Source organism: Nocardioides sp., from assembly GCF_041600255.1.
In the GTDB taxonomy this organism is placed as follows: domain Bacteria; phylum Actinomycetota; class Actinomycetes; order Propionibacteriales; family Nocardioidaceae; genus Nocardioides.
Genome location: NZ_JBFIKK010000005.1, coordinates 1 through 48374, shown reverse-complemented (window position 1 = coordinate 48374; position 48374 = coordinate 1). Strand labels below are relative to the sequence as shown.

The 48374-nt window shown below is 71.4% G+C and carries 49 protein-coding genes and 1 pseudogene; 37 read left to right on the top strand and 13 right to left on the bottom strand.

The features are described 5' to 3' along the window. From ABZE72_RS01350 to ABZE72_RS01330, 5 genes are all read left to right on the top strand, one after another. Positions 1-1152 (top strand): acetoin utilization protein AcuC (locus ABZE72_RS01350; RefSeq protein WP_372727210.1); only part of this gene is annotated, 1152 nt, incomplete at its 5' end. 205 nt (positions 1153-1357) lie between these two features. After that, positions 1358-1564 (top strand): helix-turn-helix domain-containing protein, encoded by a 207-nt coding sequence (locus ABZE72_RS01345; protein ID WP_372727209.1) that lies wholly within the window; start codon positions 1358-1360, stop codon positions 1562-1564. Between the two features lie 131 nt (positions 1565-1695). After that, positions 1696-1797 carry a 30S ribosomal protein bS22 gene (locus ABZE72_RS01340; RefSeq protein WP_008356322.1) on the top strand — a complete coding sequence of 34 codons (102 nt, stop codon included), beginning with the start codon at positions 1696-1698 and terminating at the stop codon, positions 1795-1797. Between the two features lie 15 nt (positions 1798-1812). Continuing rightward, on the top strand, positions 1813-2856 hold the full coding sequence (locus ABZE72_RS01335) for an NAD-dependent epimerase/dehydratase family protein (protein ID WP_372727208.1): 1044 nt from the start codon (positions 1813-1815) through the stop codon (positions 2854-2856). Continuing rightward, positions 2849-4021, top strand: a complete 1173-nt coding sequence (locus ABZE72_RS01330; RefSeq protein WP_372727207.1) for a 1-acyl-sn-glycerol-3-phosphate acyltransferase — start codon at positions 2849-2851, stop codon at positions 4019-4021. The genes ABZE72_RS01335 and ABZE72_RS01330 overlap by 8 nt, the downstream gene beginning before the upstream one ends. 35 nt (positions 4022-4056) lie before the next feature. Here the strand turns inward: ABZE72_RS01330 and ABZE72_RS01325 are convergent, their stop codons facing one another. The 3 genes from ABZE72_RS01325 to ABZE72_RS01315 form a co-directional block, all read right to left on the bottom strand. Next, a complete protein-coding gene (locus ABZE72_RS01325) occupies positions 4057-5184 on the bottom strand; it encodes a DUF5667 domain-containing protein (RefSeq protein ID WP_372727206.1) in 1128 nt (375 codons plus the stop codon). A gap of 121 nt (positions 5185-5305) precedes the next feature. After that, on the bottom strand, positions 5306-6094 hold the full coding sequence (locus tag ABZE72_RS01320; protein ID WP_372727205.1) for a sigma-70 family RNA polymerase sigma factor: 789 nt from the start codon (positions 6092-6094) through the stop codon (positions 5306-5308). 127 nt (positions 6095-6221) lie between these two features. Next, entirely contained in the window at positions 6222-7109 is an 888-nt protein-coding gene (locus tag ABZE72_RS01315; protein WP_372727204.1) for an HAD family hydrolase, read from the bottom strand. A 63-nt stretch (positions 7110-7172) separates the two neighbouring features. Here ABZE72_RS01315 and ABZE72_RS01310 point away from each other — a divergent pair, with 63 nt between their 5' ends. The 7 genes from ABZE72_RS01310 to hemB all read left to right on the top strand — a co-directional run bounded on the left by ABZE72_RS01310 (position 7173) and on the right by hemB (position 15008). After that, complete coding sequence (locus tag ABZE72_RS01310; protein ID WP_372727203.1) at positions 7173-8819, top strand: class I adenylate-forming enzyme family protein; 1647 nt, start codon at positions 7173-7175, stop codon at positions 8817-8819. Then, entirely contained in the window at positions 8816-9064 is a 249-nt protein-coding gene (locus ABZE72_RS01305) for a glutaredoxin family protein (RefSeq protein ID WP_372727202.1), read from the top strand. Before ABZE72_RS01310 ends, ABZE72_RS01305 begins: the two co-directional genes overlap by 4 nt. A gap of 312 nt (positions 9065-9376) precedes the next feature. Further along, on the top strand, positions 9377-10042 hold the full coding sequence (locus ABZE72_RS01300; RefSeq protein WP_372727201.1) for a redox-sensing transcriptional repressor Rex: 666 nt from the start codon (positions 9377-9379) through the stop codon (positions 10040-10042). Beyond that, a complete protein-coding gene (locus ABZE72_RS01295) occupies positions 10039-11328 on the top strand; it encodes a glutamyl-tRNA reductase (protein WP_372727200.1) in 1290 nt (429 codons plus the stop codon). The genes ABZE72_RS01300 and ABZE72_RS01295 overlap by 4 nt, the downstream gene beginning before the upstream one ends. Next, positions 11328-12299 (top strand): hydroxymethylbilane synthase, encoded by a 972-nt coding sequence (gene hemC / locus ABZE72_RS01290; RefSeq protein WP_372727199.1) that lies wholly within the window; start codon positions 11328-11330, stop codon positions 12297-12299. The genes ABZE72_RS01295 and hemC overlap by 1 nt, the downstream gene beginning before the upstream one ends. Beyond that, positions 12296-13999: a uroporphyrinogen-III synthase gene (locus tag ABZE72_RS01285; protein ID WP_372727198.1), complete on the top strand. Its 1704-nt coding sequence runs from the start codon at positions 12296-12298 to the stop codon at positions 13997-13999. Before hemC ends, ABZE72_RS01285 begins: the two co-directional genes overlap by 4 nt. Before the next feature lie 10 nt (positions 14000-14009). After that, positions 14010-15008, top strand: a complete 999-nt coding sequence (hemB, locus tag ABZE72_RS01280; RefSeq protein WP_372727197.1) for a porphobilinogen synthase — start codon at positions 14010-14012, stop codon at positions 15006-15008. Between the two features lie 43 nt (positions 15009-15051). On the opposite strand, the gene ABZE72_RS01275 is transcribed toward hemB, so the two are convergent. Continuing rightward, positions 15052-16185, bottom strand: coding sequence for a hypothetical protein (locus ABZE72_RS01275; protein WP_372727196.1), 1134 nt, complete (start codon positions 16183-16185; stop codon positions 15052-15054). 181 nt (positions 16186-16366) lie between these two features. Then, positions 16367-17509 carry a lytic transglycosylase domain-containing protein gene (locus ABZE72_RS01270; RefSeq protein ID WP_372727195.1) on the bottom strand — a complete coding sequence of 381 codons (1143 nt, stop codon included), beginning with the start codon at positions 17507-17509 and terminating at the stop codon, positions 16367-16369. A 291-nt stretch (positions 17510-17800) separates the two neighbouring features. On the opposite strand from ABZE72_RS01270, the gene hemL reads away from it, so the two are divergent. The 6 genes from hemL to ccsB are packed head-to-tail and all read left to right on the top strand — an operon-like array spanning position 17801 to position 23800. After that, on the top strand, positions 17801-19141 hold the full coding sequence (hemL, locus tag ABZE72_RS01265; RefSeq protein ID WP_372727194.1) for a glutamate-1-semialdehyde 2,1-aminomutase: 1341 nt from the start codon (positions 17801-17803) through the stop codon (positions 19139-19141). Beyond that, positions 19138-19818 carry a histidine phosphatase family protein gene (locus ABZE72_RS01260; RefSeq protein ID WP_372727193.1) on the top strand — a complete coding sequence of 227 codons (681 nt, stop codon included), beginning with the start codon at positions 19138-19140 and terminating at the stop codon, positions 19816-19818. Before hemL ends, ABZE72_RS01260 begins: the two co-directional genes overlap by 4 nt. A 56-nt stretch (positions 19819-19874) precedes the next feature. Further along, entirely contained in the window at positions 19875-20420 is a 546-nt protein-coding gene (locus tag ABZE72_RS01255; protein ID WP_372727192.1) for a TlpA family protein disulfide reductase, read from the top strand. Beyond that, the gene (locus tag ABZE72_RS01250) at positions 20413-21174 is read left to right on the top strand and encodes a cytochrome c biogenesis CcdA family protein (protein ID WP_372727191.1); all 762 of its coding nucleotides are present in this window, start codon (positions 20413-20415) and stop codon (positions 21172-21174) included. Before ABZE72_RS01255 ends, ABZE72_RS01250 begins: the two co-directional genes overlap by 8 nt. Continuing rightward, positions 21171-22781: a cytochrome c biogenesis protein ResB gene (locus ABZE72_RS01245; RefSeq protein ID WP_372727190.1), complete on the top strand. Its 1611-nt coding sequence runs from the start codon at positions 21171-21173 to the stop codon at positions 22779-22781. Before ABZE72_RS01250 ends, ABZE72_RS01245 begins: the two co-directional genes overlap by 4 nt. Next, positions 22778-23800: a c-type cytochrome biogenesis protein CcsB gene (gene ccsB, locus ABZE72_RS01240; RefSeq protein WP_372727189.1), complete on the top strand. Its 1023-nt coding sequence runs from the start codon at positions 22778-22780 to the stop codon at positions 23798-23800. Before ABZE72_RS01245 ends, ccsB begins: the two co-directional genes overlap by 4 nt. A gap of 84 nt (positions 23801-23884) precedes the next feature. On the opposite strand, the gene ABZE72_RS01235 is transcribed toward ccsB, so the two are convergent. Continuing rightward, positions 23885-24079 (bottom strand): hypothetical protein, encoded by a 195-nt coding sequence (locus tag ABZE72_RS01235; RefSeq protein WP_372727188.1) that lies wholly within the window; start codon positions 24077-24079, stop codon positions 23885-23887. A gap of 44 nt (positions 24080-24123) precedes the next feature. Here ABZE72_RS01235 and ABZE72_RS01230 point away from each other — a divergent pair, with 44 nt between their 5' ends. Further along, positions 24124-24387: a DUF4229 domain-containing protein gene (locus ABZE72_RS01230; RefSeq protein WP_372727187.1), complete on the top strand. Its 264-nt coding sequence runs from the start codon at positions 24124-24126 to the stop codon at positions 24385-24387. Positions 24388-24513: 126 nt separating this feature from the next. On the opposite strand, the gene ABZE72_RS01225 is transcribed toward ABZE72_RS01230, so the two are convergent. The 3 genes from ABZE72_RS01225 to ABZE72_RS01215 all read right to left on the bottom strand — a co-directional run bounded on the left by ABZE72_RS01225 (position 24514) and on the right by ABZE72_RS01215 (position 25798). Continuing rightward, a complete protein-coding gene (locus tag ABZE72_RS01225) occupies positions 24514-24642 on the bottom strand; it encodes a hypothetical protein (RefSeq protein WP_372727186.1) in 129 nt (42 codons plus the stop codon). 75 nt (positions 24643-24717) lie between these two features. Beyond that, positions 24718-25593 carry a 1,4-dihydroxy-2-naphthoate polyprenyltransferase gene (locus tag ABZE72_RS01220; RefSeq protein ID WP_372727185.1) on the bottom strand — a complete coding sequence of 292 codons (876 nt, stop codon included), beginning with the start codon at positions 25591-25593 and terminating at the stop codon, positions 24718-24720. Positions 25594-25603: 10 nt separating this feature from the next. Then, the gene (locus ABZE72_RS01215; RefSeq protein WP_372727184.1) at positions 25604-25798 is read right to left on the bottom strand and encodes a hypothetical protein; all 195 of its coding nucleotides are present in this window, start codon (positions 25796-25798) and stop codon (positions 25604-25606) included. Here ABZE72_RS01215 and ABZE72_RS01210 point away from each other — a divergent pair. The 3 genes from ABZE72_RS01210 to menD are packed head-to-tail and all read left to right on the top strand — an operon-like array spanning position 25797 to position 29394. Further along, complete coding sequence (locus tag ABZE72_RS01210; protein WP_372727183.1) at positions 25797-26822, top strand: AMP-binding protein; 1026 nt, start codon at positions 25797-25799, stop codon at positions 26820-26822. The genes ABZE72_RS01215 and ABZE72_RS01210 overlap by 2 nt on opposite strands. Continuing rightward, positions 26819-27787, top strand: coding sequence for an o-succinylbenzoate synthase (locus ABZE72_RS01205; RefSeq protein WP_372727182.1), 969 nt, complete (start codon positions 26819-26821; stop codon positions 27785-27787). Before ABZE72_RS01210 ends, ABZE72_RS01205 begins: the two co-directional genes overlap by 4 nt. Continuing rightward, positions 27784-29394 carry a 2-succinyl-5-enolpyruvyl-6-hydroxy-3-cyclohexene-1-carboxylic-acid synthase gene (gene menD, locus ABZE72_RS01200; RefSeq protein WP_372727181.1) on the top strand — a complete coding sequence of 537 codons (1611 nt, stop codon included), beginning with the start codon at positions 27784-27786 and terminating at the stop codon, positions 29392-29394. Before ABZE72_RS01205 ends, menD begins: the two co-directional genes overlap by 4 nt. 60 nt (positions 29395-29454) lie before the next feature. Here menD and ABZE72_RS01195 read toward each other — a convergent pair whose 3' ends face one another. Both ABZE72_RS01195 and ABZE72_RS01190 read right to left on the bottom strand, forming a co-directional pair. Then, the gene (locus ABZE72_RS01195; RefSeq protein ID WP_372727180.1) at positions 29455-30651 is read right to left on the bottom strand and encodes a cytochrome P450; all 1197 of its coding nucleotides are present in this window, start codon (positions 30649-30651) and stop codon (positions 29455-29457) included. Continuing rightward, a complete protein-coding gene (locus tag ABZE72_RS01190) occupies positions 30648-31133 on the bottom strand; it encodes an N-acetyltransferase family protein (RefSeq protein WP_372727179.1) in 486 nt (161 codons plus the stop codon). The genes ABZE72_RS01195 and ABZE72_RS01190 overlap by 4 nt, the downstream gene beginning before the upstream one ends. A 142-nt stretch (positions 31134-31275) precedes the next feature. Between ABZE72_RS01190 and ABZE72_RS01185 the strand changes: the two genes are divergently transcribed. Next, on the top strand, positions 31276-31914 hold the full coding sequence (locus tag ABZE72_RS01185) for an MBL fold metallo-hydrolase (RefSeq protein WP_372727178.1): 639 nt from the start codon (positions 31276-31278) through the stop codon (positions 31912-31914). Between the two features lie 104 nt (positions 31915-32018). Here the strand turns inward: ABZE72_RS01185 and ABZE72_RS01180 are convergent, their stop codons facing one another. Both ABZE72_RS01180 and ABZE72_RS01175 read right to left on the bottom strand, forming a co-directional pair. Next, on the bottom strand, positions 32019-33305 hold the full coding sequence (locus ABZE72_RS01180; protein WP_372727177.1) for an isochorismate synthase MenF: 1287 nt from the start codon (positions 33303-33305) through the stop codon (positions 32019-32021). A 47-nt stretch (positions 33306-33352) separates the two neighbouring features. Then, positions 33353-34453 carry a peptidoglycan-binding protein gene (locus tag ABZE72_RS01175; RefSeq protein ID WP_372727176.1) on the bottom strand — a complete coding sequence of 367 codons (1101 nt, stop codon included), beginning with the start codon at positions 34451-34453 and terminating at the stop codon, positions 33353-33355. Positions 34454-34573: 120 nt separating this feature from the next. On the opposite strand from ABZE72_RS01175, the gene ABZE72_RS01170 reads away from it, so the two are divergent. From ABZE72_RS01170 to ABZE72_RS01105, 14 genes and pseudogenes are all read left to right on the top strand, one after another. Next, positions 34574-35269 carry a demethylmenaquinone methyltransferase gene (locus ABZE72_RS01170; RefSeq protein WP_372727213.1) on the top strand — a complete coding sequence of 232 codons (696 nt, stop codon included), beginning with the start codon at positions 34574-34576 and terminating at the stop codon, positions 35267-35269. A 211-nt stretch (positions 35270-35480) separates the two neighbouring features. Then, a complete protein-coding gene (locus ABZE72_RS01165) occupies positions 35481-35840 on the top strand; it encodes an NADH-quinone oxidoreductase subunit A (RefSeq protein WP_372727175.1) in 360 nt (119 codons plus the stop codon). 46 nt (positions 35841-35886) lie between these two features. Next, the gene (locus ABZE72_RS01160) at positions 35887-36441 is read left to right on the top strand and encodes an NADH-quinone oxidoreductase subunit B family protein (protein WP_372727174.1); all 555 of its coding nucleotides are present in this window, start codon (positions 35887-35889) and stop codon (positions 36439-36441) included. Continuing rightward, complete coding sequence (locus ABZE72_RS01155; RefSeq protein ID WP_372727173.1) at positions 36438-37184, top strand: NADH-quinone oxidoreductase subunit C; 747 nt, start codon at positions 36438-36440, stop codon at positions 37182-37184. Before ABZE72_RS01160 ends, ABZE72_RS01155 begins: the two co-directional genes overlap by 4 nt. 26 nt (positions 37185-37210) lie before the next feature. After that, positions 37211-38554, top strand: a complete 1344-nt coding sequence (locus ABZE72_RS01150; protein WP_372727212.1) for an NADH-quinone oxidoreductase subunit D — start codon at positions 37211-37213, stop codon at positions 38552-38554. Then, positions 38551-39375 (top strand): NADH-quinone oxidoreductase subunit NuoE, encoded by an 825-nt coding sequence (gene nuoE, locus ABZE72_RS01145; RefSeq protein ID WP_372727172.1) that lies wholly within the window; start codon positions 38551-38553, stop codon positions 39373-39375. Before ABZE72_RS01150 ends, nuoE begins: the two co-directional genes overlap by 4 nt. Then, positions 39372-40688, top strand: a complete 1317-nt coding sequence (nuoF, locus tag ABZE72_RS01140) for an NADH-quinone oxidoreductase subunit NuoF (RefSeq protein ID WP_372727171.1) — start codon at positions 39372-39374, stop codon at positions 40686-40688. Before nuoE ends, nuoF begins: the two co-directional genes overlap by 4 nt. Further along, the gene (locus tag ABZE72_RS01135) at positions 40685-43105 is read left to right on the top strand and encodes an NADH-quinone oxidoreductase subunit G (protein WP_372727170.1); all 2421 of its coding nucleotides are present in this window, start codon (positions 40685-40687) and stop codon (positions 43103-43105) included. The genes nuoF and ABZE72_RS01135 overlap by 4 nt, the downstream gene beginning before the upstream one ends. A 5-nt stretch (positions 43106-43110) precedes the next feature. Then, positions 43111-44454 (top strand): NADH-quinone oxidoreductase subunit NuoH, encoded by a 1344-nt coding sequence (gene nuoH, locus ABZE72_RS01130; protein WP_372727211.1) that lies wholly within the window; start codon positions 43111-43113, stop codon positions 44452-44454. Next, positions 44454-45014 (top strand): NADH-quinone oxidoreductase subunit NuoI, encoded by a 561-nt coding sequence (gene nuoI / locus ABZE72_RS01125; RefSeq protein WP_372727169.1) that lies wholly within the window; start codon positions 44454-44456, stop codon positions 45012-45014. The genes nuoH and nuoI overlap by 1 nt, the downstream gene beginning before the upstream one ends. After that, entirely contained in the window at positions 45011-45847 is an 837-nt protein-coding gene (locus ABZE72_RS01120) for an NADH-quinone oxidoreductase subunit J (protein WP_372727168.1), read from the top strand. The genes nuoI and ABZE72_RS01120 overlap by 4 nt, the downstream gene beginning before the upstream one ends. Then, entirely contained in the window at positions 45844-46143 is a 300-nt protein-coding gene (gene nuoK / locus ABZE72_RS01115; protein WP_372727167.1) for an NADH-quinone oxidoreductase subunit NuoK, read from the top strand. Before ABZE72_RS01120 ends, nuoK begins: the two co-directional genes overlap by 4 nt. A gap of 13 nt (positions 46144-46156) precedes the next feature. Then, positions 46157-48124, top strand: coding sequence for an NADH-quinone oxidoreductase subunit L (nuoL, locus tag ABZE72_RS01110; protein ID WP_372727166.1), 1968 nt, complete (start codon positions 46157-46159; stop codon positions 48122-48124). Further along, positions 48121-48374 (top strand): annotated as a pseudogene (locus ABZE72_RS01105) (NADH-quinone oxidoreductase subunit M); the annotation flags it as partial. The gene nuoL and the pseudogene ABZE72_RS01105, both read left to right, overlap by 4 nt.

The following is a 48374-nucleotide window of genomic DNA, read 5'->3' as shown; positions in this document are numbered from 1 at the left end:
GACCAGAGCCTCGCCGAGTACAACTTCGGACCCAGCCACCCGATGTCCCCGCTCCGTGTCGGCCTCACCATGCGGCTCGCCAAGGAGTTGGGCGTGCTCGACAACGGGCTGCGCATCGTCCCGGCCCCGGTCGCCAGCAAGGACCTGATCGCCACCGTCCACGACGCCGCCCTGATCGAGGCCGTCGAACGCTGCGGCTCCGCCCCCGGCCAGCTCGACGAACTGCACGGCCTGGGCACCGACGACAACCCGGTCTTCCACGACATGCACCTGGCCGCGGCCCACGTGGTCGGCGCCACCGTCGAGGCGTTCCGCCAGGTCTGGAGCGGCGAGAGCCTGCACTCGGCCGCGATCACCGGCGGGCTGCACCACGCGATGCCCGACCGAGCTTCCGGCTTCTGCATCTACAACGACCTCGCCGTCGGGATCCAGTACCTCCTCGACCAGGGCGCGGAGCGGGTCGCCTACGTCGACGTGGACGTCCACCACGGGGACGGGGTCGAGAAGATCTTCTGGGACGACCCACGGGTGCTCACGATCAGCCTGCACGAGACCGGGCAGATGCTCTTCCCGGGCACCGGGTTCCCCACCGACGTCGGTGGTCCGGGCGCCGAGGGCAGTGCCGTCAACGTCGCCCTCCCGCCGGGGACCGGCGACGGCGGCTGGCTGCGGGCCTTCCACGCCGTGGTGCCCCCGCTGCTGCGCGAATTCAAGCCCGACGTCCTGGTCACCCAGCACGGGTGCGACTCGCACATCGAGGACCCGCTCGCCCACCTGATGCTCACCGTCGACGGCCAGCGCGCGACGTACCTCGCCCTGCATGACCTGGCGCACGAGGTCGCCGGCGGGCGCTGGGTGGCCACCGGCGGTGGCGGGTACGCCGTGGTCGACGTCGTGCCGCGCGCCTGGACCCACCTGCTCGCGATCGTCGGCGGTCACCCGCTCGACCCGATGACCGACACCCCGCCGGGCTGGCGCGACTACGTCCGCACCTCCCTGGGGCGTACGGCGCCCTTCCGGCTCACCGATGGCCGCAATCCGGCCTACCGCGACTGGGCCGACGGCTACGACCCGAACACCTGGCTGGACCGCGCCATCCACGCCACCCGTACCGAGGTCTTCCCGTTCCACGGCCTCGATCCGCTGCCCTGAGCGTGGAAAGTGGCCCGGATCGTCCTCTGATCGGTCCAGCCGGACTGGTCCACCGAGCAAATCAAGGGGACACGCCGCGTGTCTCCCAAGTTTCTTCAGTCATTCCCTTCCCCATGCGTCACAGCCGCCCTATCCTCACCATGCGCGGCGCGTGCAATCACCGACGGGGAAGTCGGTGGCGCGCCGAACAGAAAGTCGGTGCCTGATGACGACCAACTCGAGCGGAGATCTCTCCGGATCGACCTTCCTGACCGTTGCCGAGGTGGCCGCGCGGATGCGCGTCTCCAAGATGACGGTCTACCGCCTCGTGCACGGGGGTGACCTGCCCGCCCTCCGGGTGGGCCGCTCGTTCCGGGTCCTCGAGGAGGACGTCGACGAGTACCTCCGCAACAGCTTCTACAACGCGGGCTGACCCTCCTGCGGCTCCCGCGAGCCGACCGTACGGTGGTCGGATTCTGCGGACTGGGGTGCGCCGGATAGTCTGTGCGGGTCCTCTGGGCTTTCTCTCCGGAGCGACCCAACTGCATTGTGAAAGGTTTCCCCGTGGGTTCTGTCATCAAGAAGCGGCGCAAGCGCATGGCCAAGAAGAAGCACCGCAAGCTGCTGAAGAAGACGCGCGTGCAGCGTCGCAAGCTCGGCAAGTAACCCCGAGTCGCAACCGTGGGCTCGGGCGGCAGGGTGGTGCTGGTCACGGGGGTCTCCCGTGACCTGGGCAGGCGCTTCGCGCGCGCTGTTGCCACCGACCCTGCCGTCGACCGGGTCATCGGTGTCGATGTGGTCCCCCCGCGGGGGGACATCGGGCACGTGTCGTTCATCCGTGCCGACATCCGCACCCCTGTCATCGCGAAGGTCATCGCGAAGGAGGACGTCGACACCGTCGTCCACATGAGTGTGATCGCGACCCCCGGGAGCACCGGCGGCCGGAACACCATGAAGGAGCTCAACGTCATCGGGACGATGCAGCTCCTCGCCGCGTGCCAGAAGGCGCCCGGGCTGCGCCACCTGATCGTGAAGTCGACGACCACGGTGTACGGCGCCAGCAGTCGCGACCCCGCGATGTTCACCGAGGAGATGGAGCCGCGCAAGGCTCCGCGGGCCGGGTACGGCAAGGACGTCGCCGAGATCGAGGGCTACGTCCGCGGCTTCGCCCGCCGGCGTCCCGACGTACGCGTGACGTTGCTGCGCGCCGCCAACGTGATCGGCCCCCGGGTGACCAGTCCGATCACGTCGTACTTCCGGCTGCCGGTGATCCCGACCGTGCTCGGTCACGACCCCCGGCTGCAGTTCCTGCACGAGCACGACCTCCAGGCCGTCCTGCGCCACGCGGTCACCCATGACGTCGCCGGCACCTTCAACGTCGCCGGCGATGGGGTGCTGATGCTCTCCCAGGCCGTGCGTCGCTTGCAGCGGCCCTCGGTGAAGCTGCCCGGGATGGCCGTGGGCAACCTCGGCTCCGTGCTGCGCTCGGCCCGTCTGGCCGACTTCTCACCCGAGCACGTGGGGCTGCTGACCTACGGACGCGGCGTGGACACCACGCGGATGCGTGAGGTCCTGGGGTTCCATCCGTCGTACACGACCGCCGAGGCGTTCGCCGACTTCGGGGCGACACTGCCCGCGACCGGTGGGCGCAGCGAGCGCGTGCTCACCACTCTGCAGCGTGCGCTGCCGGAGCCTTCGGTCCACACGGGAGCTGACCATGGGTGACGCAGAGATCATTCCGATCGGGACTCGTGGCCGACCGGGCCGCGCCACCGGTACCCAACCCTCCTCGGCGGCGCGCAGCCTGGCGCCCCGGGCGAAGGGGACGGCCCGGCGCGCGCACCACCGCGCCGAGTCGCCGATCGAGCCCCCTGCCGCGGAGCCCGGGAAGCCCGACGACCAGCCCGGCGAGGCCGCGACGGCGGCCGACCAGCCGGCCATGGCCGAGGTCGGCCAGCGCCCTGCGGTCACCACCCGGGATCGCGGCCCGCTGGCCGGCATCCCGGCCGCCGACTGGCTCGCCGCCTTCCAGCATGCCGCCGTCGAGCTCTTCGGCGATCAATGGGAGGTGCAGCTCGCCCACTTCCTGGCCTTCCTGCGCCGCCGCGTGACCGGCGACTACGTGGTCGACGAGTACGGCTTCGACCAGGAGGTCACCCAGCGGTTCTTCATGGCCGCGCTGCGCCCGATCGCGGAGAAGTGGTTCCGCATCGAGGTGCGCGGCGTGGAGAACATCCCCACCGAGGGAGGCGCGCTGGTCGTCTCGAACCACTCCGGGACCATCCCCGTCGACGGTCTGATGACCATGGTCGCCATCCACGACGAGACCGGGCGGTTCCTGCGCCCGCTCGGCGCCGACCTCGTCTTCAAGATGCCGTTCGTGTCCACCATGGCCCGCAAGGGCGGCGCCACGCTCGCCTGCAGCGAGGACGCCGAGCGCATGCTCAGCGGTGGCGAGCTCGTCGGGGTCTGGCCCGAGGGCTTCAAGGGGATCGGCAAGCCCTACTCCGAGCGGTACAAGCTCCAGCGCTTCGGGCGGGGCGGGTTCGTCGGAGCCGCCCTGCGCACCGGCGTACCGATCGTTCCGCTGTCGGTGGTGGGGGCCGAGGAGATCTACCCCCTCGTCGGCAACCTGCCGTCGCTGGCGCGCCTGCTCGGGGTGCCCTACATCCCGATCACGCCGCTGTTCCCGCTGCTCGGCCCGCTCGGACTGGTGCCGCTGCCGTCGAAGTGGCTGCTGGAGTTCGGCGAGCCGATCCGCACCGACGAGTACGACGACGGCGCCGCCGAGGACCCGATGCTGGTCTTCAACGTGACCGATCAGGTGCGCGAGACGATCCAGCAGACGCTCTACTCACTGCTGATGAAGCGCGAGTCCGTCTTCCGCTGATCTGGGGAAGCCGAGGGAGCCGGGGGAGCCGAGGCTCAGGGGTTGAGCTCCGACGTCACGTCGTCCACGGTCTTGCCGACACCGCCGAGGAGACCGTCCACGGTCGGCACCGGCGGTGTGGAGGTCGGCTGCGAGCCGGAGCCCAGGCCGTCGGTGAGCCGCTTGACCGCGCTGCGCGAGTCCGAACCGCTCGCCTCACCGGAGGAGTCGCCCGAGCCGCCCGTGCCGGAGGAGACGCTGCCCGGAGGCAGGTTGCCCGCGGTGACGTCCGGCAGCGCAGGCTGCTCCGAGGACGTGCCCTTCTTCTTCTTGATCGGCTGCTCGGCACCGCCGGCGGGGTCGCCGAGCACCGGGAGGTCCGCGGACATGGGGACGAAGACGTTCGGGATGACGCCGATGCCGGCGCCACCGCAGGTGGCACAGGCGACGCGGGCCGCGGCGTCGATCTGGAAGAGCACGCGGGCCGCGTTGAGCAGCTCGTCGCGGGCCTCGCTCGGAACGACCGGCTCGAGGGTGGTGAGCTCGCCGAGGCTGACCCCGGTGAAGTCGCGGAGCTGGGCGATCGAGCTCTCGTGTCCGGTGCTCGAGTAGTCGGCCAGCAGCAGGTCGGAGGCCTCGGTGGCCTGCTCGACGAAGACGTTGAGGGTGCTGGCGATCGCCGGAGCGTCCTTCAGGTTGCCCGCACGACTCAGGGCGCCGACCTCGTCGAGGCGGCCGTAGGCGTTGGCGAGCAACGCCTGGCCCTTCTGGCCCTCGCCGACGGTGACGCCGGTCTGCACGTTCTCGATCGCCCGCTTCATCGGGTACAGCACGTCACCCGGCAGGGCGCTCTGGGCGGCCATGGCCAGCGAGGTGGTGGCGCCGACCAGGGCGAATCCGCCGAAGGCAGCGGCGATCCGACGGTCCCGGGCGCGGGGGCTCAGCGGGAGCGTCAGACGTTCGGGGGTGGAGGGGACCAGGGCCGTGCCCGCGGCCAGCATCAGCCGGTCGCGCAGGTTGGCGACGAACGACGGGCGGGGGTTGACCTCGGGGACCTCACGCAGCAGCTCGACCACCGTGAGGAGATCGGCGTCGCGCATGCCCGTGGAGCCGCTGGTCGGGTTGCCCTCGACCAGTGCGGCGAAGTCGTCGGCGCGTCGTCGCGCCGAGAACACGGGAGTCATCGAATCGTTCCTGTCGTCCATCGCGTCCTGCGCCCGGTCTGGGGCAGTGACACCAGGGTCAACGACGGGGCGTGACCGGAAGTTACGGCGGCGCCGTTCGCGCGGCGGTCGGGAGTCGTCATCAGTCACGCAGCCCTTCGGGCATCAGCTTCGCGAGGTTGCGCACGCCACGCAGCTGCAGCTGCTTGACGGCGCCGTCGCTGCGACCGAGCACGGCGGCGGCCTCGGAGATGCTCATCCCCTGGAGGAAACGCATGATCAGGCAGTCCCGCTGCTCGAGCGGCAGCTCCTTGAGCGCCTTGAGCAGCACCTCGTTGGTCAGGCCCGCGAGCACCGAGGACTCCGGGCCCTCGGTGGAGTCGTCGTGCAGGCTCATGTCCTCGGTGGTGAGCTCGAGGCGGGTGCGGCCGGCCTTGAAGTGGTCGGTGGCGAGGTTGCGGGCGATGGTCATCAGCCAGGCGCCGAAGTCCTTGCCCTGCCAGCGGAAGTTGGTCATGCTCCGCAGCGCTCGGAAGAAGGTCTCCGAGGTGAGGTCCTCGGCCAGCGTGGTGGAGCGGGTCCGGTAGAAGAGGAAGCGGTAGACCGACGACTGGTAGTGGTCGTAGAGGAGTCCGAACGCGTCGGCGTCGCCGGTGCGGGCCAGCTCGACGAGGGCGATCAGTCGGGCTCGGTCGGCCTCGGTGTCCTCCGAGGAGGCGGCCAGGTCGGAGTCGTCCTCCGGATCGCCGAGCGGGATCGTGGCCCCCGCCCCGGCGAGTGCCTTGCCTCCGCGCGCACCGCTCGAGGCGGCCTGGGCGAAGAGGATCGAGGGACCGCCGGCCAAGGCCACCTGCTGGGGGGCCAGAGCGGACAGCACGAGGGCGCGCAGGGCGTCGAGCCCGCGCGCTACGTCGTACCCCTGCGATGGCATGTTGATGTGACCCTCCCGGCCAGCTTCTGCCGAAGCCCTTGCCATGGTAGGGCTCTCGGGGGGCCAATGGGGAGGGATCGTCCAAACGTGGTCTATGCCACGCGGGTAAAGCCTGACCCTGCAGGGATCAACGACGCCGCGAGCGCAGGGCTACGGCCGCCGCGACCGCGCCGCTCGCGGCACCGGCCACCCCGGCCACGAAGACGCCGGCCCGCGCGGCCTTGCGTGCGGTGCGGTAGTCCCGGATCCGCCACCCCTGCTCCTTGGCGTGCGCCCGTAGCTTCGCGTCAGGGTTGATCGCGCACGGGTCGCCGACCATGCTCAGCATCGGCAGGTCGTTGTAGGAGTCGGAGTACGCCGAGCAGGCGGCGAGGTCCAGACCCTCCCGCTGGGCGAGCGCCTTGATCGCCTCGCTCTTGGCCGGCCCGTGCAGCATGTCGCCGACCAGGCGCCCGGTGTAGACGCCGTCCACGTGCTCGGCGACCGTGCCCATCGCGCCGGTCAGGCCGAGCCGGCGGGCGATGATCGAGGCGATCTCGATCGGGGCCGCGGTGACCAGCCAGACGCGCTGGCCGCGGTCGAGGTGGAGCTGGGCCAGGGCGCGGGTGCCCGGCCAGATCCGGTGCGCCATCGCCTCGTCGAAGATCTCCTCGCCCAGCTCCTCGAGCTCGGCGACCGTGTGGCCGCGGATGAAGCCCAGGGCTCCCTCGCGGGCCTCGGCCACGTGGTTGGGGTCCTCCACGCCGACGAGACGGAAGTACGCCTGCTTCCAGGCCGCGCCGAGGATCTCACGGGTGGTGAAGAAGTCACGCCGGTGCAACCCCCGGGCGAGGTGGAAGATGCTCGCGCCCTGCATGACGGTGTTGTCCACGTCGAAGAAGGCGGCAGAGGTGGGGTCCGCGGGAGTGTCCAGGGCGGTCTCGACCTCGGCGGCCGCGGCGGCGGCCTCGCCGGCGAGGGTCGAGCGCGACCGGAGATCCCGTGCGGGGCGGGGTTTGTCCCGGGATGGCGTCACTGCGGCAGCGTAGCCCGCTCGACCCCCGGACGGGTCGTGGTGGTGTGTGGAAGTATCGGGCTCATGTCTGTCCCCCCTCCCGCGACCATCGCCGGGATGAACACCGCGATGACCGACGTCGCCGACCTGGTCACCGACGCGGCCGCCGAGAGCCCGGACAAGCTGGCCCTGGTGGAGTCCGGCGGTCGCAGCATGACCTGGGCCGAGGTCGAGGACGAGGTGGGTCGGGTGGCCACCGGGCTGGGTGCGCTGGGGGTGGTCGCGGGTCACCGGGTCCTGATCGCGCTCAGCAACCGCATCGAGTTCGTCACCACCTACCTGGGCGTGCTGCGGGCCCAGGTGGTCGCCGTACCCGTCAACCCCCGGGCGACCGCCCATGAGATGGCCCGGATGATCGCCGACTCCGGCGCCCGGGTCGTGGTGGCCGACGCGGGGTCCGCGGAGAAGGTGCGCGAGGCCGCTGGTCTGGTCACCCGGGCGCTCGACGGCGACCTGGGTCCGCTGGGGGAGGCCGACGCCGACCTGCTCGAGCGTGCGGTCGCGCCCCGGATCGTCGTCGTGGGGGCCGAACCCCGCGCCGGCGAGACGACGTACGACGAGCTGCGTGCGACGCCGGCTCGGCCGGTGCCCCCGCTGCGGGATCCCGACAAGCTGGCCACCCTGCTCTACACCAGCGGCGCTTCCGGACGCCCGCGCGCGGCGATGCTCACGCACCGGGCGATGCTGGCGAACATCGTGCAGGTCGCCCAGGTGGACCCGCCGATGATCCACGGCGACGACGTCGTGCTCGGCGTACTGCCCCTGTTCCACGTCTACGGCCTGAATGCCGTGCTCGGTGGCGTGCTGCGACACCGGGCGAAGCTGGTCCTCGTCGACAGGTTCGACCCCCAGGGCGTCCTGGACCTGATCGAGGACGAGGCCTGCAGCGTGATCCCGCTGGCGCCGCCGGTCTTCGCGCACTGGGCCACCGAGGAGCAGCTCAAGGAGCGGCTCGGACCGGTCCGGCTGGTGCTCTGCGGCTCGGCGCCGCTCTCCACCGACATGGTCGACGACTTCACCGCCCGTACCGGCCTGCCGGTGCACCAGGGCTACGGCTTGACCGAGGCCTCCCCGGTGGTCACCAGCACCCTGTGCAGCGACGAGCTGCGGGCCGGCTCCGTGGGCTCCGCGCTGCCCGGCATCTCGATCCGGCTCGTCGACGACGACGGCAAGGCGCCCGAGGGCGAGGACCCCGGCGAGATCCAGATCGCGGGCGACAACCTCTTCAGCGGCTACTGGCCGGACGGCTCGCGCGGGCCCGACCAGGACGGCTGGTGGGCGACCGGCGACGTCGGCTTCCTGGACGCCACCGGGGACCTCTACCTCGTCGACCGGGTCAAGGACCTGATCATCGTCTCCGGCTTCAACGTCTACCCGATCGAGGTCGAGGAGGTCGTCGGCGAGGTCGACGGCGTGCTCGCCGCGGCGGTCGTCGGCGCCCCGAACCAGGAGACCGGCGAGTCGGTCGTGGCCTACGTGCAGGCTCCCGGGGCGGACCCCGAGGCGGTCACGGCCGCCGTACGGGCCCACTGCGAGGAGCGGCTCGCCCGGTTCAAGCAGCCCTCCCGCATCCAGGTGGTCGACGCGCTCCCGCTGACCGTGACCGGCAAGGTCCAGAAGGGTCGGCTGCGCGGCCTGGAACGACGACGGGTGATGGACCTGCTCGGATGAGCGGCGCCGTACCTCCCCGGGTGACGCTGTACTCGCGGCCGGGGTGCCACCTGTGCGACGACGCCCGCCTCGTCATCGAGCGGGTCTGCGCCGAGCTGGGGGAGTCGTATGTCGAGGTCGACATCGACGAGGACGACTCGCTGCCCGCGCGCTTCCAGGACGAGATCCCGGTGACGTTCGTGGACGGGCGCCAGCACGACTTCTGGCGGGTCGACGCAGCGCGGCTGCGCGCGGCGCTGCGCTGACTGCCTGATCCGCCGCCACCTCCCCCTGTAACGCGGGGTTCTTGCCGCTGAGTGTGCCCCCGGGGGCTTGTTCAGCGTCAATAACCCCGCGTTACAGCGGAAGGTGCGGATCGACCCCGGAGCGGGTGTGACATCTCACATGTGCTAGACGGCTGCGGCGTTCGCCCGCGGGGTACGACGGCGCCCCGGTCGTCTCGGTTTGTTCTCACGTTCACAAACTCCTACAGTGATCGAGCCGCAGCGTGGATCACCCCCCACCCACGCCTCGCCAGCCAGTATCCGCGGGCCATCCATGGCAATGGAGACGAGACAGTGACCGCACGGACATCCACGGAGAGCGCCCGGGACATTCCCGAGGCCACCGTCGCCCGGCTTCCTGTCTATCTGCGAGCCCTCACGACCCTCTCCGAGCAGGGCACGAGCACCTGCTCCAGCGAGGAGCTGGCCGCCGCGGCCGGCGTGAACAGCGCCAAGCTCCGCAAGGACCTCTCCTACCTGGGCAGCTACGGCACCCGCGGGGTCGGCTACGACGTGGACTACCTGCGCTACCAGATCGCCCGCGAGATCGGCGTCACCCAGGACTGGCCGGTCGTCATCGTCGGGATCGGGAACCTCGGGCACGCCCTGGCCAACTACTCCGGCTTTCGCAGCCGCGGCTTCCGGGTGGTGGCCCTGCTCGACGCCGACCCGGAGCGGCACGACGAGGTCGTGGCCGGCGTCGACGTACGCCCCTTCGACGACCTCGAGCAGATCGTTCGCGACTCCGGCGTCGCCATCGGTGTGATCGCCACCCCGGCGCTCGCCGCGCAGGACGTCGCGGACCGGATGGTCGCATGCGGCATCACCAGCATCCTCAACTTCGCGCCGTCGGTGATCTCGGTCCCCGCCGGCGTCGACGTTCGCAAGGTCGACCTCTCCATCGAGCTGCAGATCCTCGCCTACCACGAGCAGCGCAAGGCGCAGGGGGAGAGCGCATGAGCGTCCTCGTCGTGGGCATCTCCCACAACTCCGCTCCGGTGTCGCTGCTGGAGCGGGTGGCGCTCGACTCCGACGGCGTGCACAAGCTGATCCACGACGTGGCCGCCTGCGAGCACGTCAACGAGGTCACGGTCATCTCGACCTGCAACCGCCTGGAGATCTACGCCGACGTGGACCGCTTCCACGGCAGCGTCGAGGACGTCTCCCGGATGCTCGTCGAGCGCGCCGGCGCCGCCACCGCCCAGATGCTGCCCCACCTGTACGTGCACTACGACGACGGTGCGGTCTCCCACCTCTTCCACGTCGCCGCCGGGCTGGACTCGATGGCTCTCGGCGAGGGTCAGATCCTCGGCCAGTCCCGCGAGGCGCTGCGCCTGGGCCAGGAGCTCGGCACGGTCGGCCCCGCCCTCAACGTCCTCTTCCAGCAGGCGCTGCGGGTCGGCAAGCGCTCGCGCGCCGAGACCGACATCGACCGGGCCGCGCCCTCGCTGGTCAGCGCCGCACTGGAGCGCTCCGCCCTCGTGGGCGCCGAGGTGGCCGGCAGCCGGGTCGTCGTGGTCGGCGCCGGCAGCATGGCCGCCCTCGCCACCGCCACCGTGAGCCGGATGGGCGCCGCGACGGTCACGGTCGTGAACCGGACCGCCACCAACGCCACCCGCCTGGCCCAGGAGTACGGCGCCCGCTCGGCGCCGCTGGACGACCTCGCCGCCGAGCTGGCCGTCGCCGACATCGCGATCGCCTGCACCGGCGCCACCGGCGTGTTGATCACCACCGAGATGGTCGCCGCCGCGCGGACCGAGGGCTCCTCGCTCTCCCTGATCGACCTGGCCCTGCCGCACGACGTCGAGCCCGAGGTCGCCGACCTGCCGGGCGTCTCGCTGATCAACCTGGCCGAGCTGGCCGAGGAGCTGCGCGAGTCCGACGCCGGTCGCGAGATCGAGGGCGTCCGCCGGATCGTCGGCCAGGAGGTCACCGCCTTCCTCTCCGCCCGACGTCAGGCCAGCGTGACCCCGACCGTCGTGGCGCTGCGCTCGATGGCCACCGCCGTGGTGGACGCCGAGATGGAGCGGCTCGAGGCGCGTCTGCCCGACCTGGACGACGCCGCCCGCGCCGAGGTGCTGCTCGCCGTACGACGGGTGGCCGAGAAGCTGCTCCACCAGCCCACCGTCCGGGTCAAGGAGCTGGCCAATGAGACCGGCGCCGTCTCCTACGCCGCCGCCCTGGCCGAGCTCTTCGCCCTCGACCCCGACGCTGTCGACGCCGTGACCCGACCGGAGGGCGTGTGATGACCGTGCGCACCGCGACGATCCGCGTCGGCACCCGACGTTCGTTGCTGGCGACCACCCAGGCCGGCACCGTGGCCGACCTGATCACCGAGGTCCTGGGCCGGGCCACCGAGCTGGTCGAGGTCACCACCGAGGGCGACCGCAGCCAGAGCGCCGGCACCCCGTTGGCGACCGTCGGTGGGACCGGCGTCTTCGTCGGGGCCCTGCGCGACGCGCTGCTGCGCGGTGAGGTGGACGTCGCCGTCCACTCCCTCAAGGACCTCCCGACCTACCCCCACCCCGGGGTCACCCTGGTGGCGGTCCCGCGCCGGGAGGACCCGCGCGACGCGATCGTGGCGCGCGACGGCCTGACCCTGGGCGAGCTGCCCGTCGGCAGCCGGGTCGGGACAGGCTCCCCGCGGCGGGTCGCACAGCTGCACGCCCTCGGTCTCGGTTTGGAGATCTCGGGGATTCGAGGGAACGTTGACACCAGGATTGGCAAGGTGCACTCCGGCGAGTTCGATGCCGTGGTGCTCGCCCGTGCCGGTCTGGCTCGCATCGGTCGCCTCGACGACGCGAGCGAGGTGCTCGACCCGCTCCAGATGCTCCCGGCTCCCGGGCAGGGAGCGCTGGCGATCGAGTGCCGCGCCGACGATGCCGAGCTGATCGCGGAGCTGGTCGGGCTCGAGGACGCGCACACCCGCGCGGCCGTCGAGGCCGAGCGTGCCGTGCTGGCCACGCTCGAAGGTGGCTGCTCGGCACCGATCGGTGCCTTGGCCGACGTCGTCGAGGGTGACGACGGAGACGAACTCTGGGTCAGGGCGGTCGCCCTGTCCCACGACGGATCGCTGTCGGTGCGGATGTCCGCGACCGGAGCGGTCTCCGACGCCGTGGGCGTCGGGACCCGGTTGGCGAACGAGATGCTCGCCGACGGGGCTGAACGGTTGGCTCTACCGCAGCAGGAAACACCAGACAAGAGGCAGAACGCATGACGCGAGGCAAGACGTCCCCCAAGACTGGTACCGCCAACGGCGCAGCCAGCCCCACCACGGGTCCGAGCCGAGGCTGGGTGTCGTTCGTCGGCAGTGGCCCCGGTGACCCCGGACTGCTCACGGTCCGTGCCGTCGACCTGCTCAAGCGGGCCGATGTCGTGGTCACCGAGATGCCCGAGCACCAGGCGATGGTCCGCGCCCTCCTGGGCCTGCCCGAGCCGGTGGAGTGCGAGGAGGGTGAGACCCCGGCCCCGGTCGAGGGTCCCGCCATCGTCGACGGTGGCTTCGGCGAGGACGGCCAGCCGCTCACGCACGCCGCGCGCGCCAAGGTCGTGGTCAAGCACGCCAAGAAGGGGCACCGTGTCGTGCGCCTGATGGCCGGCGACCCCTTCCTCTACGCCTCCGGTCCCGAGGAGGCGCAGGCCTGCGTCAAGGCCGGCCTCGGCTTCGAGATCGTCCCCGGCGTCTCGTCGGTGAGCGCGGTCCCGGCGTACGCCGGCATCCCGCTGACCACCAAGGACAACCGCGAGGTCGCCGTCGTCACCTGCGGCGACAAGGTCAACTGGTCGCACTACGCCGACAACCGCACGCTGGTGCTGCTCTCCGCCGTCGGCATGATCGGCGACATCGCCAAGGCGCTCGTCGAGGCCGGTCGCTCCCCGCAGACCCCCGTCGCGATGACCCGGGTCGGCACCACCACCGAGCAGAGCACCGTGACCTCGACCCTCGAGCACATCGCCGCCGACGCCCGGGCCGCCCGGATGGCGCCGCCGGCGGTCACCGTCATCGGTGACGTGGTCGACCTGCGCGAGACGCTCTCCTGGTTCGAGACCAAGCCGCTCTTCGGGTGGCGCGTCCTGGTGCCCCGCACCAAGGAGCAGGCCGGCAGCCTCTCCGAGCGGCTGCGCGGCTACGGCGCCGTCCCCGAGGAGGTGCCCACCATCTCGGTGGAGCCGCCCCGCAACCCGCTGCAGATGGACAAGGCCGTCCGCGGCCTGGTCGAGGGCCGCTACGAGTGGATCGCCTTCACCTCGGTCAACGCCGTTAAGGCCGTGCGCGAGAAGTTCGAGGAGTACGGGCTCGACGCCCGCGCCTTCTCCGGCCTCAAGATCGCCGCGGTCGGCGACAAGACCGCGGCCGCCATCGGCGCCTGGGGTCTGCGCGCCGACCTGGTGCCCTCCGGCGAGCAGTCCGCCGCCGGCCTGCTGGCCGACTGGCCCGAGTACGACGAGCTGCTCGACCCGATCAACAGGGTCTTCCTGCCGCGCGCCGACATCGCCACCGAGAACCTCGTGGCCGGCCTGATCGACCTGGGCTGGGAGTGCGACGACGTCACGGCGTACCGCACCGTGCGGGCCACCCCGCCGCCGGCGCCGACCCGCGACGCGATCAAGTCGGGCAAGTTCGACGCGGTCGTCTTCACCTCGTCCTCGACCGTGCGCAACCTCGTCGGGATCGCCGGCAAGCCGCACCCCTCCACCGTGATCGCGGTGATCGGGCCGGCGACGGCGAAGACCGCTGAGGAGCACGGCCTGCGCGTCGACGTCCTGGCCGCCAAGCCGGACGTCGAGGAGCTCGTCGACGCCCTCGCCGACTTCGGTGGGGCTCGGCGCAGCGCGATGCTGGAGGCCGGTCAGCCGGTCACCAAGCCCTCCGAGCGCAAGCCGTCCGCCCGACGCAAGGCCACCTCCTCGCGATGAGGCCGCTGCGGTGAGCGAGCTCGACGACCCGGCGCTGGTCGGACCCGCGGTCCGGCCTCGTCGGCTGCGCACCACCGCCGCGCTGCGTCGGATGGTCTCGGAGACGATCGTGCGTCCGCACCAGCTGGTGCTGCCGCTCTTCGTGCGCGAGGGCCTCGACCAGCCGCGCCCGATCAGGTCGATGCCGGGCGTCGTGCAGCACTCGCGCTCGTCGCTGCTGGCGGCCGTCAACGAGGCGGCCGAGCTGGGCCTGGGCGGCGTCATGCTCTTCGGGATCCCCGAGCACAAGGACGCCAACGGCTCCGGCGCGGTCGACCCGGCCGGCGTGCTCAACCTCGCCATCACCGACGTGGTGGGCGAGGTCGGGGACGCACTGACCGTGATGAGCGACCTCTGCCTGGACGAGTTCACCGACCACGGCCACTGCGGCCTGCTGTCCGCCGACGGCAGGGTCGACAACGACAAGACCCTGGTCGCCTACGCCGAGATGGCCCGCGCCCAGGCGCACGCCGGCGTCAACACCGTCGGACCCAGCGGGATGATGGACGGTCAGGTCGCCGTGATCCGCGCCGCGCTCGACGAGAGCGAGCACACCGACGTGTCGATCCTGGCCTACTCGGCGAAGTACGCCTCCGCGTTCTACGGCCCCTTCCGTGAGGCCGTGGACTCCTCACTCGAGGGCGACCGTCGGACCTACCAGCAGGACGCCGGCAACGCCCGCGAGGGTGTGCGCGAGGCGCTGCTCGACGTCGAGGAGGGCGCCGACATGGTGATGGTCAAGCCCGCGCTCGCCTACCTCGACGTCGTACGACGCGTCCGCGACGCGGTCGACGTACCGGTCGCGGCGTACAACATCTCCGGCGAGTACTCGATGCTCGAGGCGGCTGCCGCCCAGGGCTGGATCGACCGCGAGCCGGCCATCCTGGAGACGCTGACCTCGATCCGTCGGGCCGGCGCCGACGTGGTGCTGACCTACTGGGCGGCGGAGGCTGCCCGCCTGCTGCGCTGAGGTTCGTCGTCGCCGCTGCTCCGGCGCTCCCAGCCCGACGTCCTCAGGCGGGCGGAGCGGTCCACAGCCAGGCGTCGGCGACCAGTCGACCACCGGTGGGAGAGCCGCTCGGCCACCGCTGTCCACCGAAGACGAAGAGGTCGCGTCCCAGCGCAGCGCTGGAGTCGTCGTACACGTCCTCGCGCGCGGGCAGTGCCCCGATGGCCACCAGGGAGTCGGCCACGCTGTCGTAGACGTGCAGTCGCATCGTGGTGGACATCTGGCCGACGCTGTTGGGGATGTCGTACGTCGCCCCGCCCGGGTCCAGCACGCCGCTCAGGTCCTGGCGTTCTCCGGTCTGCCGCGGCAGCTCGGTCCAGGTCCAGCTGTCGGGGTCGAGGATCCAACCGGGCGAGTCGACGAAGTGCCCGTTGAGCAGGGGCCCGCGGTCGGTGGCCAGCAGCTGGTAGCCCGGTCCCGGAGCGTCCGGGAGCCGGACCCAGCGACCGCTGGCGAGGTCGAGTCTCGCGGCCTGCTTCCCGGACTCCGCACCGGACTCGAGGGCGGGGATCGAGGACCCGGTGAGGACCAGCTGGTCCCCGTGCGCCACGACGAATCGGTCGAAGGTGTCGCTCAGCGGGTCGTCGGGCAGCTCGGCCCAGCTCGAGCGCTCGGGGTCGAAGACGAGGTCGGCGACCTCGCCGACCTCGTCGGTGGCCGAGTGGACCACCAACCTCGACCCGGCCGCGACGAGGTGACGGTCGCGCCGGGGCCCGGGCACGCGACCATGATCGGTCCAGCGGTCGTCCGCCACGTCGTAGGACAGCAGTCGGGTGGGGGCTCCGCACCGGGGCCCGTCCGCGCAGTCGGTCAGCAGGTACGCCGAGCCGGCCAGGACGGCGGTGGCGTACTCCTGGCGCCGCAGCCCGAACGCTGGCGGGGTGATGCTGCGCCAGGAGTCGGTGGCCCGGTCGTAGACCGCGCCGTCGGCCAGCAGCGGGGTCTGGGGCGCGGCGCAGTCGGCCATCGGCGGGCAGAGGAACTCCCAGCCGCCGACCACGAGCATCCGCTCGCCGACACCGACGACCACCGCGTGGTCGCGCGGGCTCAACGGAGCGTCCGGCAACCGGTGCCACCCCGGCTCCCCGGGCCCCTGCTCCGCCTGCTCGGCGGTCCGGGGCTCGCCGGTCTCGGTCACGAGGGCGGGAGCGGGGGAGCAGCCTGTGGCGGAGACGACGAGGGCGGCGGCTGCCAGGCGGAGGACTCTCACAGCGGTGGGACGCGGGCCCCGCCGGCGTGGTTCCTGCCCCTTGTCAGCGGGCTGGTCCGGACATGAGGAAGGCCCGCCCGATCAGATCGGGCAGGCCTTCCTCGTCAGGTCAGTTGGTGTAGCGGCGCACGCACTTGTCGAAGGCGTCGTTGTCGTCGAGCGGGTTGTCGACGTACCCCTCCTTGGTGCACTCCACGATCGCCTGGGCGAGCGTGAGGACGTCGTCCACCGGGGTCGACGGGGTCGGCAGCGGCGGGAGCTTGGGCAGCTTCGGCGTCTTGGGGAGCTTCGGGTCCGGGTTCGACGGCGGGGTCGGGGGCTCGGGGTTGGTGTCCGGGCCCGGGTTCGGGTTGTTCGTGGGCGGCGCCGGAGTCGACTTCTCGTCCTTGCCCTGGCCCTTGCCCTTCTTGCCCTTGGTGCTCTTCTCGATCTTGGTGATCGGGGAGGGCTGCGGCACGAAGTAACCGGCCTGGGCGACACCGTTCGGGACGGTGGTGAAGTCACCGGAGATGTAGGCGTTCATGAACGACAGCACGAGGTCGACGTACGACTGGCTGTGGTTGTAGCGGTAGACCGCGGCGCGCTGGCCGACGACGGTGGAGAGGTCGTCGTTGCCCGAGCAGAGGTAGACGGCCGAGGCGAGCGCCGCGTCGTCGATGTCCTGCGGGTTGCGCTGGGCGTCACCGTCGGCGTCCACGCCGACGACCGACCAGGTCGAGGGGATGAACTGCATCGGGCCGACCGCGCGGTCGAAGACCGTGTCGGAGTCGTACTGGCCGGCGTCGGTGTCGGTGATCCGCGCGGTGTTGTTCTTGCCGTTCAGCGCGATGCCGTAGATGCCGGGCTGGGCGACGCCCTGGTCGTCGAGGATGTTGCCGTTGATCCGACCGTGGTCGGACTCGACGCGGCCGATGGCGGCGATCAGCTGCCAGCTGAGCTTGCAGGAGGGGTCCGCGGCGTTGATGACGGTCTCCGCGCGCTGGTAGGCCGCGAGCGCTGCGGCCGGAATGCCGGCGGTGGAAGCGGTGGCGACCGCCTGTCGGGCGTTGCCCTGCACGCCGGGGGCGACCGCGCCGGGCAGCGAGACGCTCGCGGGAGCCTCGATCGCCGTCGCCGGGATGCTGGTGCCGTCGGGCAGGCCGGGGGTGTAGGTCTCGGTGGCCGAGGCGGTCGACAGACCGACCCCGGTCAGGCTTGCCGTCCACGCGGCCGAGAGCAGCGCCAGCGGAATGATCGCTGTCGCCTTCTGCATACGGCCGAATCGAGCGTTGGACATCAAGTCTCCCTAGTCAGGTGGATCACGGCTGCTCCCTCAAAGCACCCGAGACCTTGACAACGAATGCTGTCACAGTCAGTTACGGCACGCTGCCAATTGTGTTCGACAGCTCACACTCCACGGCCTTCTTCGGTCGTTCCCCGGCCGACCTTGAGGAAAACTCGTCCTGGTGGGGAAGTTCCTGAGGAAGTGGTCCACACCACCTGCACGCCGTACGAGGTCGAACCTGAGCGCGCACGACTTGGCCGCCTCGGCGACAATGAGGGGGTGACCCCCGATCCCACCCCCACCACGGCTGCCTCCGCGGCGCTCTTCGAGCGCGCCCGCGCCGTCACTCCCGGGGGCGTGAACTCGCCGGTCCGGGCCTTCAACGCCGTCGGTGGCACCCCCCGCTTCATCCGCTCCGCCAACGGCGCCTGGCTCACCGACGTCGACGGCACGTCGTACGTGGACCTGATCTGCTCCTGGGGCCCGATGCTGCTCGGCCACGCCCACCCCGAGGTGCTGGCGGCGGTCGGCGACGCCGTCGCCCGGGGTACGTCGTTCGGCACCCCGACCGAGCCCGAGGTCGAGCTGGCCGAGGAGATCGTCGCGCGCACCAGCGTCGAGAAGGTCCGCTTCGTCTCCTCGGGCACCGAGGCCACCATGTCCGCGATCCGGCTGGCCCGTGGCTTCACCGGCCGCGACGTGGTGATCAAGTTCGCCGGCTGCTACCACGGCCACGTGGACTCGCTGCTGGCCTCGGCCGGCTCCGGCCTGGCCACCTTCGCCACCCCGGGCACCCCGGGGGTGCCGGAGTCCTCGACCGCGCTCACCCTGGTGCTGCCCTACAACGACCGGGCGGCCGTCACCGCCGCGTTCGCCGAGCACGGCGACCGGATCGCCTGCCTGATCACCGAGGCAGCTCCGGGCAACATGGGTGTCGTCCCGCCCGAGCCCGGCTTCAACGCCTTCCTGGCCGAGACCTGCACCCGGCACGGCGCGCTCTTCATCAGCGACGAGGTGATGACCGGCTTCCGGGCCTCCCGTCAGGGCCAGTGGGGCCTCGACGGGGCAGTCGAGGGGTGGCGTCCCGATCTGGTCACCTTCGGCAAGGTGATGGGCGGCGGCTTCCCCGCGGCGGCCTTCGGTGGTCGCGCCGACGTGATGTCGCGGCTCTCGCCGGAGGGCCCGGTCTACCAGGCGGGCACCCTGTCGGGGAACCCGATCGCCACCACCGCCGGGCTCACCACGCTGCGGCTGGCCACCGACGACGTCTACACCCACATCTCGTCCGCTGCCGAGACGATCAAGGCGGCGGCCCACGAGGCCCTGGACGCGGCCGGGGTCCCGCACGTCGTGCAGACGGCCGGCACGATGTTCTCGATCTTCTTCCGCGACCCGGCGCGGGGGGCTGTGCGGAACTTCGCCGAGGCCTCCGAGACCGACGCGGCGGCCTACGCTGCCTTCTTCCACGCCATGCTGGCCCGGGGGGTCTACCTCCCGCCGTCGGCGTACGAGGCGTGGTTCCTCTCGTCGGCCCACGACGACCGCGCCGTCCAGACCGTGCTCGACGCCCTGCCCGAGGCCGCCCGCGCGGCCGCCGACGCCCCCGAGGGAGCCCGATGAGCCAGACCCCCGACACGATCGTCCACCTGCTGCGCCACGGGGAGGTGCACAACCCCGACGGTGTCCTCTACGGCCGCCGCGACGGGTACCACCTCTCCGAACTGGGCCGGAAGATGGCCGACCAGGTCGCCAGCGCGCTCAAGGACCGCGACATCACCCACCTGCGGGTCTCCCCGTTGGAGCGGGCCCAGGAGACCGCCCGGCCGCTCGCCGAGGCGCGTGGACTGGAGATCGTCACCGACGAGCGGGTGATCGAGTCCACCAACGTGTTCGAGGGCAAGCGGTTCGGCGTCGGTGACGGCGCGCTGCGCAAGCCTTCGGCCTGGCGGCACCTGTGGAACCCCTTCAAGCCGTCCTGGGGTGAGCCGTACAAGGAGGTCGCTGCCCGGATGATGGCGGCCGTCCACGACGCCCGCGAGGCCGCCCAGGGCAACGAGGCCGTGATCGTCTCGCACCAGCTGCCGATCTGGACGACCCGCCTGTTCGTGGAGAAGCGCTCCTACCTGCACGACCCGCGCAAGCGCCAGTGCACGCTGTGCTCCCTGACCTCGCTGCACTTCGCGGGCACGACGCTCACCCGCGTCTCCTACTCCGAGCCGGCCGGCGACCTGATCCCCACCCGGGACAAGGCAGCGCCGTTCTCGGCCGGCGGAGCTCCCGAGGAGCACAGGCCCTGAAGCTCCCGCCCCGTCTTCCCGTCGGCCCGGTCATCGGTGCCGTCCTTGCCTGTCTGGTGCTCCTGACGGGCTGCACGTCGTTGTCCGGAACCGGCGACCAGGGGTTCGTCTCGGGGGACGGCACGGTCAGCGAGGTCGCTGCCGCCGATCGGGGTGCGGTCGTGGAGCTGACGGGTCCGGACCTCGACGGCAACCAGCTCGACCTGGCCGACCTGCGGGGCAAGCCGGTCGTGGTGGTGGTCTGGGGCTCGTGGTGCACGCCGTGCCGGGCCGAGGCGCCGGACGTCGTCGCGGCCGCGAACGAGCTGGCCGGCGAGGCGCACGTGGTGGGCATCGACATCCGGGATCCGTCGGTCGACCAGGCGAAGAGCTTCGTGCGCCGCTTCGACGTTCCCTACCCGTCGTTCTACTCCCCGGACGGCAAGGCGCTGCTCGCCTTCCGCGGCACGCTGACGCCGAACGCGATCCCGAGCTTCGTCGTGCTCGACGAGGAGGGTCGGGTGGCCGCGAGCATCATCGGCAAGCTGCCCTCGACCACCACGCTCGTGGAGGTCGTCCGCGACGTCGCCGCCGGAGTGAGCGGAGAACGCCGCGATGGGTGACTGGTTCCAGCAGACCGCCGCCTCCGGCTCGCTCGTCCTCGCCCTCCCCGTGGCGCTGCTGGCCGGACTGGTCTCCTTCTTCTCCCCGTGCGTGATCCCGCTGCTGCCGGGCTACCTGTCGTACGCGACCGGGCTGTCCGGCGCCGACCTGGCCAGCGGGGCGGCCGGTGAGCGCCGCGGACGGATGCTGCTGGGCTCGGTGCTGTTCGTGCTCGGGTTCTCGTCGGTCTTCGTGGCGCTGGGCACGCTCTCGGGTGCGGTCGGCGCCTTCCTGGTGGACTACCGCGACACCCTGACCCTCGTGCTGGGCATGCTGACGATCCTGCTCGGGTTGGCCTTCGCCGGGCTGTTCCCCTTCCTCCAGCGGGAGTGGCGCGTGCACCGCGTGCCAGCGGTCGGTCTGGGCGCAGCACCGCTGCTCGGCTTCCTCTTCGGCCTGGGCTGGACCCCGTGCCTGGGCCCCACCCTGGCCGCGATCACCTCGCTGTCGTTGAACGAGGCCACGGCCGGCCGGGGGGCGCTGCTCTCCGGTGTCTACGCACTGGGTCTCGGTCTGCCGTTCATCGCCGCGGGGCTGGCCTACCGGCGAGCGCTGGGCGCCTTCGGCTTCGTACGCCGCCACCAGGCCTGGGTGACCCGCGCCGGTGGCCTGATGCTGGTGCTGGTGGGGCTGCTGCTCGTCACCGGCTGGTGGGACCAGGCCGTCACCTGGCTCCAGATCAACCTGATCACCGAGACCGAGGTGGCGTTGTGAGCGAACGCCCCCAGGGCCACGTCGACTCGGCGGAGAGCGACGCCCGGCGCGACGCCGCCGGCGGCCGAGGACCCGGCGAGCTCTCGCTGCGCGAGCTCGGTCGCTGGACCTGGCGTCAGCTGACCTCGATGCGGACCGCACTGGTGCTGCTGCTCCTGCTGGCGCTGGCCGCGATCCCGGGCTCGGTGGTGCCGCAGAGCGGTGTCGACTCGCTGAAGACGTCGCGTTGGCAGGACGCCCACCCGCAGCTGACGCCGATCTACGAGCGCCTGGGCCTCTTCGACGTCTACGACTCGCCGTGGTTCTCGGCGATCTACCTGCTGCTGATGCTGTCCCTGGTCGGCTGCATCGTGCCCCGCACCATCGTCTACGCGAAGGCGATGCGGGCGGCCCCGCCGGCCGCGCCGCGCAACCTGACCCGGCTGCCCGACCACCTGAGCTTCACGACCGGGGAGCACTCACCGGACGAGGTGCTCGCCGCCGGGGCGGCCGAGCTGCGTCGGCGGCGCTACCGGGTGCTCGACTCGACAACGGGGGCGGTCAGCGCCGAGCGCGGCTACCTGCGCGAGGTCGGCAACCTGGTCTTCCACCTCTCCGTGCTGGTGGTGCTGGTGGGCTTCGCGCTCGGTGGCCTGTTCGGCTACAAGGGCGGCGTGATCCTCGTGGTGGGCAACGGGTTCTCCAACAACCTGACCCAGTACGACGACTTCGTGCCCGGCAGTCTCTTCCAGCCCGACGACATGGAGCCGTTCTCCTTCGACATCGACTCCTTCGACATCGAGTGGCTGACTTCCGGGCCGCGCAAGGGGATGGCGCGCGCGTTCGTCTCGCACCTGACCTACCGCGAGACGCCGGACTCCCCGGAGCAGAGCTACGACCTCAGGGTCAACCACCCGCTCACGGTCGGCGACACCGATGTCTTCCTGATCGGGCACGGCTACGCGCCGGTGATCACGATCCGGGACGCCGAGGGCAACGTCTCCTACAGCGGGCCGACGATCTTCCTGCCCACCGACTCGACCTTCCGCTCGTTCGGCGTGGTCAAGGCGCCGGACGCCGCGCCGGTCCAGATCGGGCTCGAGGGCGAGTTCTACCCGACGTACGCCTTCACCGAGGAGACCGGACCGTTCTCGGTCTTCGGCAAGGCGCTCAACCCCGCCATCTCGATGCTCGTCTACGCCGGCGACCTCGGCATGGACGACGGTAAGCCGCAGTCGGTCTACGCGCTGGACAAGGACGAGACCACGCTGGTGGAGAAGCCGGACGGCTCGATGTTCCGGGTCGACCTCCAGCCCGGGGAGTCGGTGGACCTGCCCGACGACCTCGGCTCGGTCAGCTTCGACGGGGTGGAGCGCTGGAACAAGATCCAGATCAGCCAGACCCCCGGCAAGGAGATCGCGCTGGGCGGTGTCGTCCTGGCCCTGATCGGGCTGCTGGGCTCGCTGTTCATCCGTCCGCGACGCGTCTGGGTGCGCGCGCGTGAGGAGCAGGGAGTCACACTGGTGGAGGTGGCCGGGCTGGACCGGTCCGGCGGCGGGGACGTCGCCGGCGTCCTGGCCGAGTTCGTACGCGCCCTTCCCGGCGCGCCTGAGGAGGAGAAGTCGTGACCGACGCTGCATGGGAGACCCTGAGCAACCAGGCCGTGGCCGCCACGGGGTTGCTCTACTTCCTGGCGCTGCTGGCGCACCTGGTCGAGTGGAGCTCGCTGCGCAAGGTGCCCGCCGAGGTGGCTGTCGGAGTCGGCGCTGCCGACCGTGGCGGGGTGACCGTGGGCGAGCGTTCCGCCGAGGTGGCCGCCGACGAGACCGCGCCGGACGCGGACGCGCGGATGCGGCGTACGGCGCTCTTCGCCCGCCTCGGGCTGGTGCTGACGGCGCTGGGCGCCGGGGTGCACGCCGTCGGCCTCGTCGGCCGAGGCATGGCCGCCGACCCGAACCGGGTGCCCTGGGGCAACATGTACGAGTTCACGCTGTCGGGGACCTTCGTCGTGGTGGTCTTCTACCTGGTTCTCTACCGCCGCTTCTCGCTCGCCTGGATGTCGCCGATCGTGGTCGGCCTGGCGCTCTCCTTCCTGATGGTCGCGGTGATCTGGCTCTACGAGCCGGTCGCTCCGCTGGCCGAGGCGCTGGAGTCGTACTGGTTGGTGATCCACGTGGTCGCGGCGGTGCTCGCCACGGGCGCCTTCACGCTGGGGGGGATCACCTCGGCGGTGTACCTGCTCAAGGAGCGCCGCCCGGACCAGCAGACCGGCTGGCTGGCCCGGGTGCCGGAGCTGCGGGTGCTGGACCGGGTCTCCTACCGGATCCACGCGTTCGCGTTCCCGGTGTGGACGTTCGCGGTGCTGATCACCGGGCCGATCTGGGCCCACCAGGCCTGGAGCAGCTACTGGAACTGGGACCCCAAGGAGGTCTGGGCGTTCATCACCTGGGTCATCTACGCGGCGTACCTGCACGCGCGCTCGACGGCCGGGTGGAAGGGTCGCAACGCGGCGATCCTGGCCCTGGTCGGCGTGGCCACTCTGTGGTTCAACTTCATCGGGATCAACTACTTCTCCTCCACCAGCCAGCACTCGTACGCCGCACCGGTGGTCGAGGTGTGGCAGGAGCCGGCGACTCCGTCGGTCTGAGGGTGTCGCGAGGCGGGCGGGCCGCCGTAGCGTGAGCGGGAGTGGTCACACGCGTGAGGAGCCGGCCTGGCCGGCCCGGCCGGGTCAGGAGGGCTCGGGGTCCTCGGGGTGCTTGCGCTTGCGCTCGAGGTCGCGCAGGAACTCCGGGTCGTCGTCGGGGGCGACCGGACGAGCCGGGGGCCGCTTCGGCTGCGGCGCGACACCGCGCCGTTCGATCGCCTTGACCGTGAGGTAGACGATGACCGCGAAGAGGATCACGACGACGAGGAACTTCAGCACCCCTCCAGAGTAGGTGGCCACTGGTCACGGCCTACTCTGAACCCGTGAAGGAGTTCGTCGTCTACACCGCTCTGCGGATCCTGTTGTTCATCGCCTCGCTGGGGATGGTGTTCGGTGTCTGGGCGCTCATCGCCGACGCCGTACCGGTCCTGTGGGTCGTCGTCGTCGCGTTCCTGATCAGCGGGGTGGCGTCGTACTACCTGCTGAACGGTCCGCGTACGGCGTTCGCGCGCCGGGTCGAGGAGCGTGCCGCCCGGGCCTCGGCTGCGTTCGAGGAGCGGCGTTCGCGCGAGGACGTCGACGAGTAGGGGTCGTTTTCTGCGGGTTCACCATGGGATGCAGACGAACCCGCGCTTCCCATGGTGTGCAGAGCAAGGGAAGTGCTGTTTCGGCTGCATACCCTGATGAACCTGCGACGCCTGAGCCGCGTGAGGTCAGTCCTGCTTGCGCTTGAGCTGACGCTCGATCCGGCTCTCCGGCTGCCCCAGGATCTTGGCGAGCAGCGGAACGCGGAAGCGGTAGGCCAGCACGAGCGCGGCCACGATCAGAATCAACCAGAACATGCTTCGACGGTACGCCACCGCCCGCAACGCACCTCGGCCAGCGGGCCCCTCGAGCGTCCGCCCGCGCAGGCTTACTCAGCCGCCGACGACCAGCGCGACCGCCACCAACGTCGCCCACGCCAGCTCGGCCAGCCCGGTCTGCTGCAGCACCGGCACCAGGCCCGGGCCGGTCGCCCCGCCGAGCACGGTGCGCAGCGCCGGCACGGCCACCACCAGGAAGCCGAGCCCCACCAGCGCCCACCAGGTCGTCACCGCGGCCACGCCGAACACCGCCGCACCCGCCACCAGCACCAGCGCCAGGTAGAACCGCCGCGTTCCCGCGTCGCCGAGCTTGACCGCGAGCGTGCGCTTGCCGGCCACGGTGTCGGTCGGGATGTCCCGCAGGTTGTTCACCACCAGGATCGCGCACGCCAGCGCCCCCACCCCGACGGCCGCGAACAGCGCAGCCACCTCCCAGGTCTCGGTCTGCACGTAGGTGGTGCCGAGCACGGCGACCAGGCCGAAGAAGACGAAGACCATCAGCTCGCCGAGGCCGAGGTACCCGTACGGCTTCGAGCCGCCGGTGTAGTACCAGGCGGCGACCACGCTCACCAGGCCAACCGCGACCAGCCACCAAGCCGTGGTCGCGGCCAGCACCAGACCGGCCACCGCGGCGACGCCGAAGGCGAGGAACGCCGCCCGCTTCACCGCGCCGGCGGGCGCCGCGCCCGACCCGACCAGCCGCATCGGACCGACCCGGTCGTCGTCGGTGCCGCGGATGCCGTCGGAGTAGTCGTTCGCGTAGTTGACGCCGACCTGCAGCGCCAGGCTCACCACCAGGGCGAGCAGGGCCTTCCACCACACCGCCGCGTCGACGTACGCCGCGACGCCGGTGCCGGCGAGCACCGGGGCGAGCGCAGCCGGGAGCGTGCGGGGGCGGGAGCCTGCGAACCACTCAGCGGGGGATGCCACAAGCAGGAATTCAAGCAGGTGCGCCCGGCGCCGGGCTCGCCGAGCCACCCACGGCTGCGGCGTACAGCCCGCTCAGGTGCTGCCAGGCGACCACAGTGTTGGTACGGCGCTGCTCGCCGCCGGCACCCAGCCGGGCGATGCCCTGCTGGGCGAGCCGGACCACCGTGTGCGATCCCTGCTCAGCCGGTGCGAGGATGCCTGACATGGATTTCCTCCGCCCGGTGAGCGGCCCCACCCGCGACGTCGTGGCGGCTCTCGCGGACTGGCTCGACGCCCCCGAGGAGCCGGCCCCGCTGGTCGTGGAGACCTCCGGCTCGACCGGCCGACCCAAGCAGGTCCAGCTCTCCCGGCGGGCGGTGCTGGCCTCGGTGATGACCAGTCGCCGTCGGCTCGGGGCGTCCGGCCCGTGGCTGCTCGCGCTGCCGGCGTCGTACGTCGCGGGGGTGCAGGTGATCTGTCGGTCCCTGGTCGCCGGGCACGCGCCCACCCTGCTCGAGGAGCATGCGTCGTTCGCCGAGGCGGCCGACGCCCTGGGGGAGGGGGACCGGTTCGTCTCCCTGGTGCCCACCCAGCTCCACCGGCTGCTCGACACGGCCGAGGGCGAGGAGGCGCTGTGCACCTTCCACACCGTCCTGCTCGGGGGTGGCCCGATCGACCCGTCTCTGCGTGTGCGGGCGGCCAAGGCGGGGGTCCGGATCGTCGCGACGTACGGGTCGGCGGAGACCGCCGGTGGCTGCGTGTACGACGGGCTGCCGCTGGACGGGGTCGGCCTGGCTCTCGGCCCCGACGGCCGGATCCGGATCGCCGGTCCCACGCTCTTCGACGGGTATGCCGACGACCCGGTGCTGACCGAGCAGGTGCTTGTCGACGGGTGGTTCCACACCGCGGATGCCGGCCGGTTCGACGAGGACGGCCGGCTGGTGGTGCTGGGTCGGCTCGACGACGTCGTGGTCAGCGGCGGCGTCAACGTGCCCACCCCCGCGGTGGCCGCCCGCCTGCGCCAGCACCCGGACGTGACCGCCGCCGAGGTGCTGGGCATCCCCGATGACGAGTGGGGGATGCGGGTGGTGGCCTTCGTGGTCGGTGACCTGACGCTCGAGCAGGCGCGCGACTGGGTCGGCCAGGTGCACCCCCGGACCTGGGCGCCCCGCTCCGTCGTCGCGCTGGCGGAGATGCCCCTGCTCGACAACGGCAAGCCCGACCGGCTGCGGCTGCGGTCCCTGGCATGAGCCCCAGCGTCTTCTCGATCCCGATGCGCACCCGCTTCCGCGGGATCACCGTGCGTGAGGGCGTGCTGCTCCGCGGCGACGCCGGGTGGGGGGAGTGGAGCCCCTTCCTCGAGTACGACGCCGCCACCGCCGAGCCCTGGTTGCGGTGCGCCGAGGAGGCCGCCGCCGGCGACTGGCCGGCACCGCTGCGGGCCTCGATCCCGGTCAACGTGACCGTGCCCGCCGTCGGTCCCGAGCGGGCCGCGGCGATCGTGGTCGACGGCGGGTGCCGGACCGCCAAGGTCAAGGTGGCCGAGCCCGGCCAGAGCCTCGCCGAGGACCAGGCGCGTCTGGAGGCGGTGCGTGACGCGATCGGGCCGACGGGTCGGATCCGGGTCGACGCCAACGGTGGCTGGGACGTCGAGACCGCGGTCGCCTCGATCGGGGTGCTCGACCGAGCCGCCGCAGGGTTGGAGTACGTCGAGCAACCCTGCGCCAGCGTCGAGGAACTCGCCGCCGTACGACGCCGGGTCGACGTACCGATCGCGGCGGACGAGTCGATCCGGCGTGCCGCCGACCCCTACCGGGTGCGCGACCTGGCGGCGGCCGACATCGCGGTGCTGAAGGTGCAGCCGCTCGGCGGCGTCCGTGCCTGCCTGCGGATCGCCGAGGAGATCGGCCTGCCGGTCGTGGTCTCCTCCGCGTTGGAGACCTCGGTCGGGATCGCCGCCGGGCTGGCGCTCGCGGCCGCGTTGCCGGAGCTGCCGCATGCGTGCGGGCTCGCGACCGTGCAGCTGCTCGAGGGTGACCCGGCCGTCTCGCCGTTGCTGCCGGTCGACGGCGCCCTGCCGGTCGGGGCCCCCGTCGTGGACGAGGCGGCCCTGGCCGGGCTGTCCGCGCACCCTGATCGGGTCGCGCACTGGACGGCCCGGCTGGCCGAGGTGCGCGCGCTCCGGGCGACCATGCGACAGGATCGACGATCGTGACCAACCCTGCCACCCAGCTGGCCCGCGCCGTGGTCTCCGCGCTGATCGAGGCGGGCCTCACCGACGTGGTGATCGCGCCCGGCTCCCGCAACGCCCCGCTCTCCTTCGCGGCGTACGACGCTGCTGAGGCGGGGCTGCTCCGGCTGCACACGCGGATCGACGAGCGCTCCGCCGGTTTCCTCGCGCTGGGCCTGACCCGGGGCGGCGCTCGCACGGCGGTGATCTGCACCTCCGGGACGGCGGTGGCCAACCTGCACCCGGCCGTGCTGGAGGCCGCGCATGCCGCGGTGCCGCTGGTGGTGGTCAGCGCCGACCGGCCGGCCCGGCTGCGGGGCACCAGCGCCAACCAGACCACCGACCACCTGGGCCTCTTCGGTCCGCTGGTCGCCACCACGAACCTCGCCGATGCCGCCGAGACCGCGGAGGTCGCCGGGCTGCTGGACGCCCTCGGGGGTGCCGCCGGCCCGCTGCACCTGAACGTCCAGCTCGACGAGCCGCTGCTGCCCGACGACACCTGGTCGCCGGGCGTGGTGCGCGCCGAGCGGTCGGCGCGGGCGGCTCGTCCGGAGCCGACGCTGCTGCGGTTCGGCCCGCGCACGGTGGTGGTGGCCGGGGACGACGCGGGACCGCCCGCCCGGGTGTTGGCCGAGCAGGCGGGCTGGCCGCTGCTGGCCGAGCCGACCAGTGGCTCCCGGACGGGGGACCATGCGCTGCGCTGCTACCGCCTGCTGCTCGACGGCGAGCTCGGCCGGCGGATCGAGCGGGTGGTCGTGGCGGGGCATCCCACGCTGAGCCGTCCCGTCGCCCGGTTGCTCGGTCGCGCCGACGTCGAGGTGCTGGAGATCCCGGCCGCGGGCGCCTGGGCGGAGCGGCCGTTCCGGGTGGAGGCCCGGGCCGACGCGTGGGCGGTGGAGGGTACGGACGATCCCGCCTGGCTGGCCGAGTGGCGCGAGGCGGACGCCTCGGTGGCCCGCCAGCTGGACCGGCTGCTGGCCTCGGAGCCCGAGCTGACCCCGCACGAGGTCGCGGGTGCGGTGAGTCGCGCCGTACCACCCAGCGGGCTGCTCGTGGTGGGCGCCTCGAGCCCGATCCGGGACCTGGACCTGATGGTGGCGCACTACGAGGTGGGGGATCGGCGCAAGGTGATCGCCAACCGCGGGCTGGCCGGTATCGACGGCGTGGTCTCGACCGCGATCGGGGCCGCCCTGGGGCGCACGCACGGCAGCCGGAACCTGGCGCTGATGGGGGACGTGACGTTCCTGCACGACGCGAACGGGCTGCTGCTCGGGCCGGCCGAGGCCCGGCCGGACCTGACGATCGTGGTGGTCAACGACGACGGTGGCTCGATCTTCACGATGCTCGAGCAGGGGGCGCCCGAGCACGCGGACCGGTTCGAGGCGCTCTTCGGCACCCCGCACGGGGTGGACCTGGCCAGCCTCTGCGCCGCCACCCGGACCCCGCACTGGAAGGTCGACTCGCTCGGCGAGCTGGAGCACGCCCTGGCCAGCCCGAACGGAGGCATCGAGGTCGTCGAGGCCGTCGTACGACGCGACAACCGCCGCGAGCTGGACGCCCGGATCCGGGCGCTGGCGCCCCTTCCCCTGTAACGCGGGGTTATTGACGCTGAACAAGGCGCCTCAGGGGCCCTCAGCGGCAACAACCCCGCGTCACACCGGCAGGGTGGGCGTGAACCGGATCGGGAATCGAACCGCACCGGTGTTGCCCGAGACAGGCAGCCAGTCGCCCGGGCCGTCCGGCTGCGCATCGGGCATCCGGCGGGCGAGCAGCGGTAGCGCCACCGCCATGTCCGTACGCGCGACGAAGTGCCCCAGACAGTGGTGCACGCCGGCTCCGAAGCCGAGGTGGGGCGGCCGCTGCTCGCTGATGTCGAACGCCGGGTCCGGCATCGCGGCCGGGTCGGTGCCCGCAGCATGCGAGAGCATCTGCACGATCCCACCGCGGGGGATCTGCAGCCCCTGGAACTCCACGTCCTCGAGCGCCTCGCGGGTCACCCAGGTGACGGTCGGATTCACCCGCATCACCTCCTCGACGGCGTTGCCCCCGAGGTCGGGCCGCTCGGCGAGCAGGCGCCACTGGTCGGGGTGGCGCAGCAGGGTCTGGAGAGCCAGCCCGAGCTGGTTGCGCGTGGTCTCCATCCCGGCGAAGGCGAGGAAGACCAGCGCCACCCCGAGCTCGTGGCGGCTCAGCCCGTCGGCCTCCTGGGCCTGGACGAGCGTGCTGACCAGGTCGTCGCGAGGGCGCGCCCGGCGGTCGTCGATCACCCGGTCCAGGTGGCCGTGCAGTCCCTCGAGCGCTGCCTCGATCCGGGGGACCTGGTGGCCCACGTCGATCGAGAACGACGCCCCCAGGTCGTCGGCCCACCGAGCCACCTGCGGCCAGTCCTCCTCGGGCAGGCCGAGCAGGACGCAGATGATCCGGGCGGCGTACGGCTCGGCGAACTCGCTGATGAACTCCACCTCGCCGCGGCCGGCGAACCCGTCGATCAGCTCGTCGGCCAACGCCTGGAAGCGCGGCCGCATCGCCGCGATGGTCCGGTTGCGGAACGCCGGCATCAGCAGGCGGCGCAGTCGGGCGTGGTCCTCGCCCTCGAGGCTGAGCAGGGTCTCCTGCCACCAGTCGGAGAAGAGGCCGGAGTGAATGCCGTTCTGCTCCGGCCAGCGGGCGTTCCCCTGACGGAAGCGTCGGTCGCGGAGCAGCGCGCCCGCTTCGGCGTACCGCAGGACTGCCCAGCCCCAGTTGGTCTCGACGTACCAGTCCTCGTCGCGGGCGGCGTGCACCTCGGGTGAGGTCACGTCGAACGTCGGGTCGCCGAGGTCGAAGCGTCGTGCTGGGGGAGGCGTCATCGCCGGACCATCCGCACGTGGCGGCCCTCGTCGGCGTCGCTGACCTGGCCGTCCGGGCGGAAGCCCTGGCGCTCGTAGAACCGGATCGCGCGGTCGTTGCCCTCGAGCACGCAGAGGTACGCCGGGTGCTCGCCGATGGCGGCCTGCAGCAGCGCGTGGCCGACGCCCGTGCCCCAGTGGGCGGCCCGGACGTAGAGCGCCCAGACCTCCAGCTCGGCCGGTGCGTCCTCGTCCCGGGCGGGGCCGGCGGTGGCGAACCCGACCAGGCCGTCGGTGGTCTCGGCGAGCAGCGTCTCCCGCTCGGCCAGGTTGGCCCGCCACTTCTCGATCCGGGCTGGTACGTCGGCCCGGCGCGCGCCGAGCAGGGCTCGGTCGACGAGGCCGGCGTACGCGTCGTCCCAGCAGTCGAGGTGCAGGTGGGTCAGTGCCTCGGCGTCGTCCGGGGTGGCCGGGCGGATGACGACGTCGGCGGGCAGGATCATCCGGGCATCGTAGGCACCGGACCCTGCGGCTGTAACGCGGTGTTCTGGACGCTGAGTGCCCCGCCGAGGGGGCACTCAGCGTCAACAGCACCGCGCCACAGCGACGGGCGCCCGGCGGTCAGCCCGGATTACTGTGGTCGGCATGCGGATCACGAAGTTCGGTCATGCGTGTGTCCGGGTCGAGCATGAGGGGCGCGTGGTCGTCATCGATCCGGGGGTCTTCACCGAGGTCGAGGCGGTCGACGGCGCGCATTCGGTGCTGATCACCCATGAGCACCCCGACCACTACCTGCCCGATCACCTGCGCGCGACCGATGCCCGGATCTTCACGATCGATGCCGTCGCGGCCCGGATCCGCGAGGAGGCGCCGGACCTCCTCGAGCGGGTGAGCGTGGTGTCGCCGGGGGAGACGTTCGACCCGGGCATTCCGACCCGGGCGGTGGGGGAGTTGCACGCGGTGATCCACCCCGAGTTCCCGCGTTTCTTCAACTCCGGCTACGTGCTGAGCGCGGGGTCGGAGAAGGTGTACCACCCCGGGGATGCACTCACCGCCCCCGGCGAGGAGGTCGACGTGCTCTGCGTCCCGGTCTCGGCGCCGTGGATGCGGGCCGCGGAGGCCATCGACTTCGCGCGGCAGGTGGGGGCGCCGCGCAATCTGGCGATCCACGACCGGGTCTACTCCGAGGCCGGGCTCACGATCGTGGACGGGCACATGAACGCGTTTCTGCCGCAGGCCGGTCAGGCGTACGTGCGGGTGGGTGACGGGGCTGATCTGGGCTGATCGGGTGCAGGTTCATCACGGTATGCAGCCGAACCATCACTTCCCGTGCTCTGTGCGCCACGGGAAGCGCGGGTTGATCTGCATCCCTTGATGAACCTGCAGGCTCAGCCGCCCAGCGCGTCCCGCACCGGCACGAACTTCGCCTGCGACTCGGCCAGCTCCGACTCGGGGTCCGAGTCCGCCACGACCCCGCACCCCGCGAACAACCGCACCGTGGAGCCCTCGATCGCCGCCGACCGCAGGGCGATCCCCCACTCGCCGTCGCCCGAGGAGTCCATCCAGCCGACCGGCCCCGCATAGCGCCCCCGGTCCATCTGCTCGATCTGCGAGATCAGCGCCGTTGCCACCGTCGTCGGCGTACCGCCCACCGCGGCCGACGGGTGCAGCGCCTCCGCCAGCTGCAGCGACGACACCGTCTCGGCGTCGTGCACCACCCCGGCCACATCGGTGGCCAGGTGCATCACGTTCGGCAGGTGCAGCACGAACGGCGCCTCCGGCACGTTCATCGACGAGCAGTGCGGGTCCAGCGCATCGGCGACCGAGCGGACGGCGTACTCATGCTCCTCCAGGTCCTTCGACGACCGGGCCAGCGTCGCTGCCAGCGCCAGGTCGCGCTCGTCGTCACCGGTACGACGGATCGTCCCGGCGAGAACCCGCGAGGTCACCAGCCCCCGCTCGCGGCGCACCAGCATCTCCGGGGTCGCACCGAACATGCCGTCGACGTGGAAGGTCCAACACATCGGGTAGGTCTCGGTCAGCCGGCGCAGCGGCCAGCGCACGTCGATCGGGGTGGTCGTGGTGGCGATCAGGTCGCGGGCCAGCACGACCTTCTCCAGGTCGCCCGCACCGATCCGCTCGACGGCGTCGGCGACGACCCCCATCCAGCGTTCGCTGTCCAGGGCGCCGTCGGCGAAGCTCACCTCGGCCGGAGCCGCCGGCGCCTCCGCGCGCAGCACCGGACCGACGAACCGCTGCTCGTCCGCGCCCGCCTCCTCGACCGTGGTCAGCCAGGCGGTGTCACCGCGGCGACCCACGACGACCTTCGGTACGACGAGCACCGAGTCACCGGGCTCGTCGGCGAACGCGAAGGAGCCGAAGCAGACCAGACCCGTCCCCGGCTCGACGATCTCGTCGACCACGTCGGCCCGGCTCGTGGTCTCGCTCCACCACTTCACGGCGTCCGCGAAGCGGGTCGGACCCTGGGTTCGCACGACAGCGGCCACGCCCCAGCCGATCAGGCCCTCGTCGCGGCGGAGCCAGGTGACGGGATGGTCGCTGGGCAGGAGCTCCACCAGGGCGTCCGCGCTGGGCAGGTCGAGCCGGGTGGTGCGTACGACGAGTCCGTCTGCGGGTACCGGCGTCGGGGCGTCGGGCGTCGCACTGCTCGTCACGAGGAGTCAGCGTACGCCGCCGCCGGTTCCGCCGAGGTCGGGCCCGGTCAGGACCAGTAGACGATCACGGTGTCGCCGACCCGTACCTGGTCGTACACCGCGGCGAGTGCCGACCGGTCCCGGACGTTGACGCACCCGTGCGACGCGCCGTTGTAACCGACCGCCGCGAAGTCCGAGGAGTAGTGCACGGCCTGACCGCGCGAGAAGAACATCGCGTAGGGCATGGCCGAGCCGTAGAGCTTCGAGACGTGGTCGGCGTTCTTCCACTCGACCCGGAAGCGGCCCTCGCGGGTCGGCGTCGAGGCGCCGCCGAAGCGGACGTCGACGGTGCTGAGCACGTCGCCGTCGACCACCCAGCGCAGGGTGCGGCTGGTCTTGTCGATGCAGAGCACCCGCCCGGTCCGGCACCGCTCGTCGAGGCTGCCGGGGGCGTTGCCCAGGTTGTGCTTGGCCGCGTGCGACGGCGTCGAGGTCATCGCGTGCAGCCGGTCCAGGGTGCGCTGGTCGACCTCGCCGGTCACCGGGATCTCCCGCTTCGCCTGGAAACCTCGTACGGCGGCGGTGGTCGCCGCGTCGTAGGTGCCGGTGACCGTGCCCACGAGCCACTGGATCGCGACCAGCCGGGCCTGCAGGTCGCGGACCGCCTCGCCGGAGGCGCCGGGCGCCAGCAGGGCAGGGCCGGGCCGGAAGATGTTCAGCAGCTGAGCCCGGGTGGGCTGCTCGGTCATCGCGACCAGGCGTCGCCACGTTCGCTGGTCGACCCGACCCGTGGTCGGCAGCCCGCGCTTGGCCTGGAAGCCGCGGACGGCGGCCTCGGTGGCCGGGTCGTAGCGGCCGGTGGTGGTCTCCGGCAGCCAGCCGATCTGGTGCAGGCGAGCCTGCAGCGCGCGCACCGGCGTTCCCGAGCTGTCCGCGTCGAGCCGGATGCTCGGCCTCGGCTTCTCGGTGGGGTCGGGGGAGTCGGTCGGCGACGGTGTCGGCGAGTCGGACGCCCCCGACCTGGGCGGGGGCACCTTCCCGCGGTCGGCATCAGCGCCCCGTGCCGCGCCTCCGGTCGGCTCCCGCAGGACCCATCCAGCCCCGTAGGCGCCTCCGGTCAGGAGGGCCACGGCCAGGACGGCCACCAGCAGTGTGCGCAGTGCTCGCATCGACATTCCTTCGTTCGACGTCGTTCCAGTGTCGGGGGGAAGACGTGATCCGGGCGGCGTTGGTTGCTCTCGGCGCAGGTTGTGACCGAAGCGTGACCGGCCGAGGCGGTTGCGTAGTCTCTGCGCGTGGCCCGAGCAGAGCTGGACAAGCAACCGACCGACGTACGCCGGATGTTCGACGCGGTTGCGCGTCGCTACGACGTGACCAACGACGTGCTCTCGCTGGGCCAGGACCGACGCTGGCGCCACGACGTCATCGCGGCCGTCGACCCGCAGCCCGGGGAGGTCGTGCTCGACCTCGCCGCCGGCACGGGGACCTCGAGCCAGCCGTTCGCCGACCGGGGCGCCCGGGTCGTACCGTGCGACTTCTCGCTGGGCATGCTCCGCGTCGGCAAGAAGGCGCGTCCGCACCTGCCGTTCACCGCCGGTGACGGCACGCAGCTCCCGTTCGCCGACGACACCTTCGACGCGGTGACGATCTCGTTCGGGCTGCGCAACATCGTGGACCCGCTGGCCGGCCTGCGCGAGATGCTCCGGGTGACCAGGCCCGGTGGGCGCCTGGTGGTGTGCGAGTTCAGCCACCCGACCTGGTCGCCGTTCCGCACGCTGTACCTGGAGTACCTGATGAAGGCGCTGCCGGCGATCGCGCGCGGGGTCTCCTCCTCGCCGGACGCCTACGTGTACCTCGCCGAGTCGATCCGGGCCTGGCCCGACCAGGACGGGTTGGCGGCCCTGGTCGCCGAGGCCGGTTGGCAGCGTCCCGAGTGGCGCAACCTCTCCGGCGGCATCGTCGCGCTGCACCGCGCCACCGCGTAGTCCGCGGCGTCCGGCGGAGCTGCCGCGGGAGATTTTGACAACGCCGATGTGCAGTAAATGCGCAGGTGGGAGCCGTTTCCGGTCGGGGCGACCCCGGGGTGCGGGCAGTGAACGGGAGTGGCAGACTGTGTCCCGCGCCACTTAGTGATTCAGTTCACAAAGTCACAAGCCCCCGGCGGGTGGCCCCCGCGGACGGAAGGAAGTCTGGCCCATGGAGCTCTACACGCCAGTGCTCGTACTGGCTCTCCTCGCGGCGGCTTTCGCCATCGGCTCGATCGTGATGAGCGCCGTGGTCGGCCCCAAGCGCTACAACCGTGCCCGCCTCGACTCCTACGAGTGCGGCATCGAGCCCACTCCGCAGCCCGTCGGCGGCGGCCGTTTCCCGGTGAAGTACTACATCACCGCGATGCTCTTCATCGTCTTCGACATCGAGATCGTCTTCCTCTACCCGTGGGCGGTCCGCTTCGACGCCCTGGGCTGGTTCGGTCTCGCCGAGATGGTCGTCTTCATCGCCACCGTCTTCGTGGCCTACACCTACGTCTGGCGCCGCGGAGGTCTCGAGTGGGACTGACCGTCGACTCCGGCAACGACCAGCACACCAGGACAGGGATCAGCTGATGGGTATCGAGGAGAAGCTCCCCAGTGGCGTTCTGCTCACGACCGTCGAGGGCGTGGCGGGCTACATGCGCAAGGCGTCCTTCTGGCCGGCCACCTTCGGCCTGGCCTGCTGCGCCATCGAGATGATGACCTCGGGCGGGCCCAAGTACGACCTCGCCCGCTTCGGCATGGAGGTCTTCCGGGCCAGCCCCCGCCAGGCCGACCTGATGATCGTCGCCGGGCGGGTCAGTCAGAAGATGGCGCCCGTCCTGCGCCAGATCTACGACCAGATGGCCGAGCCCAAGTGGGTGCTCGCGATGGGCGTCTGCGCCAGCAGCGGCGGCATGTTCAACAACTACGCGATCGTCCAGGGCGTCGACCACATCGTGCCCGTCGACATGTACCTGCCCGGCTGTCCGCCGCGGCCGGAGATGCTGATCGACGCGATCCTCAAGCTGCACGACCAGGTCCAGCAGGGCAAGCTCGGCGCGAACCGTCGCGAGCAGATCATGGAGCGCGAGACCGCCGCGCTCCGGGCGCTGCCCACCTCCGAGATGCGCGGGATGCTGCGATGAGCGACGAGAACAAGACCGAGACCACCGAGCAGGGCCCCGACGAGTCGGCGGCCCACTTCCCGGAGAACGTGCCCGCCCCGACCGGCGAGGTCGGCCAGGTCGGCGTACGCCGCGGCATGTTCGGCGTCAGCGGCACCGGCGACACCTCCGGCTACGGCGGCCTGGTCAAGGCCGTGGCCTGGCCCGGTCCCAGCGAGCGCCCCTACGGCGGCTGGTTCGACGAGGTGGCCGACGCCCTCGAGTCCCGGCTCGCCGCCGACGGCGTGAGCGAGGCCGTCCAGCGGGTGGTCGTCCACCGCGGTGAGATCACCTTCCACGTCGCCCGCGATCACCTGCCCGTGGTGGCCCGCGCCCTGCGCGACGACGCGGCGCTGCGCTTCGAGTTCTGCGCGGGTGTGAGCGGCGTGCACTACCCCGAGGACACCGGCCGCGAGCTGCACGCGGTCTACCACCTGCTCTCGATGACCCACAACCGTCGGATCCGGCTCGAGGTCACCGCCCCGGACGCCGACCCGCACATCCCGTCGATCGTGGCGACCTACCCCACGAACGACTGGCACGAGCGGGAGACGTACGACATGTTCGGCATCGTCTTCGACGGTCACCCGGCCCTCACCCGGATCCTGATGCCCGACGACTGGCCGGGCCACCCGCAGCGCAAGGACTACCCCTTGGGCGGCATCCCCGTGGAGTACAAGGGCGGCACGATCCCGCCGCCCGACCAGCGGAGGTCCTACAACTGATGGCAACGAACACTTCTGGCGAGGGCATGCCCACCGAGAACCCCGACATGTACGCCGGCACCTCCGAGACCTCCGAGGGTCGTGTCTTCACGGTCACCGGCCAGGACTGGGACTCCATCTCCCAGGGCCTCGGTGAGGCCGCCGAGGAGCGGGTCGTGGTCAACATGGGCCCGCAGCACCCCTCCACCCACGGCGTGCTCCGGCTGATCCTGGAGCTCGAGGGCGAGACGGTCACCGAGGCCCGCTGCGGCATCGGCTACCTGCACACCGGCATCGAGAAGAACATGGAGTTCCGCTCCTGGGTGCAGGGCGTCACCTTCTGCACCCGGATGGACTACCTCAGCCCGTTCTACAACGAGATGTCCTACGTGCTCGGCACCGAGCGTCTCCTCGACATCGAGGACGACATCCCGGAGAAGGCCCAGGTCATGCGGGTCCTGCTCATGGAGCTCAACCGGATCTCCTCGCACCTGGTGGCGATCGCCACCGGCGGCATGGAGATCGGTGCGCTGACCGTGATGACGATCGGCTTCCGCGAGCGCGAGCTCGTCCTCGACCTCTTCGAGCTGATCACCGGACTGCGCATGAACCACGCGTTCATCCGCCCCGGTGGCGTCGCCCAGGACCTCCCGCCCGGCGCCCTGGACGAGATCCGCGACTTCGTCGCCTTGATGAAGAAGCGGCTCCCGGAGTACGCCGACCTCTGCAACGCCAACCCGATCTTCAAGGCCCGCCTCGTCGACGTCGGCCACCTCGACCTCGAGGGCTGCCTGGCGCTCGGGCTCTCCGGTCCGCCGCTGCGCGCCACCGGCTACCCGTGGGACCTGCGCAAGACCCAGCCGTACTCGGGCTACGAGGACTACGACTTCGAGGTCCAGACCTGGGACACCTGCGACTCCTACGGCCGCTTCCGGATCCGGCTCGCCGAGATGTGGGAGTCGCTGAAGATCGTCGAGCAGGCCACCAAGCGCCTCGCCGGCCTCGAGGGCGCGCCGGTGATGGTCGCCGACAAGAAGATCGCCTGGCCCAGCCAGCTCGCGATCGGCACCGACGGCATGGGCAACAGCCTCGACCACATCCGCCACATCATGGGCGAGTCGATGGAGGGGCTGATCCACCACTTCAAGCTCGTCACCGAGGGCTTCCGGGTCCCGGCCGGCCAGGCCTACGTCCCGGTCGAGTCGCCGCGCGGCGAGCTGGGGGCGCACGTCGTCTCCGACGGGGGCACCCGCCCCTTCCGGGCGCACTTCCGCGACCCGTCCTTCTCCAACCTCCAGGCCACGAGCGTGATGAGCGAGGGCGGCATGGTCGCCGACGTCATCGTCGCGATCGCGTCCATCGACCCCGTGATGGGAGGGGTCGACCGATGAGCGCCCTGACGGACCACGACGGCTCCACCGGGCTCAGCGAGACGACGTACGCCGAGCTCCGCGAGATCGCCGCGCGCTACCCCCAGGCCCGCTCGGGTCTGCTGCCGATGCTGCACCTGGTGCAGTCGGCCGAAGGTCGGATCACCCCGGCCGGGATCGAGGCCTGCGCCGAGATCCTCGACATCACCGCGGCCGAGGTCAGCGGGGTGGCGACGTTCTACACGATGTACAAGCGCAAGCCGGTCGGCGACTACCACGTCGGCGTCTGCACCAACACGCTCTGCGCGGTGATGGGCGGCGACGCGATCTTCGAGCGGCTCAAGGAGCACCTCGACGTCGGGAACGACGAGACCACCGAGGACGGCAAGGTCACCCTCGAGCACATCGAGTGCAACGCCGCCTGCGACTTCGCCCCGGTGATGACGGTCAACTGGGAGTTCATGGACAACATGACCCCCGAGTCCGCCACCCAGCTCGTCGACGACCTGCGCTCCGGCGTCGAGGTCAGCTCGACCCGTGGCCCACGGATCTGCACCTGGCGCGAGGCCGAGCGGGTGCTCGCCGGCTTCCCCGACGGCCGCCACGACGAGGGGCCGTCGGCCGGGGGCCCGTCCCTGGTCGGCCGCGAGCTCGCGCGGGCGAACGGGTGGACCGCCCCCGAGGCGCCCCAGCCGGCGGCGCTCGGTGGCCCCGCCTCCGGTGCCGAGGGCGCCGCCGAGGCGGCCGACACCTCGCGCGCCGAGTCGGAGACCAAGGTCGAGGAGTCCGGTGCCGAGGCCGTGCACGAGGACGACACCGCGAACGCCAAGGGTGACGAATGACTGAGATCGACATGCTGACCCCGGTGCTCACCGACAACTGGGGCGACGAGCGCAGCTGGACCCTCGAGGCCTACACCGCCCAGGGCGGCTACCGGGCGCTCGCCCGGGCCCTGACGATGGCGCAGGACGACATCATCGCCGAGGTCAAGGACTCCGGCCTGCGCGGTCGTGGCGGCGCCGGCTTCCCGACCGGGATGAAGTGGGGCTTCATCCCGCAGGACAACCCCAAGCCCAAGTACCTCGTGGTGAACGCCGACGAGTCCGAGCCGGGCACCTGCAAGGACGTCCCGCTGATGATGGCCAGCCCGCACACGCTGGTCGAGGGCGTCATCATCAGCTCGTTCGCGATCCGCGCCAACACCGCCTTCATCTACGTGCGCGGCGAGGTGCTGCACGTCGTACGACGTCTGCAGCAGGCGGTCCGGGAGGCGTACGACGCCGGACACCTCGGCACCGACATCCACGGCTCCGGCTACGACCTCGACCTGGTCGTGCACGCCGGTGCGGGTGCCTACATCTGCGGCGAGGAGACCGCCCTGCTCGACTCCCTCGAGGGGCGTCGCGGCCAACCCCGGCTGCGGCCGCCGTTCCCGGCCGTCGCCGGCCTCTACGCCAGCCCGACCGTGATCAACAACGTCGAGTCGATCGCCTCGGTGCCCAGCATCATCGCGAACGGGCCGGACTGGTTCGCCTCGATGGGGACCGACAAGTCCAAGGGCTACGGCATCTTCTCGCTGTCCGGGCACGTCACGAAGCCGGGCCAGTACGAGGCCCCGCTCGGGATCACCCTGCGCGAGCTGATCGACCTGGCCGGCGGCATCCGCCAGGGCCACGAGCTGAAGTTCTGGACGCCCGGCGGCTCGAGCACCCCGATCCTCACCGCCGAGCACCTCGACGTGCCGCTCGACTTCGAGGCGATCGGGGCGGCCGGCTCGATGCTCGGCACCCGCGCGCTGCAGATCTTCGACGAGACCACCTGCGTGGTGCGGGCGGTGCTGCGCTGGACCGAGTTCTACAAGCACGAGTCCTGCGGCAAGTGCACCCCGTGCCGCGAGGGCACGTGGTGGCTGGTCCAGACGCTCGGCGCCCTCGAGCGCGGCCAGGGCAGCGAGGCCGACCTCGACCTGCTGCTCGACCAGTGCGACAACATCCTCGGCCGCTCCTTCTGCGCCCTCGCCGACGGTGCGGTCAGCCCGATCACCAGCTCCATCAAGTACTTCCGTGAGGAGTACGTCGCCCACCTCACCCACGGCGGCTGCCCCTTCGACCCGGCCGCCTCGACGGTCTTCGCACCCGCAGGAGCGACGGCATGACCACGACGCCCGACACGACCGAGAACGACGTCGACCTCGTCACCCTCACCATCGACGGGATCCAGGTCAGCGTCCCCGCCGACACCCTGGTGATCCGGGCCGCCGAGGAGGTGGGCGTCCAGATCCCGCGGTTCTGCGACCACCCGCTGCTCGCCCCGGTCGGCGCCTGCCGGCAGTGCCTGGTCGACGTACCCGACGCGGGCAACGGCCGTGGCTTCCCCAAGCCGCAGGCCTCCTGCACGATCACCGTCGCCGAGGGCATGGTCGTCAACACCCAGGCCACCAGTCCGGTCGCGGACAAGGCCCAGCAGGGGATCATGGAGTTCCTCCTGATCAACCACCCGCTGGACTGCCCGGTCTGCGACAAGGGCGGCGAGTGCCCCCTGCAGAACCAGGCCATGAGCAACGGCCGCGGCGAGTCCCGGTTCGCGGCCTCCGGCGGGGTCAAGCGCACGTTCCCCAAGCCGATCAACATCTCCGCCCAGGTGCTCCTGGACCGCGAACGCTGCGTGCTCTGCGCCCGCTGCACCCGCTTCTCCGAGCAGATCGCCGGCGACCCCTTCATCGCGCTCATCGAGCGGGGTGCCCTGCAGCAGGTGGGCATCTACGAGAAGGAGCCGTTCGAGTCGTACTTCTCGGGCAACACGATCCAGATCTGCCCGGTCGGCGCGCTCACCAGTGCCGAGTACCGCTTCCGCTCGCGGCCCTTCGACCTGGTCTCCTCGCCGGGTGTCGCCGAGCACGACGCCTGTGGCTCCGCGATCCGGACCGATCACCGTCGGGGCAAGGTCATGCGCCGCCTCGCCGGCAACGACCCGGAGGTCAACGAGGAGTGGATCACCGACAAGGACCGCTTCGCGTTCACCTACGCCACCGCCCCCGACCGGCTCGCCCACCCGCAGGTCCGTGACGAGGACGGCCAGCTGCGCCCCGCCTCGTGGACCGAGGCGTTCGCCGTCGCCGCCCGCGGGCTGCGCGCGGCCGGCGCCTCCGCCGTCCTCACCGGTGGTCGCCTCACCGGGGAGGACGCCTTCGCCTACGCGAAGTTCGCCCGGGTCGCGCTCGGCACGAACGACATCGACTTCCGGGCCCGGCCGCTCTCGAGCGAGGAGGCATCCTTCCTGGCCTCCGACGTCGTGCTCACCTGCGCGGTCACCTACGCCGACCTCGAGGACGCCTCCACGGTCGTGCTGGCCGGACTGGAGCCCGAGGACGAGGCAGGCGCGATCTTCCTGCGCCTGCGCAAGGCAGCCCTGAAGACCGGGGCCGAGCACACCCGGGTGCTGTCGATCGCCCCCTTCGCCTCGCGCGGTCTGCGCAAGATGAAGGGCGAGCTGATCGCCACCGCCCCCGGGGACGAGGCGAACGCCCTCGACGCCCTGGTCGAGCACGCGAACGCCGGTCTCGACGCGTCCTCGGTGATCCTGGTCGGGGAGCGCCTGGCCACCTCGCCGGGCGCGCTCGCCGCTGCCAGCCGCCTGGCCCGTCGTACCGGAGCCCGGCTCGCCTGGGTGCCGCGTCGCGCCGGCGACCGGGGCGCGGTGGAGATGGGCTGCCTGCCCAACCTGCTGCCCGGTGGCCGCCCGGTCGCCGACGCCGCCGCCCGGGTCGACGCCGCCACCACCTGGGGCGTCTCCTCGCTGCCCGACGCCGTGGGCCGCGACGCCGACCAGATCGTGGCCGCACTGCTCTCGGGCGAGCTCGGCGGCCTGGTGGTCGCCGGGGTGGACCCGGACGACACCGCCGACCCCGCCGCCATGCGCGCCGCCCTCGACGCGGCCCGCTTCGTGGTCTCGCTCGAGCTGCGCGAGACCGACGTGACCCGGGTGGCCGACGTCGTCTTCCCGGTGGCTCCGGTCACCGACCGAGCCGGCCTCTTCGTGAACTGGGAGGGTCGCCCGCGGCCCTTCGAGGCGGTCTTCACCAACCCGCACTCGCTGCCCGACCTGCGGGTGCTCTCCGGCATCGCCGAGGAGCTCGGCGCACCGCTCGGCTTCCGCACCGTCGCCGAGGCCCGCGTCCAGATCGAGGAGATGGGGCCCTGGGACGGTCCCCGTGCCGAGGTCGCCGCCGCTCCCGGGCTCGCCGCCTCGGCCCTGCTCGACGCCACCGGCGAGCGCACGCTGCGGCTGGCCACCTGGAAGCAGATGATCGACAACGGCTCGATGCAGGACGGCGAGGCGGCCCTGCGGGCCACCGCCCGTCCGCCGGTCGCGCTGCTCGGTCAGCGGCTCTTCGACCAGGTCGGGCCCACGGTCGTCGTCACCGGTGACCGTGGCTCGATGACGCTGCCGGCCGAGGTGGCCGACATCGTCGACGGCGTGGTCTGGCTGCCGGCCAACTCGTTCGGTCGGGGCGTGCTCGCCGACCTGGCCTCACCCGGTTCCCCGGTCAGCGTGAAGGAGGCGACCCCGTGATCTCGATGCTCACCGTTCCCGCCGTGGCCGCCTTCGCGGCCAACGGGCTCGAGGCCTTCGGCAAGGACCCCTTCTGGGTGATCCTGCTCAAGGCCGGCCTGATCTTCCTGGTCCTGGTGCTGCTCACCCTCTTCAACATCTGGTGGGAGCGCCGGGTCGTGGCCCGGATGCAGAACCGGATCGGTCCGAACGTGAACGGCCCCTTCGGTCTGCTCCAGTCGCTCGCCGACGGCGTGAAGCTGGCGCTCAAGGAGGACCTGATCCCAACGGCCGCCGACAAGGTGGTCTTCGTGCTGGCCCCGGTGATCGCGGTGATCCCGGCGTTCATCACGTTCTCGGTGATCCCGTTCGGGCCCGAGGTCAAGATCCCGTTCAGCGACGTGACCACGCCGCTGCAGCTCACCGACATGCCGGTCGCGGTCCTCTTCGTGATGGCGATCGCCTCGGTCGGCATCTACGGCATCGTGCTCGGCGGCTGGTCCAGCGGCTCGACGTACTCGCTGCTGGGCGGTCTGCGCTCGGGAGCGCAGATGATCTCCTACGAGGTCGCGATGGGCCTCGCGCTGGTCGCCGTCTTCCTGTACGCCGGCTCGATGTCCACCTCGGAGATCGTCGCCGCCCAGGAGCAGTTCTGGTTCGGTCTGATCCTGGCGCCGTCGTTCGTGATCTACGCGATCTCGATGGTCGGCGAGGTCAACCGCGCGCCGTTCGACCTGCCCGAGGCCGAGGGCGAGCTCGTCGGTGGTTTCCACACCGAGTACTCGTCGCTGAAGTTCGCGCTCTTCTTCCTCGCCGAGTACATCAACATGGCCACGGTCTCCGCCCTCGCCACCACCCTCTTCCTCGGCGGCTGGCGCGCACCGTGGGGCGTCGTCCACCTCTGGCCCGGGGCCAACGAGGGCTACTGGCCGGTGCTGTGGTTCTTCGGCAAGATGCTCTTCTTCATCTTCCTGTTCATCTGGCTGCGCGGCTCGCTGCCCCGTCTGCGCTACGACCAGTTCATGGCGTTCGGCTGGAAGCGGCTCATCCCGATCTCGTTGGTCTGGATCCTGGCCGTCGCCTCGGTCCGGGCGATCTCGCTGGAGGGCGGCATCGACCGCCGCTACCTGCTCATGGGCGTCGGGGTCGTCCTGATCCTCTTCCTGGTCATGTTCTTCGTCGGGGAGAAGGAGGAGTCCGAGAACCTCACCGCGGACGCGGAGGTCCAGCCGACCTCGTTCGGCGGCTTCCCGGTTCCCCCGATGCCTGCCGGCGGGGCCGTGCGCGGTCCCGCCCAACCCCTCACGTTCGACACCGGCTCCCGTGTGAGCAGCACCGCCAGCACCCCTGGTGCCGGGGAGGAGATCTGATGGCCGACCCACGCACGATGAAGGAACAGTTCTGGGACCCGGTCGCGGGTTTCGGGGTCACCTTCCGCACCATGTTCCGGAAGGTGGTCACCGAGCAGTACCCCTTCGAGAAGCTCCCCACGGCTCCCCGCTTCCACGGCCGGCACCAGCTCAACCGCTGGCCCGACGGGCTGGAGAAGTGCATCGGCTGCGAGCTGTGCGCCTGGGCCTGCCCGGCGGACGCGATCTACGTCGAGGGCGCCTCGAACACCGAGGAGGAGCGGTACAGCCCCGGTGAGCGCTACGGCCGGGTCTACCAGATCAACTACCTGCGCTGCATCCTGTGCGGGCTCTGCATCGAGGCCTGCCCGACCCGGGCGCTCACGATGACCAACGAGTACGAGCTCGCCGACGACAACCGTGCGGACCTCATCTACGAGAAGTCCGACCTGCTCGCACCGCTGCTGCCCGGCATGGAGCAGCCCCCGCACCCGATGCGTCTGGGCGACGACGAAGGTGCCTACTACCGCGGCACCTACGCCGCGCCCGCGCCCGGCCAGAAGGCAGGAGACCCCCTGTGACCGCGTTCTGGGTCCTCGCCCCGATCATGGTGATCGCGGCGCTGGGCATCCTCTTCGTGCGCAAGGCCGTGCACGCCGCCCTGCTGCTGGCGGTCGTGATGATCAGCCTGGCCGTCCTGTACGCCGTGCTGGAGGCGCCGTTCCTCTTCGCGGTGCAGATCATCGTCTACACCGGCGCGATCCTGATGCTCTTCCTGTTCGTGCTGATGCTCGTGGGGGTCGACGCCTCGGACTCGGTGGTGGAGACGATCCGCGGTCAGCGGGTGATGGCGATCGGGCTCGGGCTGCTGCTCGGCACGGTGCTGGTCATCGCGCTCGGCCAGATCTCCCTGGGCGCCGCGATCGGGCTGACCGAGGCCAACGCCGGGGGCAACATCGAGGGCCTCGCGGACATCATGTTCTCCCGCTACGTCTTCGCGTTCGAGACCACCAGCGCGCTGCTGATCACCGCCGCGATGGGGGCGATGGTGCTGGCGCACCGGGAGCGGCTGACCCCGAAGGCCACCCAGGCCTCGCTGGCCGCCCAGCGGATGCGCGACTACGCCGACAAGGGCACCCACCCGGGTCCGCTGCCGCCTCCCGGCGTCTTCGCCCGGCACAACGCGGTCGACACCCCCGCGCTGCTGCCCGACGGCACGGCGTCCGAGGCCTCGATCTCGCGGGTGCTGGCCGCCCGTGGCACGGTCCGCTCCGCCCCGGCGCTCGCCGACCAGGTCGAGCAGGTCCAGCGTGCGATGGAGGGCACCGCGGAGTCGGGCACGCCCACCGATGCTCCCGGGCCCGCCACGGGTGAAGGCCCCGCCCCGGCCAGCACCGAGGAGGACCCGGCATGAACATCGAGCCCTACATCGTCCTCTCGGCGATCCTGTTCACGATCGGCTGCGTGGGCGTGCTCACCCGCCGCAACGCGATCGTGGTGTTCATGTGCGTCGAGCTGATGCTCAACGCCTCGAACCTCGCGCTCGTCGCCTTCGCTCGTCAGCACGGCAACCTCGACGGTCAGATCGCCGCCTTCTTCGTGATGGTGGTGGCGGCAGCCGAGGTCGTGGTCGGACTGGCGATCATCATGACCATCTTCCGGACTCGTCGCTCGGCCTCGGTCGACGACGCGAGCCTGCTGAAGTACTGAGGTGCTCTGGTCCATGTCTCCTTCACCCACGGCCGTCCTGACGGCCTTCGTGCCCGGTTCCAGCGAGTCGGTGTCGATCCCCGTGGTCGACCCGTCGGCTGCCGACGGTGTCTTCAGCCTGCTCTGGCTGGTCATCGCCCTGCCTCTGGCGGGTGCAGCGATCCTGCTGCTCGGCGGGCGGCGTACCGACCGCTGGGGTCACCTGCTCGGTACGGCGACGGCCGCGCTGTCGTTCCTGCTGAGCGCCGCGCTCTTCATCGCCCTGCTGGGGCGTGACAGCGCGGACCGCCAGATCAGCCAGCACCTCTACCAGTGGTTCCAGGCCGGCAGCCTCGACGTCGGCATGGACCTGCTCTACGACCCGCTCTCGGCGCTCTTCCTGATGCTGATCACCGGTGTCGGCTCGCTGATCCACGTCTACTCCATCGGCTACATGGAGCACGACCCGCGCCGGCGCCGGTTCTTCGCCTACCTCAACCTCTTCGTCGCCGCCATGCTCATGCTGGTGCTCGCCGAGAACTACCTCGGCCTGTTCCTGGGCTGGGAGGGCGTCGGCCTCGCGTCGTACCTGCTGATCGGCTTCTGGCAGCACAAGCCGAGCGCGGCGGCTGCGGCCAAGAAGGCGTTCGTGGTCAACCGGGTCGGTGACATCGGGATGTCGCTGGCGATCATGCTGATGTTCGTCACCTTCGGCACCACGAGCTTCTCCGGCATCAGCCAGGCCGCCGGCGGCGCTTCGGACTTCACGCTGAACTCCCTCGGGCTGTTGCTCCTGCTCGGCGCCTGCGGCAAGTCCGCCCAGGTGCCGCTCCAGTCGTGGCTGCTCGACGCGATGGAGGGCCCGACCCCGGTCTCGGCCCTGATCCACGCCGCGACCATGGTGACGGCGGGTGTCTACCTGATCGTCCGGTCCAACTTCCTCTTCGAGCTCGCCCCGACGGCCCAGACCGCTGTCGTGGTCGTCGCCGTGGTCACGCTCCTGTGGGGCGCGATCATCGGGTGCGCCAAGGACGACATCAAGAAGGCGCTCGCCGGCTCCACGATGAGCCAGATCGGCTACATGATGCTCGGCGCCGGTCTCGGCCCGGCCGGCTACGCCTTCGCGATCTTCCACCTGCTCACCCACGGTTTCTTCAAGGCCAACATGTTCCTCGGGGCCGGCTCGGTGATGCACGGCATGAACGACGACGTCGACATGCGTCGCTACGGCGCCATCCGGATGGCCATGCCGATCACGTTCCTGACCTTCGCGATGGGCTACCTCGCGATCATCGGCTTCCCCGGCTTCTCCGGGTTCTGGTCGAAGGACAAGATCATCGAGACCGCGCTCGAGGCCAACCTGCTCGTCGGGCTCTGCGCGCTGCTGGGCGCCGGTCTGACCGGTTTCTACATGACCCGGCTGATGCTGATGACCTTCTTCACCGAGAAGCGTTGGCGTGACGGCGTGGAGCCGCACGAGTCGCCCTCGGTGATGACCGTCCCGCTGATCGTGCTCGCCGCGCTCTCCCTGCTCGGCGGTCTGCTGCTCGCGGGTCACTGGATCGTGGACTTCCTGGCCCCGGTGGTCGGCGTGGTGCCCGAGCACGACCCGACCATCCCGCCGATCGTGGTCACGCTGCTGGCCGTGCTCGTGGTGGCCGTCGGTGTGGCCACGGCCTGGCTGCTGGTCGGCTCGAAGCCCGTCCCGACCACGCCGCCCGAGGACGTGCGGTTCCCGGTCCGGGCCGCACGTGCCGACCTGTACGGCGATGACATCAACGAGCACCTGGTCGTCAACCCGTCGCGGCACCTGGTGGCCGGCCTGCTCCGCTTCGACCGGAGCGGGGTCGACGGTGCCCTGACCGGTGGCCCGGTGGCGATCGGCGCCATCGCCGGCCAGCTGCGCCGGCTCCAGAACGGCTTCGTCCGCTCCTATGCCCTCTCCCTGCTCGGCGGCGTGCTGCTCGTCGTCCTGGCCCTCCTGGCGGTGAACCTCGCATGACCGACTTCCCCTGGTTGACCGCGCTGATCCTGGTCCCGCTCGTCGGGGCCCTGGTGGTGGCGTTCGCGCCGGCGCCCGCGGGATCCCCGCTGCCGAAGCAGATCGGGCTCGGTGTCTCGGGCCTGACGCTGCTGATCGGTGCCGTGGTCGCGCTGCTCTTCGATGCCGGCGACGGCATGCAGCTGACCGAGACCCACGAGTGGATCGGCGCCCTGGGCGTGCACTACGCCCTCGGCGTCGACGGGCTGGG

What these genes read in the sequence shown, in the direction of transcription:
- hemC (WP_372727199.1), top strand. Translation starts at nt 11,328, where the DNA reads ATGACCGTGCGCACCGCGACGATCCGCGTCGGCACCCGACGTTCGTTG.
- ABZE72_RS01250 (WP_372727191.1), top strand. Translation starts at nt 20,413, where the DNA reads ATGGGTGACTGGTTCCAGCAGACCGCCGCCTCCGGCTCGCTCGTCCTC.
- ABZE72_RS01285 (WP_372727198.1), top strand. Translation starts at nt 12,296, where the DNA reads ATGACGCGAGGCAAGACGTCCCCCAAGACTGGTACCGCCAACGGCGCA.
- ABZE72_RS01205 (WP_372727182.1), top strand. Translation starts at nt 26,819, where the DNA reads ATGAGCCCCAGCGTCTTCTCGATCCCGATGCGCACCCGCTTCCGCGGG.
- nuoI (WP_372727169.1), top strand. Translation starts at nt 44,454, where the DNA reads ATGGCCGACCCACGCACGATGAAGGAACAGTTCTGGGACCCGGTCGCG.
- nuoH (WP_372727211.1), top strand. Translation starts at nt 43,111, where the DNA reads ATGCTCACCGTTCCCGCCGTGGCCGCCTTCGCGGCCAACGGGCTCGAG.
- ABZE72_RS01320 (WP_372727205.1), bottom strand. Translation starts at nt 6,094, where the DNA reads ATGCCATCGCAGGGGTACGACGTAGCGCGCGGGCTCGACGCCCTGCGC.
- ABZE72_RS01215 (WP_372727184.1), bottom strand. Translation starts at nt 25,798, where the DNA reads ATGTCAGGCATCCTCGCACCGGCTGAGCAGGGATCGCACACGGTGGTC.
- ABZE72_RS01155 (WP_372727173.1), top strand. Translation starts at nt 36,438, where the DNA reads ATGAGCGACGAGAACAAGACCGAGACCACCGAGCAGGGCCCCGACGAG.
- ABZE72_RS01305 (WP_372727202.1), top strand. Translation starts at nt 8,816, where the DNA reads ATGAGCGGCGCCGTACCTCCCCGGGTGACGCTGTACTCGCGGCCGGGG.
- ABZE72_RS01210 (WP_372727183.1), top strand. Translation starts at nt 25,797, where the DNA reads ATGGATTTCCTCCGCCCGGTGAGCGGCCCCACCCGCGACGTCGTGGCG.
- ABZE72_RS01295 (WP_372727200.1), top strand. Translation starts at nt 10,039, where the DNA reads ATGAGCGTCCTCGTCGTGGGCATCTCCCACAACTCCGCTCCGGTGTCG.
- ABZE72_RS01135 (WP_372727170.1), top strand. Translation starts at nt 40,685, where the DNA reads ATGACCACGACGCCCGACACGACCGAGAACGACGTCGACCTCGTCACC.
- ABZE72_RS01165 (WP_372727175.1), top strand. Translation starts at nt 35,481, where the DNA reads ATGGAGCTCTACACGCCAGTGCTCGTACTGGCTCTCCTCGCGGCGGCT.
- nuoE (WP_372727172.1), top strand. Translation starts at nt 38,551, where the DNA reads ATGAGCGCCCTGACGGACCACGACGGCTCCACCGGGCTCAGCGAGACG.
- ABZE72_RS01260 (WP_372727193.1), top strand. Translation starts at nt 19,138, where the DNA reads ATGAGCCAGACCCCCGACACGATCGTCCACCTGCTGCGCCACGGGGAG.
- ABZE72_RS01195 (WP_372727180.1), bottom strand. Translation starts at nt 30,651, where the DNA reads ATGACGCCTCCCCCAGCACGACGCTTCGACCTCGGCGACCCGACGTTC.
- nuoL (WP_372727166.1), top strand. Translation starts at nt 46,157, where the DNA reads ATGTCTCCTTCACCCACGGCCGTCCTGACGGCCTTCGTGCCCGGTTCC.
- nuoF (WP_372727171.1), top strand. Translation starts at nt 39,372, where the DNA reads ATGACTGAGATCGACATGCTGACCCCGGTGCTCACCGACAACTGGGGC.
- ABZE72_RS01190 (WP_372727179.1), bottom strand. Translation starts at nt 31,133, where the DNA reads ATGATCCTGCCCGCCGACGTCGTCATCCGCCCGGCCACCCCGGACGAC.
- ABZE72_RS01345 (WP_372727209.1), top strand. Translation starts at nt 1,358, where the DNA reads ATGACGACCAACTCGAGCGGAGATCTCTCCGGATCGACCTTCCTGACC.
- ABZE72_RS01330 (WP_372727207.1), top strand. Translation starts at nt 2,849, where the DNA reads ATGGGTGACGCAGAGATCATTCCGATCGGGACTCGTGGCCGACCGGGC.
- nuoK (WP_372727167.1), top strand. Translation starts at nt 45,844, where the DNA reads ATGAACATCGAGCCCTACATCGTCCTCTCGGCGATCCTGTTCACGATC.
- ABZE72_RS01150 (WP_372727212.1), top strand. Translation starts at nt 37,211, where the DNA reads ATGCCCACCGAGAACCCCGACATGTACGCCGGCACCTCCGAGACCTCC.
- ABZE72_RS01325 (WP_372727206.1), bottom strand. Translation starts at nt 5,184, where the DNA reads ATGACTCCCGTGTTCTCGGCGCGACGACGCGCCGACGACTTCGCCGCA.
- ABZE72_RS01175 (WP_372727176.1), bottom strand. Translation starts at nt 34,453, where the DNA reads ATGCGAGCACTGCGCACACTGCTGGTGGCCGTCCTGGCCGTGGCCCTC.
- ABZE72_RS01310 (WP_372727203.1), top strand. Translation starts at nt 7,173, where the DNA reads ATGTCTGTCCCCCCTCCCGCGACCATCGCCGGGATGAACACCGCGATG.
- ABZE72_RS01185 (WP_372727178.1), top strand. Translation starts at nt 31,276, where the DNA reads ATGCGGATCACGAAGTTCGGTCATGCGTGTGTCCGGGTCGAGCATGAG.
- ABZE72_RS01225 (WP_372727186.1), bottom strand. Translation starts at nt 24,642, where the DNA reads ATGTTCTGGTTGATTCTGATCGTGGCCGCGCTCGTGCTGGCCTACCGC.
- ABZE72_RS01160 (WP_372727174.1), top strand. Translation starts at nt 35,887, where the DNA reads ATGGGTATCGAGGAGAAGCTCCCCAGTGGCGTTCTGCTCACGACCGTC.
- ABZE72_RS01270 (WP_372727195.1), bottom strand. Translation starts at nt 17,509, where the DNA reads ATGCAGAAGGCGACAGCGATCATTCCGCTGGCGCTGCTCTCGGCCGCG.